General features: G+C 68.8%; 41 protein-coding genes and 2 pseudogenes (1 of these 43 only partly in view). 17 read left to right on the forward strand and 26 right to left on the reverse strand.

The features are described from left to right. Window positions 1-2,799: the 5' portion of an FAD-binding and (Fe-S)-binding domain-containing protein gene (locus tag FHX80_RS29875; RefSeq protein ID WP_145767609.1), read on the reverse strand. It extends 141 nt beyond the left edge of the window; only the first 2,799 of its 2,940 coding nucleotides appear in the window; it begins with the start codon at window positions 2,797-2,799; its stop codon lies off the left edge, out of view. 43 nt (window positions 2,800-2,842) lie between these two features. Continuing rightward, complete coding sequence (locus FHX80_RS29880) at window positions 2,843-3,286, reverse strand: MarR family winged helix-turn-helix transcriptional regulator (protein ID WP_145767610.1); 444 nt, start codon at window positions 3,284-3,286, stop codon at window positions 2,843-2,845. Between the two features lie 189 nt (window positions 3,287-3,475). On the opposite strand from FHX80_RS29880, the gene FHX80_RS29885 reads away from it, so the two are divergent. Then, window positions 3,476-5,281 (forward strand): ABC transporter ATP-binding protein, encoded by a 1,806-nt coding sequence (locus FHX80_RS29885; RefSeq protein ID WP_145767611.1) that lies wholly within the window; start codon window positions 3,476-3,478, stop codon window positions 5,279-5,281. A 291-nt stretch (window positions 5,282-5,572) separates the two neighbouring features. Here FHX80_RS29885 and FHX80_RS29890 read toward each other — a convergent pair whose 3' ends face one another. From FHX80_RS29890 to FHX80_RS29910, 5 genes are all read right to left on the reverse strand, one after another. Beyond that, complete coding sequence (locus FHX80_RS29890; RefSeq protein ID WP_145767612.1) at window positions 5,573-6,661, reverse strand: NAD(P)-binding domain-containing protein; 1,089 nt, start codon at window positions 6,659-6,661, stop codon at window positions 5,573-5,575. A 157-nt stretch (window positions 6,662-6,818) separates the two neighbouring features. Continuing rightward, window positions 6,819-7,757, reverse strand: coding sequence for a carbohydrate ABC transporter permease (locus FHX80_RS29895; RefSeq protein ID WP_244318667.1), 939 nt, complete (start codon window positions 7,755-7,757; stop codon window positions 6,819-6,821). Beyond that, window positions 7,754-8,902 carry a carbohydrate ABC transporter permease gene (locus FHX80_RS29900; RefSeq protein WP_244318668.1) on the reverse strand — a complete coding sequence of 383 codons (1,149 nt, stop codon included), beginning with the start codon at window positions 8,900-8,902 and terminating at the stop codon, window positions 7,754-7,756. Before FHX80_RS29900 ends, FHX80_RS29895 begins: the two co-directional genes overlap by 4 nt. A gap of 5 nt (window positions 8,903-8,907) precedes the next feature. After that, window positions 8,908-10,152, reverse strand: a complete 1,245-nt coding sequence (locus FHX80_RS29905) for a sugar ABC transporter substrate-binding protein (RefSeq protein WP_145767613.1) — start codon at window positions 10,150-10,152, stop codon at window positions 8,908-8,910. A gap of 91 nt (window positions 10,153-10,243) precedes the next feature. Further along, a complete protein-coding gene (locus FHX80_RS29910) occupies window positions 10,244-11,293 on the reverse strand; it encodes a LacI family DNA-binding transcriptional regulator (RefSeq protein ID WP_145767614.1) in 1,050 nt (349 codons plus the stop codon). A gap of 124 nt (window positions 11,294-11,417) precedes the next feature. Between FHX80_RS29910 and FHX80_RS29915 the strand changes: the two genes are divergently transcribed. After that, entirely contained in the window at window positions 11,418-13,541 is a 2,124-nt protein-coding gene (locus tag FHX80_RS29915; RefSeq protein ID WP_244318670.1) for an amylo-alpha-1,6-glucosidase, read from the forward strand. 310 nt (window positions 13,542-13,851) lie between these two features. Next, a complete protein-coding gene (locus FHX80_RS29920) occupies window positions 13,852-15,741 on the forward strand; it encodes an ABC transporter ATP-binding protein (protein WP_145767616.1) in 1,890 nt (629 codons plus the stop codon). A gap of 93 nt (window positions 15,742-15,834) precedes the next feature. Here FHX80_RS29920 and FHX80_RS29925 read toward each other — a convergent pair whose 3' ends face one another. After that, on the reverse strand, window positions 15,835-16,923 hold the full coding sequence (locus FHX80_RS29925) for a PP2C family protein-serine/threonine phosphatase (RefSeq protein ID WP_145767617.1): 1,089 nt from the start codon (window positions 16,921-16,923) through the stop codon (window positions 15,835-15,837). Window positions 16,924-17,537: 614 nt separating this feature from the next. On the opposite strand from FHX80_RS29925, the gene FHX80_RS29930 reads away from it, so the two are divergent. Continuing rightward, a complete protein-coding gene (locus FHX80_RS29930) occupies window positions 17,538-17,960 on the forward strand; it encodes a YjbQ family protein (RefSeq protein WP_145767618.1) in 423 nt (140 codons plus the stop codon). 45 nt (window positions 17,961-18,005) lie between these two features. Here FHX80_RS29930 and FHX80_RS29935 read toward each other — a convergent pair. Continuing rightward, window positions 18,006-19,243 (reverse strand): IS3 family transposase gene (locus FHX80_RS29935; protein ID WP_244318672.1). Its coding sequence is split into 2 segments (ribosomal slippage): window positions 18,006-18,970 and window positions 18,970-19,243, totalling 1,239 coding nucleotides; the frame shifts between segments, so codons are not numbered across the junction. Window positions 19,244-19,782: 539 nt separating this feature from the next. Here FHX80_RS29935 and FHX80_RS29940 point away from each other — a divergent pair. Further along, a complete protein-coding gene (locus FHX80_RS29940; RefSeq protein ID WP_145767619.1) occupies window positions 19,783-21,903 on the forward strand; it encodes an NACHT domain-containing protein in 2,121 nt (706 codons plus the stop codon). Here FHX80_RS29940 and FHX80_RS29945 read toward each other — a convergent pair. Then, window positions 21,886-22,575, reverse strand: coding sequence for a hypothetical protein (locus FHX80_RS29945; RefSeq protein ID WP_145767620.1), 690 nt, complete (start codon window positions 22,573-22,575; stop codon window positions 21,886-21,888). The two genes, FHX80_RS29940 and FHX80_RS29945, sit on opposite strands and share 18 nt — an antisense overlap. Before the next feature lie 386 nt (window positions 22,576-22,961). Between FHX80_RS29945 and FHX80_RS29950 the strand changes: the two genes are divergently transcribed. Then, window positions 22,962-23,807, forward strand: coding sequence for a class 1 isoprenoid biosynthesis enzyme (locus FHX80_RS29950; protein ID WP_145767621.1), 846 nt, complete (start codon window positions 22,962-22,964; stop codon window positions 23,805-23,807). A 3-nt stretch (window positions 23,808-23,810) separates the two neighbouring features. After that, window positions 23,811-24,616, forward strand: a pseudogene (locus FHX80_RS29955) (transposase); the annotation flags it as partial. A 152-nt stretch (window positions 24,617-24,768) separates the two neighbouring features. Here the strand turns inward: FHX80_RS29955 and FHX80_RS29960 are convergent. Together FHX80_RS29960 and FHX80_RS29965 are read right to left on the reverse strand one after the other, a co-directional pair. Next, complete coding sequence (locus tag FHX80_RS29960; RefSeq protein WP_145767622.1) at window positions 24,769-25,188, reverse strand: FKBP-type peptidyl-prolyl cis-trans isomerase; 420 nt, start codon at window positions 25,186-25,188, stop codon at window positions 24,769-24,771. Between the two features lie 836 nt (window positions 25,189-26,024). Continuing rightward, complete coding sequence (locus tag FHX80_RS29965) at window positions 26,025-27,395, reverse strand: DEAD/DEAH box helicase (protein ID WP_145767623.1); 1,371 nt, start codon at window positions 27,393-27,395, stop codon at window positions 26,025-26,027. A 635-nt stretch (window positions 27,396-28,030) separates the two neighbouring features. Between FHX80_RS29965 and FHX80_RS29970 the strand changes: the two genes are divergently transcribed. Continuing rightward, a complete protein-coding gene (locus FHX80_RS29970) occupies window positions 28,031-28,879 on the forward strand; it encodes an IS5 family transposase (protein WP_145767624.1) in 849 nt (282 codons plus the stop codon). A gap of 467 nt (window positions 28,880-29,346) precedes the next feature. Then, window positions 29,347-29,952 carry a cation:proton antiporter gene (locus FHX80_RS29980; RefSeq protein ID WP_167523773.1) on the forward strand — a complete coding sequence of 202 codons (606 nt, stop codon included), beginning with the start codon at window positions 29,347-29,349 and terminating at the stop codon, window positions 29,950-29,952. Between the two features lie 354 nt (window positions 29,953-30,306). Here the strand turns inward: FHX80_RS29980 and FHX80_RS34920 are convergent, their stop codons facing one another. After that, on the reverse strand, window positions 30,307-30,471 hold the full coding sequence (locus tag FHX80_RS34920) for a hypothetical protein (protein WP_167523774.1): 165 nt from the start codon (window positions 30,469-30,471) through the stop codon (window positions 30,307-30,309). A gap of 23 nt (window positions 30,472-30,494) precedes the next feature. Between FHX80_RS34920 and FHX80_RS29985 the strand changes: the two genes are divergently transcribed. Beyond that, window positions 30,495-31,100: a class I SAM-dependent methyltransferase gene (locus FHX80_RS29985; RefSeq protein ID WP_145767626.1), complete on the forward strand. Its 606-nt coding sequence runs from the start codon at window positions 30,495-30,497 to the stop codon at window positions 31,098-31,100. 656 nt (window positions 31,101-31,756) lie between these two features. On the opposite strand, the gene FHX80_RS29990 is transcribed toward FHX80_RS29985, so the two are convergent. Genes FHX80_RS29990 through FHX80_RS30015 form a run of 5 tightly spaced genes read right to left on the reverse strand, consistent with a single transcriptional unit; the run spans window position 31,757 to window position 37,358 of the window. Next, window positions 31,757-32,203, reverse strand: a complete 447-nt coding sequence (locus FHX80_RS29990; RefSeq protein WP_145767627.1) for a hypothetical protein — start codon at window positions 32,201-32,203, stop codon at window positions 31,757-31,759. A 16-nt stretch (window positions 32,204-32,219) separates the two neighbouring features. After that, window positions 32,220-33,302, reverse strand: a complete 1,083-nt coding sequence (locus tag FHX80_RS35280; RefSeq protein WP_208764833.1) for a hypothetical protein — start codon at window positions 33,300-33,302, stop codon at window positions 32,220-32,222. Continuing rightward, complete coding sequence (locus FHX80_RS30005) at window positions 33,299-35,302, reverse strand: hypothetical protein (protein ID WP_145767628.1); 2,004 nt, start codon at window positions 35,300-35,302, stop codon at window positions 33,299-33,301. Before FHX80_RS30005 ends, FHX80_RS35280 begins: the two co-directional genes overlap by 4 nt. Continuing rightward, window positions 35,299-36,054, reverse strand: a complete 756-nt coding sequence (locus FHX80_RS30010) for a toll/interleukin-1 receptor domain-containing protein (protein ID WP_145767629.1) — start codon at window positions 36,052-36,054, stop codon at window positions 35,299-35,301. The genes FHX80_RS30005 and FHX80_RS30010 overlap by 4 nt, the downstream gene beginning before the upstream one ends. 14 nt (window positions 36,055-36,068) lie before the next feature. Next, window positions 36,069-37,358, reverse strand: a complete 1,290-nt coding sequence (locus FHX80_RS30015; protein WP_145767630.1) for a helix-turn-helix domain-containing protein — start codon at window positions 37,356-37,358, stop codon at window positions 36,069-36,071. A gap of 748 nt (window positions 37,359-38,106) precedes the next feature. On the opposite strand from FHX80_RS30015, the gene FHX80_RS30020 reads away from it, so the two are divergent. Then, on the forward strand, window positions 38,107-40,152 hold the full coding sequence (locus FHX80_RS30020; RefSeq protein WP_145767631.1) for a galactose-binding domain-containing protein: 2,046 nt from the start codon (window positions 38,107-38,109) through the stop codon (window positions 40,150-40,152). Here FHX80_RS30020 and FHX80_RS30025 read toward each other — a convergent pair. After that, window positions 40,124-40,747, reverse strand: a complete 624-nt coding sequence (locus FHX80_RS30025) for a TetR/AcrR family transcriptional regulator (protein ID WP_145767632.1) — start codon at window positions 40,745-40,747, stop codon at window positions 40,124-40,126. The genes FHX80_RS30020 and FHX80_RS30025 overlap by 29 nt on opposite strands. A gap of 427 nt (window positions 40,748-41,174) precedes the next feature. On the opposite strand from FHX80_RS30025, the gene FHX80_RS30030 reads away from it, so the two are divergent. Together FHX80_RS30030 and asnB are read left to right on the forward strand one after the other, a co-directional pair. After that, a complete protein-coding gene (locus FHX80_RS30030; RefSeq protein WP_145767633.1) occupies window positions 41,175-41,924 on the forward strand; it encodes a dienelactone hydrolase family protein in 750 nt (249 codons plus the stop codon). A 361-nt stretch (window positions 41,925-42,285) separates the two neighbouring features. After that, window positions 42,286-44,127, forward strand: coding sequence for an asparagine synthase (glutamine-hydrolyzing) (gene asnB / locus FHX80_RS30035; RefSeq protein ID WP_145767634.1), 1,842 nt, complete (start codon window positions 42,286-42,288; stop codon window positions 44,125-44,127). Between the two features lie 124 nt (window positions 44,128-44,251). On the opposite strand, the gene FHX80_RS30040 is transcribed toward asnB, so the two are convergent. Beyond that, complete coding sequence (locus FHX80_RS30040) at window positions 44,252-44,668, reverse strand: Fur family transcriptional regulator (RefSeq protein ID WP_145767635.1); 417 nt, start codon at window positions 44,666-44,668, stop codon at window positions 44,252-44,254. A 440-nt stretch (window positions 44,669-45,108) separates the two neighbouring features. Between FHX80_RS30040 and katG the strand changes: the two genes are divergently transcribed. Further along, complete coding sequence (gene katG / locus FHX80_RS30045) at window positions 45,109-47,343, forward strand: catalase/peroxidase HPI (RefSeq protein WP_145767636.1); 2,235 nt, start codon at window positions 45,109-45,111, stop codon at window positions 47,341-47,343. Between the two features lie 61 nt (window positions 47,344-47,404). On the opposite strand, the gene FHX80_RS30050 is transcribed toward katG, so the two are convergent. Continuing rightward, a complete protein-coding gene (locus FHX80_RS30050; protein WP_145768116.1) occupies window positions 47,405-50,686 on the reverse strand; it encodes a GH92 family glycosyl hydrolase in 3,282 nt (1,093 codons plus the stop codon). 252 nt (window positions 50,687-50,938) lie between these two features. Between FHX80_RS30050 and FHX80_RS30055 the strand changes: the two are divergent. Then, window positions 50,939-51,262 (forward strand): annotated as a pseudogene (locus FHX80_RS30055) (acyltransferase family protein); the annotation flags it as partial. 240 nt (window positions 51,263-51,502) lie between these two features. Here the strand turns inward: FHX80_RS30055 and FHX80_RS30060 are convergent. The 3 genes from FHX80_RS30060 to FHX80_RS30070 all read right to left on the reverse strand — a co-directional run bounded on the left by FHX80_RS30060 (window position 51,503) and on the right by FHX80_RS30070 (window position 53,233). Next, the gene (locus FHX80_RS30060) at window positions 51,503-51,958 is read right to left on the reverse strand and encodes a tellurite resistance TerB family protein (protein WP_145767637.1); all 456 of its coding nucleotides are present in this window, start codon (window positions 51,956-51,958) and stop codon (window positions 51,503-51,505) included. A gap of 72 nt (window positions 51,959-52,030) precedes the next feature. After that, window positions 52,031-52,612, reverse strand: coding sequence for a TerD family protein (locus tag FHX80_RS30065; RefSeq protein ID WP_145767638.1), 582 nt, complete (start codon window positions 52,610-52,612; stop codon window positions 52,031-52,033). Window positions 52,613-52,657: 45 nt separating this feature from the next. Continuing rightward, entirely contained in the window at window positions 52,658-53,233 is a 576-nt protein-coding gene (locus FHX80_RS30070; protein ID WP_145767639.1) for a TerD family protein, read from the reverse strand. A gap of 212 nt (window positions 53,234-53,445) precedes the next feature. Here FHX80_RS30070 and FHX80_RS30075 point away from each other — a divergent pair, with 212 nt between their 5' ends. Continuing rightward, the gene (locus FHX80_RS30075) at window positions 53,446-53,877 is read left to right on the forward strand and encodes a BlaI/MecI/CopY family transcriptional regulator (protein ID WP_244318673.1); all 432 of its coding nucleotides are present in this window, start codon (window positions 53,446-53,448) and stop codon (window positions 53,875-53,877) included. Between the two features lie 3 nt (window positions 53,878-53,880). Beyond that, window positions 53,881-54,819, forward strand: a complete 939-nt coding sequence (locus FHX80_RS30080) for a M56 family metallopeptidase (RefSeq protein WP_145767641.1) — start codon at window positions 53,881-53,883, stop codon at window positions 54,817-54,819. 88 nt (window positions 54,820-54,907) lie between these two features. Here FHX80_RS30080 and FHX80_RS30085 read toward each other — a convergent pair whose 3' ends face one another. Both FHX80_RS30085 and FHX80_RS30090 read right to left on the reverse strand, forming a co-directional pair. Then, complete coding sequence (locus FHX80_RS30085) at window positions 54,908-57,118, reverse strand: HelD family protein (RefSeq protein ID WP_145767642.1); 2,211 nt, start codon at window positions 57,116-57,118, stop codon at window positions 54,908-54,910. 232 nt (window positions 57,119-57,350) lie between these two features. Beyond that, a complete protein-coding gene (locus tag FHX80_RS30090; protein WP_244318675.1) occupies window positions 57,351-57,551 on the reverse strand; it encodes a hypothetical protein in 201 nt (66 codons plus the stop codon). Window positions 57,552-57,671 lie beyond the last annotated feature (120 nt).

Raw genomic sequence — 57,671 nt, forward strand, 5'->3', positions numbered from 1 at the left:
CTCGGCGGCCTCCTTCGCGGTGGCCGAGGCCGTCAGTTCCTCGTGCAGCATGCCGCGGTCTCCCGCGAATCCGCAGCACGCGGCGTCGTCCGGGACGACGACCTCCTGCGCACAGGCCTCCGCGACGGCACGCAACTGGTCCACATCGTTCAGATGCTCCATCGAGCAGGTCGGATGCAGGACCGCGGAACCGGTTCGGCGCAGCACCGTCAGCTCCGGCAGGAGCTCGCCGGCGGCCCACACCAGGGAGTCGACGACGGTCAGCTCGCGATGCAACTCCCGGTTGCTCGCGGTCAGATACGGCACCACCTCATGGGCGATGCCCAGCGTGCACGAGGATGCGTCGACGACCAGCGGCAGCTTTCCGCCCGCTGTCCAGCCCCAGGCCGCTTCCACGATCCGGTTGGCCATCACGGCGTTCGCGGTCTCGTACCCCTTGGAGTGCCAGATCGTCGCGCAGCAGGTCCCAGCGACGTCCTGCGGGATCCAGACGGGCTTCCCGGCCCGCGCGGACACGGCGACCACGGCCTGCGGCAGGGACGGGACACGCTGCCCCTCGGGGCCGCCGAAGATGCGGTTGACGCAGGCCGGGTAGTAGACCGCGCTCGCTCCGGCCCTGGACGTAGGGGGCAGTGCGCGGGCGGCGGCGCCGGGGATCTCCGGCAGCCACGCGGGAATCAGGTCGGGGCGCACCGCCCGGCGGGCGAGACCGGTGACGCCTTCGAGGAGCCGGTCGTCGATCCGGGCGGCCGCGGCGACCGCGAGCCGGGCCGCCGCCTCCACGGTGCGGAAGTGCTTCGCCGTGAGCGCGGCGATCCGTTCCTCGCGCGGGGAGTGCCGCTGATGGCGGAAGTCCTTCATCATGGCGCCCGTGTCGATGCCGACCGGACAGGCGAGTTTGCAGGTGGAGTCGCCGGCGCAGGTGTCCACCGCGTCGTACCCGTACGCGTCGAGCAGCCCGGTCTCCACCGGCGAACCGCCCGGCTGCCGCATCATCTCCCGGCGCAGCACGATGCGTTGGCGCGGTGACGTGGTCAGGTCGTGACTGGGGCACGTCGGTTCGCAGAATCCGCACTCGATGCACGGGTCGGCCACCGCCTCGACCTGAGGGATGGTCTTCAGGCCGCGCAGATGGGCCTTCGGATCGCGGTCCAGGACGATCCGGGGCGCCAGCACCCCGTCGGGGTCGATGAGCTGCTTGGTCCGCCACATCAGTTCGGTCGCGCGCGGGCCCCATTCCAGCTCCAGGAACGGGGCGATATTGCGGCCGGTGGCGTGTTCCGCCTTGAGGGATCCGTCGAACCGTTCCACGGTCAGCCGGCAGAAGTCCGCCATGAAGGCGGCGTACCGGTCGACGTCGGAGGGCTTCGCCGCGTCGAAGGCGAGCAGGAAGTGCAGGTTGCCGTGGGCCGCGTGGCCTGCGACGGCGGCGTCGAATCCGTGCTCGGCCTGGAGCGCCAGCAGCGCCTCGCAGGCGTCGGCCAGCCGCGACGGAGGGACGGCGAAATCCTCCGTGATCAGCGTCGTGCCGGACGGCCGGGAGCCGCCGACCGCGGTGACGAAGGCCTTGCGGGCCTTCCAGTAGCCGGAGATGGTCCCGGCGTCCCGGGTGAACTCATTGGTCGCCGAGGTGACGGGCCGGACCAGCTCCAACCGGCGTACGACACCGGCCGCCGCCCGCTCGTACGCCTCCTGGCCCGCCTCGTCCGGGGCCCTGAACTCCACCAGCAGTGCCGCGGTCTCCTTCGGCAGCCCGGCCCAGTCGGCGGGTACCCCCTGAACGCTGACGGAGGCCCGCAGGGTGTTCCCGTCCATCAGCTCGACGGCGATGGCGCCCGCTTCGTTGAACAGCGGGACGGCGGCCGCGGCCGCCGTCAGGGACGGGAAGAAGAGCAGTGCGGTGGAGACGCGGCGATCCAGCGGCAGCGTGTCGAAGACGACCTCGGAGATGAAGCCGAAGGTCCCCTCCGATCCGACCATGAGCCCGCGCAGGATCTCCACCGGTGTCGTGCCGTCCAGGAAGGCGTCGAGCCGGTACCCGTTGGTGTTCTTGATCTCGTACTTGGCCCGGATCCGGGCGGTGAGCCCGGCATCGGCCTCGATCTCCGCCTTCAGCGCGAGGAGTCCCGCGCAGAGCCGTGGCTCCGCGTGCGCCAGGTCCTCGTCCGCGGAGGGATCGCCGGTGTCCACCACCGTGCCGCCGGCCAGCACGAAGGTGAGCGACGAGACGGTCCGGTACGCATTGCGGCTGGTGCCCGCGGTCATTCCGGAGGCGTTGTTCGCGACGACCCCGCCGATCGTGCAGGCGATCGCGCTGGCCGGATCGGGGCCGAGCAGCCGGCCGTGCCGGGCGAGGGCGGCGTTGGCCCGCATGATCGTCGTCCCTGGTCGGATGCGGGCCCGCGCCCCGCCGTCCAGGACCTCGATGCCGGCCCAGTGGTGCCGTACGTCGACGAGGATGTCCTCGCCCTGCGCCTGGCCGTTCAGACTGGTGCCCGCGGCCCGGAAGACTACGTTGCGGCCCTTGCCGTGCGCGTACGACAGGATCGCCGAGACGTCATCGATGTCCTCGGGCACGACGACGACCTGGGGTACGAACCGGTAGGGGCTGGCATCGGAGGCGTACCGCACCAGGTCGGAGATCTTCGACAGCACCTTCTGCGGCCCCAGCAGGGCGGTCAGCTCGCCCCGCAGCGGCTCGGGTGTGCCCGGCGCCCGGTCGTCGGGCACCCGGTCATGGGCGGGGCTGCGCATCGCACCGGGGCGCAGGGCCTCCGGCTTCGGCTCCAGCAGCGGCATGTCGAGGTCCCCTCGGCGGCTCGGTGCGGTGCTTCGCACGCGGTCAGCAGCGGCGCTCCGGCATTCCGTTGACCAGAGCGGTCAGCAGTCCGCCGAGCACCTCGCGCTGATCGGCGGTCAATGGAGCCAGGATCTCCTCTGCGGCCGCCCGGCGCCCGTTGCGCAGCGACCGGAGCGTGGAGATGCCCTCGTCGGTGATCTCGATCCGGACCGCCCGGCGGCTGTCCGGATCGGGGGTGCGGCGCACCCGGCCGCTGGCCTCCAGGCCGTCCACCAGCGTGGTCACGGCGCGCGGGACCACATCGAGGCGGTGCGCGAGATCCGCCATCCGCGGCGGACCGTCGTAGTGGGCCACGGTGCGCAGCAGCCGGAACTGCGCGGGGGTGATGCCGACCGGCTCCAGCTGGCGGCTCTGAATGCGCTGGAGCCTGCGGGTCAGCCGCAGCAGCTGTTCGGCGAGCAGGCCGTCGGGGTCGGGGGAATCCATGGGGAAACAATATCAGGACTTGGTTCATTGTGAATAGAGGTAACAATGAGCTATGCTCCTATCTGCTCGACTGTCACGGACCGCGATTCCCGACGACCCGCCGATCCGGACGGTCGCGGACCCCTTGACGCGCGTGCCGAGGCAGGCCGTCGCATCCTCCCCGTTGCCGCACGTCTGACGAAGGAGCTCATGAAACCCGACGAACCCACGTGGACACCCCCGCCACCGGATGCCGAGCAGCCGCCCGCCGAACTGCGCCGTATCCTCCGCCTCTTCCATCCGTACCGCGGCCGTCTCGCGGTGGTCGGACTGCTCGTCGGCGCCTCGTCGCTGGTGTCGGTCGCCTCACCGTTCCTGCTGCGCGAAATCCTCGACACCGCCATCCCGCAGGGTCGGACCGGACTTCTCTCGCTGCTCGCGCTCGGCATGATCCTCACGGCCGTGATGAACAGCGTCTTCGGCGTGCTGCAGACCCTCATCTCCACCACCGTCGGCCAGCGCGTGATGCACGACCTGCGCACCGCGGTCTACACCCAGCTCCAGCGGATGCCGCTCGCCTTCTTCACCAAGACCCGCACGGGCGAGGTCCAGTCCCGGATCGCCAACGACATCGGAGGCATGCAGGCCACCGTCACCTCGACGGCGACCTCGCTGGTCTCCAACTTCACCGCGGTCATCGCCACCGTCGTCGCCATGCTCGCGCTCGACTGGCGGCTCACCGTCGTCTCGATGGTGCTGCTGCCGGTCTTCGTCTGGATCAGCCGCCGGGTCGGCCGTGAGCGCAAGAAGATCACCACCCAGCGGCAGAAGCAGATGGCCGCGATGGCGGCCACGGTCACCGAATCGCTCTCCGTCAGCGGCATCCTGCTCGGCCGCACCATGGGCCGGTCGGATTCGCTCACCAAGGGATTCGCCGAGGAGTCCGAGCGTCTGGTCGACCTCGAAGTGCGCTCCAGCATGGCCGGACGCTGGCGGATGTCGACGATCGGTATCGTCATGGCCGCCATGCCCGCCTTCATCTACTGGGCCGCGGGCCTCACCCTGCAGTCCGGCGGACCCACTGTCTCCATCGGTACGATCGTCGCCTTCGTCTCGCTCCAGCAGGGCCTCTTCCGGCCCGCCGTGAGCCTGCTCTCCACCGGAGTGCAGATGCAGACGTCTCTCGCCCTCTTCCAGCGGATCTTCGAATACCTCGACCTCACGGTGGACATCACGGAGCCGGAGAACCCGGTCCGGCTGGGGAAGATCCGCGGCGAGATCCGCTTCGAGAACGTCGACTTCAGCTACGACGAGAAGAGCGGTCCCACCCTCAGTGGCGTCGACGTGGCCGTGCCCGCGGGCGGCAGCCTGGCGGTCGTGGGCCCCACCGGATCCGGAAAGTCCACCCTCAGCTATCTGGTGCCGCGGCTGTACGACGTCTCCGGTGGACGCGTCACGCTCGACGGCGTGGATGTGCGTGATCTGGATTTCGACACCCTCGCCAGGGCCATCGGGGTGGTCTCCCAGGAGACGTACCTCTTCCACGCCTCCGTTGCCGAGAACCTGCGCTTCGCCAAGCCCGAGGCCACCGACGCGGAGATCGAGGCAGCGGCCCGCGCGGCACAGATCCATGACCACATCGCCTCGCTGCCCTACGGCTACGACACCCTTGTCGGTGAACGCGGCTACCGGTTTTCGGGCGGCGAGAAGCAACGGCTGGCCATCGCCCGCACGATCCTGCGCGATCCGCCGGTGCTGATCCTCGACGAGGCGACCAGCGCCCTCGACACCCGTACCGAGTTCGCCGTGCAGGAGGCGATCGACGCACTCTCCGCCGGACGCACCACTCTCACCATCGCTCACCGGCTGTCCACGGTGCGTGACGCGGACCAGATCGTCGTCCTGGACGGCGGACGGACCGCGGAGCGCGGCACTCACGAGGAACTGCTCGCGCAGGACGGGCGCTACGCCGCCCTGGTTCGCCGGGATACCCAACTCGCCTATACAGCAGGCTGATTAGCGGGATCGGCGGGGAGCGGCGGGATCGGCCGCGCCTGCTCACGAGGGCGAACCCTGCGGTGCCTGCCGGCACGGTTTCGCGTCCTTCGCGACGCGGTGAGCCCCGAACGCCGGACGTCTGTACGGACGAACGGCCCCTGTCGTGTCACCGGCCCGGCCGGGATCTGCCCGGACGGTACACACGGCGCCGCCGCTCCCGTGGGACGGGGAGCGACGGCACTGATCGAGCCATGGTCAGATGAGCCAACCCACGAAGTGGGTGCGTGTCCCCGACCCGACCCGACGCGCTCACGCCGCGGGAGCAGCCCGTTCCACGGCCGGCTCGGCACGTTCCAGCAACCGTCCGATCGCCCGTACGGCGGCCCGCCCGGCCCGGTTGGCGCCGATCGTGCTGGCGGACGGTCCGTACCCGACGAGATGGACGCGCTCGTCGCGTACCGCCCGGGTCCCCTCGATCCGGATGCCGCCACCGGGCTCGCGCAGCCGCAACGGGGCGAGATGGTCGATGGCGGGCCGGAAGCCGGTCGCCCAGAGGATGACATCGGCCTCGACGGTGCGGCCGTCGTCCCAGGCGACGCCGGTCGGTGTGATCCGGTCGAACATCGGCAGGCGATCGAACACCCCCGACTCGCGGGCGCGCCGGACGGCATCGGTGACCGGCAGCCCAGTCACGCTGACCACGCTCTGCGGCGGCAGCCCGCGCCGTACCCGGTCCGCCACCATGGCGACGGCGGCCCGCCCCCGGTCCGCGTCGAACGGGCCCTCGCGGAAGACCGGTGGCCGGCGCGTCACCCAGTGGGTGTCCGCGGCCACCTCGGCGATCTCCATCAGATGCTGGGTACCGGACGCCCCGCCGCCCACCACGACGACCCGCTGCCCGGCGAACTCGGCGGGCCCCGGATAGTTCGCCGTGTGCAGTTGGCGGCCGCGGAAGGTGTCCTGGCCCGGGTAGCGCGGCCAGAACGGCCGGTCCCAGGTTCCCGTCGCACTGATCAGGGCCCGGGTCGCATACGTGCCCTCGGAGGTCTCCACGAGCAGCCGCCCGCCGTCTCCCTCGCGCACCGCGCTCACCTCGACCGGCCGGTGCACCCGCAGGTCGAAGGCGCGTTCGTACGAGTCGAAGTACTCGCCGATGACCTCGGAGGAGGGCCTGCTGTCATCGGCGCCGGTCAGCTCCATGCCGGGCAGTGCGTGCATACCGTGGACCTTGCCGTACGTCAGCGACGGCCAGCGGAACTGCCAGGCACCGCCGGGGCGTGGGGCGTGGTCGAGCACCACGAAATCGCGGTCGGGCTCCAGGCCCGTACGGCGCAGGTGGTAGGCGCCGGACAGGCCCGCCTGTCCGGCGCCGATCACCACGACATCCACTGAGCGCACCACGGCATTGTTCACGCTTCTACTAACTATGGCGGGGTCGTGGATCTTCCCGCGCCCCCAGGAGGCTCAGTGCCCCCGGCGAACAGCAGCGGCGCCTCCCGTCGTGGAACAGGCGCACAGGCCCGCGCCCGTACGCGGAGGACGACGACAGCCCGACTCACTCCTTGACCGCACCCGCGTTGGCACCGCTGACGAAGTAGCGCTGGAAGCAGAAGAAGAGCGCGGCCACCGGGATGGTGGAGAGCAAGGCCGCTGCCAGCTTCAGCGGATACTGCGTGCCTCCGCCGAGACCGCCCGAGACAAAACGGGCCAAGCCCGTGGTGAGCGTCTCGTACTGACCGGACTGCGTGCTGACGAGGAAGTGCGTGAACTCGTTCCACGACCCCTGGAACGACAGGATCGTCAGAGTGATCAGTGCCGGTCTGGCCATCGGCAGGACGACGGACCAGAAGATCCGGAACACACCTGCGCCGTCGACCCGCGCCGCTTCCTCGACCTCGCGCGGTACCGACTCGAAGAACTGCTTCATGATGAAGATTCCCGCGGCGTCCACCAGCAGCGGAAGGATCATGCCGGTGTACGTGTCGAAGATGCCGAAGGTGTTGAGCACGAGGAACTTCGGGATGAGCAGGGCGACTCCGGGCACCGCCATCACCGCGATCACGAAACCGAGCAGTACCGAGCGGCCCCGGAAGCGCAGTCGCGCCAGCGCGTATCCCGCCATCGAGTCGAACAGCACCCGGCCCGCGGTCACCAGCACCGCCACCAGCGCCGAGTTGCCGAGCCAGCGAAGGAAGGGCACCCCCTCCGCTGCCCGGCTCAGCCCGAACAGCCTCTGGTACGCGGCCGTCGTCGGGGTGGTCGGCAGCAGGGCCAGTGGATGAGCGGCGGCATCCGGGTCCGTCTTGAAGCCGGTCACCAACTGGAGGACGAACGGCAGCAGGTAGAGCAGGCCCAGCCCGAGCACCATGGCGTAACCCACCAGTCGTGCGGGCAGGGGGAAACGCCTCAGGACGGGCCGTCCTCGGTCGTTCGAGGCGCGAGGGCGACGGACCGGCCGGGTCCGTTCGCGTACAGCCCCACCGGCGGTGGTCATCGGTTCCTCCCGGTGCGTGCGCCACGCTCCCGCAGCGCCCAGCGCTGGAACGCGGTCAGGATGAGAATCAGGGCGAGCAGGATGAACGCGATGGCCGAGCCCTGGCCGAAGTCCGAGTTGCCGAAGCCGGCGGAGTACGACAGGAAGGCCGGCGTGAGCGTCGTATTGCCCGGGGCGCCCTGGCCCATCACATACACCTGATCGAAGACCTGCCAGGTGGAGATCAGTCCCAGGGTGAGCACCAGGAACAACACGGGACGCAACGCGGGCAGCGTCACGTGCCGCAGTAGCTGGCGGCGGTTGACCCCTTCGATCGCGGCCGACTCCTCCAGCTCCCGCGGGATGTTCTGGAGTGCCGCGAGGAAGATCAGCATGAAGGTGCCCGAGGTGGTCCACACCGCGAGCATGATGAGCGTGCACATCGCGACCGAGGGGCCCGAGAGCCACTCGAACCACGACAGCCCCATGACGGAGTGATCGGCCAGCACTCCGGTGGGCCGTTCGGGATCGATGATCCCCAGACCGCCCAGGATCACGGAGAGCACTCCGCGGGGGTCCGCGAACCAGTTCGGTCCCTTGACCCCGATCCAGGTCAGCATGGAGTTGACGGCTCCACTTCCCTGGAAGAGAAAGAGGAAGACCGTGGAGACAGCGATGGAGCTGGTGACCGACGGGAAGAAGAACGTGGTGCGCAGCGCGCCCCGTCCCCGCAGCAGTCGCTGGTTGACGACCAGGGCGAGACCCAGTGCCAGCAGCGTCTGCAGGGGGACGGTCAGCAGTACGTAGTAGGCGTTGTTGCGCAGGGAGGTCGCGAAGAGCGTGCGGTCGAGTCCGTCCTGCGTGAGCAGCGTCCGGTAGTTGTCCAGGCCGACGAAATCGGCCTGACCGGAGAACGGGTTGGACTGCCCGTCCCAGTGCAGCAGGCTCACCCACAGCGCCATCAGGATGGGAAGCACCATGAACAGGCCGAGGACGAGCACCATGGGGCTGACGAACAGCCAGCCCCAGGTGCCCTCCCCGCGAAGGCCCGCGCGCCGGGCGCGAGCCTTCGCGGGGGTACCGGTTTCGCCGGGTGCGCTGTCAGGTGCGCCGGGCGAGCCGGTCGTGCGGGAGGTACCTCCCGCGAGCATCGGGCGGATGGGCATGGGGCTCAGTTGCCCTTCGCGATCGCCTGTTCGCCGTTGCGCTGGAGGTCGGCGAGGATCTTCTTCGGGTCGGCGGTGCGCAGCGACTGCAGGTCGGTGTTGAACTGGCCCAGGACCTTGTCGAAGCCCGCGATCGTCACCGGCCCCTGCGCGTAGGCATTCCCCTCCACCCAGGCCTTGGCGGCCGGCTGCTTCTCCGCGTACGTCTTGAGCGCACTCGTCCGCGACGGCATGACACCGAACGCGTCGGCGAAGGCGAGCTGTTGCTGGGCGGAGGTGAGGTATTTCACGAGGTCCACGCCCGCCGCGCGGTGCGCGCTGTCGGCGGCGACGCCCCAGCAGTTGCTGAAGGCGAGGGTGCCCTGGCCGGCCGGCCCCTCGGGCAGCGGTGCGATGGCGTACTTCACGTCGGGGTAGTCGAGCTTCATGCCGCCGTCGAGCCAGTTGCCCTCGATGGTCATGGCGGCCTTGCCCTTACCGAGCGCCTCACCGCCCCAGCTGGTGTCCACCTGCTTGGCGAACTTCATCGAGCCCGACTTGAGCAGGGACTGGACGAAGTTCAGCCCCTTGGCGTTCTCCGGGGTGTCGGCGGTCATCTTCTTCTGGTCGGGGTCGGTGAGCCAGCCGCCCGACTGCTTCATGAACACCCCGAGCCGCTGGTACTCGTCGCTGGTGACCAGACCGGTGACACCGTTGCCGGTGAGCTTGTCCGCGACGGTCCTCAGCTCCTCCCAGCTCTTCGGGTAGTCCTTCTCGGTCAGCCCGGCCTTCTTCCAGAGACCGGTGTTGATGGCGAGGCCGAGGGTGGAGGTGTCCTTCGGCAGACAGACCAGCTTTCCGTCGTACGAGAACGAGGTGCGCAGCTGCTCGGAGAAGTCGTCGGCGTCGGATATCCGGTCCCCGTACGGGTACAGCGAGCCGCCCTTCGCGTAGTTCGCGAACTGGTCGGAGTTGACGTAGAAGACGTCCGGCGGCTTGTGCCCGGCGAAGGACTGGGCAAGCTGCTGGTTCATGTCCTTGGCGACCTCGACGGAGACCGAGTTACCCGACTTCTTCGCATACGCGGCGGCGGCCGCCTTGACGGCCTGGGTCTCCGCGTCGCCCGAGGTGGCGATCAGTACCGTCAGTTTCTGCTTGCCTGCCTTGTCCTGCTTCGGCTCGCTGTCGCTGCCGAAGCCGGATGAGCATCCGGTGGCGGCCAGAAGCGCCGTGCAGGCGGCCAGGGCCGCGACGGTCTTACGGGTGACCATGAAATCCTCCAGGAGGGATAAGACGTGCGGCTCAGCTGCCCGGAAGGGGCGTGCTGTGAATCAGAGGCCGTGAACGGGCCCGGGGGGTGGCTCAGTTGTTCGACGCGGGTGTGCTGTCCCGCACGACGAGGGATGGTTCGAGCAGCACGCGCTCGGGCGGAGCGTCGGGTTCCGACATGCGGGCCAGCAGCAGACGGACACATTCGCGGCCGACGGCCTCCAGCGGCTGGGCGAGAGTGGACAGCCCGGGTGAGAGGAGCGACGCCATGGGGTCGTCGTCGAAGCCGATGACGGCGACATCGGCACCCGGCACGGCTTGCCGTTCGCGAAGAGCGTGATAGCAGCCCAGCGCGAGCATGTCGCTCGCAGCGATCACGGCGGTCGCACCGGCATCCAGCAGCGGTCCCACGGCGGTCTGTGCCGAGGCGATGTCATCGACGCTCTGTGCCCGCTTGCCGCGCACCGGAAGGCCGTGCCGCCGCATGGCGCGCTGCCAGCCCTCGGCGCGGTCGTCGCCGACGCCGGAGCCGCGCGGCCAGCCGAGGAACGCGATCCTGCGATGCCCCAGTCCCACCAGATGCTCGACCGCGGCGTCCGTGCCCGAGGCCCCGTCGACATCCACCCAGTCGCCGATCGGCCGGCCGGACCACATCCGGCCGAAGCCCACGAACGGCACACCGCGCTTCTCCAGCCAGGCCTGGCGCCGGTCGCCCCGGTCGGTGCCGCTCAGCACGAAACCGTCCACGCTGTGCAGGTCGAGGAGCTCCTCGTACCCGTCGAGTCCGGCGCTGCCGGGGGGTGAGGCGAAGAGCAGGACCCGGTAGCCGGCTTCGTCGGCGGTCTGGGACAGGGCGTGCAGAAACCGGTCCATGACCGGGGCCGAGGCGCCGGGGGCGGTGGGGCGGATGCCGTAGCCGATGAGTCTGCTGGAGCGGGTGCGCAGTGTCTGGGCGGCCCGGTGCGGGCGATAGCCCAGCTCGTCGATGGCGTGGCGGACCCGCTCCAGGGTCTCGGGACGCAGCAGGTCCGGCGAGTTGAGTGCGTTGGACACCGTTTGCGGAGAGACTCCGGCCCGCCGCGCGACCGTGGCCAGGGTCGCCGGACCGGCCTTGGACGCGGAGGTGTTCGGGGAGCGGGGCATGGGTGTCTCCGAAACGCTTGTATGGACGGGCGAGTTTATTGGAGCGTTCCAATACCGTTGTCAACGGCCTGAGGTCGTCGTTAGGGTTCTTGGAACGCTCCAATGCCTGAGAGGTTCTGCTCTGTTGGACACCACTGTCAAGACCCACGACATAACGAACTCCGTCACGGGGGGCGGCCTCTCGGCCGAAGGCCTCCAGCCGTTCCTGCATGAATCCTGTGTGACGCTGTACGCCCCGAGCTTCGCGATCTCGCACGAGGACGGGCAGATCGACGGCGGGGCCGACGGCTTCTACCACGGCGACAGCAGAGCGCTCGCCCGGCTGACCGTCGCGGCGGACGGCCATGCGATCGCCCCGGTGCGAGGATCCTTCGAGGGAGCGGACCGAGCGGCCTTTCGCGGTGTGCTGCGTGGCCTCGGCGAGGAGACGCCGGACCCCGCGGTCACCCTGCACCGGCGACGTCGGGTCACCCCCGGGCGCCTGGAGGAGACCCTCGAAGTCGCCAACGCCGGCCGGCAGCATGTCCGTGTCCGGCTCATCGTCACCGCCGCTACCGACCTCGCCCCGATGGAGCGCGTCAAGTCCGGACACGCACAGAACCCGGTCTGCGCCCACGTCACCGAGAACGGACTCGGCTGGTCCGGGGGCGCCTTCTCGGTACGCCTCACCAGCTCCCCCCGGCCCGCCGCCGTCGATCCGGCCGCCGGAAGGCTGGCGTACGACATCGAACTGGCCCCCGGTTCGTCATGGAACGCCCAACTGCACTGCGACGCCGCTCATGAGGACGGCGACCAGTTCCCCGCGCCCCCGGCGGACAGCCTGCCCTGGCGCACGCCGGTACTGCGCAGCGCCGACCGCCGCTTCGACCACTGGCTGAGCCAGTCCGCCGCCGACCTCGACCGGCTGCGCCTGACCGACCCGGAGAACCCCGCCGACCAGTTCCTGGCCGCCGGAGCCCCGTGGTTCCTCACCCTCTTCGGCCGCGACTCCCTGTGGGCGGCACGCATGCTGCTGCCCCTGGGCACCGATCTCGCCGCCGGAACGCTGCGCACCCTCGCTCGCCGCCAGGGCACGAAGTCCGACCAGGACACCGAGGAACAGCCCGGCAAGATCCTGCATGAAGTGCGCCGCGCCACCCAGAACTTCGACGAGAACTTCTCCCTGCCGCCCTCCTACTACGGCACGGTCGACGCCACCCCGCTCTGGATCACCCTGCTGCACGACTCCTGGCGCTGGGGCCTAGCGCCCGAGCAGGTCGAACAACTCCTGCCGCACGCGGAATCCGCCCTCGCCTGGATGCGCGACCACGGTGACGCGGACGGCGACGGCTTCCTCAAGTACATCGACCACACCGGACGGGGCCTGGCCAACCAGGGCTGGAAGGACTCGGGAGACTCCATCCGGTATCGCGACGGACGCTTCGCCGCCTCCCCGATCGCGCTCTGCGAGGTCCAGGCGTACGCGTACGAGGCGGCCCGCGGCGGCGCCGACCTGCTGCGCGCCTTCGGCCGCCCCGGCGCCGACCGGTGGGAGGAGTGGGCCGAACGGCTGCGCGACCGCTTCCGCAGCCACTTCTGGGTGGAGGACGAGCGCGGACCGTACCCGGCCGTAGCACTCGACCGGGACAAGAATCCGGTGGACTCGGTCACTTCGGGCTTCGGTCAACTGCTCGGCACGGGCCTGCTCAACCACGAGGAGAGTGCTCTGCTCGCTGCCCGGCTCAGTGCGCCCGACCTCGACTCGGGCCATGGTTTGCGGACCCTGAGCAGCGACTCCGTGGCCTACAACCCGTATGGCTACCACATCGGTTCCATCTGGCCGCACGACACCGCGATCGCGGTGCACGGCCTGGTCAGGGCTGGTTTCCCGGAGGCTGCGGCGTCCCTGTCCGCGGGTCTGCTGACGGCCTCCTCGGCTTTCGACGCCCGGCTTCCCGAACTGTTCGCCGGTCATGGCGCGTCGACCGACGCCCGGCCCTCGCCCTATCCGGCGTCCTGCCGCCCGCAGGCCTGGGCGGCGGCCTCGTCCGTCATGGTCCTCCAGTCGGTGCTGGGGCTCTCCGCCGATGTGCCGGGCGGCACGCTCACGGTCGCGCCCGCGTTCGCGGAGGCGTACCGGCCGCTGAAGGTGGAGGGGCTGGACATCGCGGGTGGCCGGGTGGACATCTCCGTCGACGCCGACGGCACGGCGCACATCGAGGCGCCCAAGGGACTGGTGGTGAAGAGGGAGCATCCGACGTCTCGTTGACGCGGAACGGCCATGCCCGACCCGAGGCAGGAGCCCGGCGAGCTGGCCGGGTTCCTGCCCAACCGTGGAGAAAATGCTTGGACTCCGCAGGCACTGTCGCGGAACACTGGGGTTCCTGGCCCGGCCTCCTCGCACTCGTACGTACGCGTCGCCACGAGCTGCGCGGGGGCTCGGTAGCCGTGCCTCGTTCGTTGCCGGACGGCCCGAGCGAGGCACTCACCCGAAACCGAAGCTCCACGCGGCCGGCGAGGCAACGACCTCTCTCCGCAGAAGCATGTGGCGGGCTGCCGCACGACCACACAGGGTTGGTATGGGATCGCCTGAATCGCACAAAGCGCCGAGCAGGGGTTCGGTGCTCCTCGCACTCCGCTACTACGGACGGGAGTTGGCCCGGCTCCCGCGGCTGACGGCCCCCGCAATGCTGTTGCCGGCGCTGGGCAACATCGGAATCAACTACGTCGCGCCGCTGGTCGTCGCGAAGCTCGTCGGCCGGCTCGCCGACGACTCCGGTACCACTTTCGGCTCGACGCTGCCCTACGTCCTTGGCTTCGCCGGCGTTCTGCTCCTCGCGGAAACGCTGTGGCGCATCGGCCTGCACTTCCTGAACCGCCTCGACGCCCTCGGCATCGAGCACCTGTACGTGATCGGCATGGACGAACTGTTCGCCAAGGACGCCGCGTTCTTCCACGACAACTTCGCCGGTTCGCTGACCAAACGGGTCCTGAGCTTCGCTTCCCGCTTCGAGGAGTTCGTCGACACGCTGACGTTCTCGGTCGTGGGAAGCTTCGTGCCGCTGCTCTTCGGATCGGTGGTGCTGTGGCGCTACGAACCGATGCTCGTGGTCGGGCTCCTGGCGATGATCGTGCTGACGGCGCTGTGCGTGACGCCCCTCATCCGTCGCCGTCAAGCGCTCGTCGACCGGCGCGAGGAGGCGATCGCCCAGGTGTCGGGCCATGTCTCCGACAGCCTGATGAACATGGACACGGTTCGGGCGTTCGCCGCAGAGGAGCGCGAGGCCGCCGAGCACCGGTCCCGCGTCGCGGAGTCGCGGCGGCTCTCGTTGCGTTCGTGGGACTACGGCAACCTGCGCATCGACACGCTGGTCGCGCCGATGTCCGTGCTGACCAACGCGATGGGCCTGCTCCTCGCGATTGGTCTCGGCAGTGGTGGGCACGGCGTGGAGACGGTCGTGGTCGCCTTCATGTACTACACCAACGCGACGCGGATCATGTTCGAGTTCAACCAGATCTACCGCCGCCTGGAGAGCTCGATGACGGAGGCCGCACAGTTCACCGAACTGCTGCTGACGCCGCCGAACGTGGTCGACGCGGCGTCGCCGGAACCGCTGCTGTCCCGGGCCGCCGACGTCCGCTTCGAGCAGGTGACCTTCGCCCACGCGGGTGCGGAGCCGCTCTTCGAGCGCCTCGACCTGGCCGTGCACAGCGGGGCGAAGATCGGTCTTGTCGGCCGGTCCGGCGGTGGCAAGACCACGCTGGCCCGGCTGCTGCTGCGGATGACGGACATCGACGCAGGGCGGATCCTGATCGGGGGTCAGGACATCAGCAGGCTGCGCCAGACCGACCTGCGCAGCCTGATCGCCTACGTGCCCCAGGACCCGGCGATGTTCCACCGCACGCTGCGGGACAACATCGCGTTCGCCCGGCCGGACGCCACCGACGCGGAGATCCGCCGCGCGGCCGAGGCGGCGCACGTCACGGAGTTCGCCGACGCGCTTCCGGACGGCTTCGACACCAAGGTGGGCGAGCGTGGAGTCAAGCTGTCCGGCGGACAGCGCCAGCGGGTCGCCCTCGCCAGGGCGATCCTGCGCGACGCGCCGATCCTGCTGCTCGACGAGGCGACCAGCGCCCTGGATTCCGAGAGCGAGATCCTCGTCCAGGATGCGCTGTGGAGACTCATGGACGGGCGAACCGCGCTCGTCGTGGCGCACCGGCTGAGCACCGTCGCCACCATGGACCGGCTCGTGGTCCTGGACCGCGGCCGGATCGTCGAACAGGGCACGCACGAGGAACTGCTCACGTCGGACGGCGCCTACGCGAAGCTGTGGCAGCACCAGTCGGGCGGCTTCCTCGATGACACCCCGGCACCCCAGGGCCGACCTGCGCCGAACATGAGCCCGGTGAGTGTGGCCTGTGCCTGCCGAGGCGGTATGGCCGACGAGGCCTGCTCACCACCGGGCTGAGCCGGTTCGGGCAGGAACTCCTGACGGAACGACTCCGGGCGTCGCCCGCATACGTGTGCGCATCCGAGGGAGGGGAAGCCCTCGATGCCTCCGTCAACCCCGGGGTCGTCCGGCTCTGTCGTCCGGCAGGTGGTAGACGGCAAGGGCCGCGGTGTCGTCGTGGAGGCTGTTGTCGCTGTAGTCGAGGAGGTCGTGGTGGAGACGGTCGAGGAGTTCCCGGGGCTGGAGGGGGCCCCAGGAGAGGACACGCCGGCGGAGGGGGTAGAAGGTCCCGGTGGTGTCGCGTGCTTCGGTGACACCGTCGGTGTAGAGGAGCAACTGGTCGCCGGGGCGGAAGGGGTACTCGTCGACGTGGTAGGGCTCCAGGGGCAGCATGCCGAGGTTGAGGGGCGGTGCGGGGTCGGCCGTCTCCATCTCGGTGACCCCGTCGGGCCGGATGAGCAGGGGCGGAGGGTGGCCGCAGTTGACCATGCGGACCACGTGACTTTCGGGGATCTCCGCGAAGACGGCCGTGACGAAACGCTCCCCCGTTTCGCTTCCGGCCAGGCGGGCGGCCCTGCGGTTCATGCTGATCTCGACCCGGTGGGCAACGGCGGGGAGGTCTGGTTCGTCGTGGGCGGCCTCGCGAAACGCGCCGAGGAGGGTGGCGGCCGTCTCCACGGCGAGGAGTCCCTTGCCGCGGACGTCGCCGATGACAAGGCGGAGTCCGTACCTGGTGGGGACAGCTTCGTACAGGTCGCCGCCGATGCGTGCCTCCGCGGCGGCGGACAGGTAGAGGGTTTCCACCAGGATGGGACCGACGCGGTGGGGGACCGGGCTGAGCAGGACACGCTGCGCGATATCGGCCACGAAGCGCACGGTGGCGAGGGTACGTTCCCGGCGCAGGCGGTGGGCGGCCAGGATCGTTCCGAGGACGCCGACCAGAGCGGTGCAGAAGTAGGCAGCCACGTAGTGGCGGTCCCACACGTAGCTCACCGGGCGGCCCGCGCAGCACGGGGTGCCGGCCAGGACCCCTTCGAAGACGATCGCGAACACGGTGGCGGCAGCGACGACAGCGGGGCGGTGGGCGAACGCGGCGATCACGGGGAGGGCGATGAGCATGAAGCTCACCGGCCACTGCACGGGCGTAATGGGTTCGAGCACCAGGACGCCCGCGATGTAGAAGACGGGCAGCCAGCGCATCCATGCGGGCGCGGCCGGTACCTGCGGCCCCCCACCGCCAGGCCGCTCTGTCGAGTCGTTCGCCGCTCCGGAGCGGCCCGGCCACCTCACTGCTCACTCCGTCGTGGAGCGAGCGGCGCGAGCACGGAGGCTGCCCAGCCGAAGGACGGAGCGACCGCGTGGCCTGCACGCGTACGGCTCTCCTGGCGGATCCACTCACACAGCCTGCACACGGGGGACTCCTGGCACATGACGTGGTCAAGACGTCCATCTTGCCGCGCCGCGACGCCGAGGCCCGGTCATTGCTCCAGCCAATGGCATGTCAGGACCCTTACGGCTGGTGAGCAACGACGACGTCCCGGTACCAGGCCCATTTCCACCGTGACGAGGTCCGGCCGACGGTCGCGCGGGGCGGGGCTCCGCCCAGGGGAAGTCGCGTACGTGACCGCGACGACCGGAGGACCTGCTGCGGCATCGGGACGTCCTGCAGATCAGACCGGCGTTCGACACCGGTCGCCGAGACGAGTGAGCCAAGCGGCGTACGGCGCTGGACGTAGAGATCCCCTGAGTAATCGGCCAATGCTGTCCCGGCACGTGGACGCGAGATCTTGCGGCTCGGGCCGGAGAATGGAGCCATGTCCACTGCCTTCACCACCAGCATCCTGCACATCACCACGGGAGCCACGGAGACCGTCACCGACCTGACATCCGACTGCGAGCTGTTCCTCACCCGGACGGCCGCCGGACGTGACGGCCTGCTCAACATCTTCGTGCCGCACGCGACTGCCGGGATCGCCGTCCTGGAAACCGGAGCGGGCAGCGACGCCGACCTTCTTTCAGCTCTGCACACGCTGCTCCCCGCCGACGACCGCTGGCAGCACCGCCACGGCAGCCCCGGCCACGGCCGCGACCACGTACTTCCGGCCTTCGTACCGCCGCACGCGACGCTGCCGGTGATCGCTGGGCGGCTGGAGCTGGGGACGTGGCAGTCGGTGTGCCTGGTTGATACAAACATCAGCAATACCAACAGGCAGGTGCGGCTGTCGTTCCTCGGGTAGCTCCGAGGCAGTCACGACTGAACCGTTCCGGATTCGATAGAGACTCTAGATAGTGGCTGCGACCTGGGGTTCTTGTGTGTTTTGGTAGTGGGCGGCTTCGTATTCGGCGGGTGGGAGGTGTCCGATCTCACCGTGAAGCCGACGGTGGTTGTACCAGTCGACGTACTCAGCGGTGGCCACCTCGACGTCGCTGAGCGCCTTCCAGGGCCGTTGCGGCTTGATGAGTTCCGTTTTGTAGAGCCCGATGGTCGATTCCATCAGAGCGTTGTCGAGGGCGTCCCCGACGGTGCCGATGGACGCGGCGATCTGCTCGGCGGCCAGGTGGGTAGCCAGACGGAAGCTGGTGTGCTGCGATCCGGCATCGGAGTGATGGATCAACTCCCATGCGGTGACGGGGTTTCCGGCCCGGTCGCGCTGCCACAGCCCCATCTCCAGTGCGGACAGGACCAGCGGGGTCTGCTTGTTCGTCGCCGCGGACCAGCCGACGATTCTGCGGGAGAACGTGTCCACGACGAACGCGACGTAGACGGTCCCGGACCACGTGGCCACGTAAGTGAAGTCCGCGACCCACACCCGGTTCGGAGCGCTGGCCACGAACTGTCGGCCGAGCCGGTCCGGGGCCCGCTCGGCCTCCTTGTCCGCCACCGTGGTGACCACTTTCTTCCAGCGCACCGCCCCCACCAGACCCTCGGACCTCATGAGGCGCTCGACGGTGCACCGGGCCACCTGATGCCCCTGGCGCTTGAGCGCGGCCCAGATCTTGCGGGCTCCGTAGACGCTGTAGTTGTCCCGGTAGATGCCGACGATCAACGGCGCCAGTTCCGCGTCCCGCAGGGCACGGGCCGACAGCGGACGTTTCCTGTACGCGTAATAGGTGGACGGGTGGATGCTGCAGTCGTGCTCAGTGAGCGTCCTGCAGATCGGCTCGACTCCGCCGAAGCGGTCCCGGTGCTCGTCGATGAACGCTACGAGCGTGTGTGTGGCCGGTCGGGCTCGGCCGCGAAGAAAGACGCCGCGGCCTTCAGGATGTCGTTCGCCCGCTTCAGCTCGGCGACCTCTCTCTTCAGCGCCTTGAGCTGGGCGGATTCCTCCGTCGTGGTCCCGGTCCGGGCGCCGGCATCGACCTCGGCCTGACGTACCCAGTTCCGCTGGGACTCAGGCCCGACGTCGAGCTTCGCACCGATCGAGCGGATCGCCGCGGACTCCGTCTTGTACTGATCACGAGTCTCCAGGACCAGACGCACGGCCCGCTCCTTGAGCTCCTTCGGATATTGCTTCGCCATAGCGGACTCGATCCTTCCAAGGAAACGAGTCTCGATCAAATCCGGAACGGTTCAACGAGGAAGAGCAGGAGGCCGATCCAGAAGAGGGCTTGGTTGAGGGCTTCCAGGAGGTGCGCGGTGGGGGTCAGGGTGCCGGTGGGGTCGGCGTTGTCGAAGCCGCGGTAGAGGAGGTGCGTGCCGGTGGTGGCGGAGCCGAGGGCGGTGGTGATGCGGAAGCGGTGGAGGGCCAGGCTCGCCGATGGGCTGGGCGGCCGTAGCTCGCCAGGTGCGTAGCAGGGCGGTGAGTTGCCAGGCGATTCAGGTCAGGGTCGACATCGCGGAGTAGAGCAGGATGCGTGGGCATGGACCGGTGGAGATGTAGTGCTGGAGGCAACGGAGGCAGGAGCAAGTCAGCCCGTCGTGGCCGCGCGTGGAGCTGCGCAAAGCAATCTTGACCGTGAGCCGGTACCCGAGCTGGTGGGGTCGGAACACGCGAGGCTCTGACCACTGAGACCGCCCACCCTATAGACGACTCCGGCGAGTTGAGATTTCATGATTCCATGACGAACAGAGAGCGATGGATCTTGGCTCTCTGGCTGACAGGGGTCGGAGTGGTCGTCTGGGCGGTGGTCCAGTTCGGCTTCGAGCCGGTCACGGCGGCTCTGGGGATCGGCGGGACGATCCTGGTCGCCTCCCCGGCCAAAGCCATCATCAGACGTACCTGGGCGTGGAACGCCGAACCCAGCGAGGGCGCTCAACTTGACGCCGCCGCCGTGGCGTTGAACCGCGCGGTGGAGCGCCACTGGACCACTGAGGCAGGTCGGCGCAAGCAGCATCTCGTGGTCGATCGCATCCCCGTCCGCTGGGACACCGTCCATGATCCGCGCTCCCGTGCCGCTCTCGCCGGGGACACCGGTCCCCTGACGCAACACGGCACACTCGACGCCTTGATCGACGACTACCTTGCCCAACCCTCCCGCCTGGTCATCGTGGGCGACGTGGGCTCCGGAAAAACTGGGCTGTGCGTCAAACTTACGCTGGAGCTGTGCCGTAGAGCCGACCCGCAGCGTGTGCCGGTGCTGCTCCAGCTGTCCACCTGGGACCCGGCAGTGAGCTTTCAGGACTGGATGGTGCGGCGCGTCACGGAGGACTACCGGTTCCTCAACGACACGACCAAGTACGGCCAGGGCTCGGCCATGGAACTGTTCCTCCACCGTCGGCTGCTACCGATTCTCGACGGACTCGATGAGCTGCCGCTCGAGACACGCGCCCAGGTAATCAGGACGCTACGTGACAACACCCACCTGCCGACGGACACCGTCCTGACCTGCTGCTCGGCTGAGTTCCGGGCGGCGATGGCCGAGGAACCCCTCCTGGACAGTCGGACGGTGCGTCTGCTGCCTCTGCTGCCCGAGGACACGGTCACGTACCTGGAGTCCCACTTCCCCGATGATCTGGACCGCTGGCAGCCCGTCCTGCGCAGCCTGCGTGAAGATGCCACAGGCCCGTTGGCCACCACCCTGTCCCGGCCACTGATGCTCTTCCTGGCTCGCGCCACCTACCAGCCCCGGGACAGTGCCCCGGAAGACCTCCTCGATGAGGCTCGGTTCGATGCGAGCGAGCAGATCGAGGAACATCTCCTCGACATGTTCGTCCCGGTCGTATTCGAGTCGCCGCCGGTGGGCGCCTACGAAGGAAATCCGGCCCGCGCCTCCCGCGACTGGCCGGCGCCCGAGGCGAAGAGATACCTGTCGTTCCTCGCAGGCTGCCTTGACTCCCAACGCCGCAGCGGCGAACACGGCGCAGCCGATCTCAACTGGTGGGCGCTGCCTGCGCTCGCCGGGGTGCCCCGCTATGCGTTTGTCGTAGTCCCCGCAGTGATCGGCACGGCGAGCTGTTGTCTGCTCGGCCTGCTGGTCTTCGGCCTCTTCGGACGCCCAGCGTTCGGAGCCCTGTTCGGCGCCGCGGTCGGCGTGGTGTTCAGTCCCCTGCTCGGCCTGGTGAGAGTGCAACCACCACGGCGCTTCGCACCGCGCCGCGTCCGACAGCAGGACCAACTGCTAGTGCGCCCACTGTTCATCGATCTCGGCTTCGGCCTGATCGGCCTCGTCACCGGCGGGCTTATCGCGACGCTGCTGTACTCACCGACGTTCGGGTTGACTGCGGGCCTCGCCTTCGGCCTCGTCTTCGCCACGGCCCGCCGATTCACCCGCCCCACGGAGCCGAAGCACGAAATCACGCCGCTTCGCTCCCTGCTGGACGATCGCAACGCGGTGCTGTACGTCTGGCTGCTCGGATCGGCGGCGGGTCTGGTCGTGGGTGGCTTCCTCGCCACGGCCGGGAGCGACGAGGCGCGCTACGACCTGGTCTTCTCTGTGTCCCCGTTGGCGCAGGGCGTCATGGGAGCCCTTGTGGGCGCATTGCTGTCCGGGGGCGGTCTCGGCATGGTCGTGCTGGCGACGAGCGCATGGGGCCGCTTCCTCACGGCCCGCTGGTGGCTGGCCTGGCGCGCCCACACTCCTTGGCATCTGGTCGCGTTTCTCGACGATGCTCACAAGCTCGGCGTCCTACGCTCGACGGGTGCGCACTACCAGTTCCGGCACGCTACCCTGCAGCACCGCCTGGCGGCAGGCCGTACCGCTCCCTCTCTGGCGTCGCCGGGCTCACCGGGCGCCGACTGACGAGTCGGCCTGCGCGGCGGACGCGGTGTCGGGAGCGGCCATGGAGAGCACCGGTACGCCGAGCACCCAGAAAGTGCTGCGACTCGGTCGAGCTCTGTCGTGCCGCCCGTGGGGTGCCTCGGCGTGGTAGGCGGCGTGCGGGAAGCGAACGCCTCCGGAGCGCGAGCGTCGCCCGGTGACGACCGTCTCAATCCCTGCCAGATCCGCATACGCAAGGGCCAGGGCCGCGTACTGGCAGTCGGGCAGGGGGAACGTGAACTCGATGGTTACTTTTGAGGAGTGGCCTGCCCCCCGCTCGGACTCTTGGCGGGCCAGGAGTTCACGTACATCGTGGGAGCAGGCCAGTTCGTACTTCGACTCGTCCCAGCGGTCGAGGTCCGGACCGTAGCGCCGATGGGCCGTGAACCGCACGACCTCGAACCAGGTGTCCCGCAGGACCGCAGTCTGCGCCGCCAACCACTGCTGCTCGTAGAGGCGTTGACGCTGCTCGATCCTGCTCAATGTGTACACACGGGTCAGCAGCCACAGCAACAGCACCACCAGCGTCCAGCTCAGGTAGGAACGTGCCGAGGGCGCAACCACGAACTGCCCCGCCCAGAGCAGCGCCAGAACCAGCAGGCCCCAGCGGTTCGCAGCCTGCGCCTCGGCGAATCGGGGAGTTCGCAGCCGCACCAGGGTCATCCTGGTCAACGCAGCGAACCGCGAGCCCGCCGGGTACAGGGGCACTTGCAGGTCGGGGCGCGGCGCACCGAAGTGCCGGTCCGAGGGTTCGGACGATGTGGCTACTCCGGCTGAAGTGTTCACGTCCGCCCGCCCATCCCAGCCCCCGTGCTCCTCCAATAGAACGTACCCGAATGCCGCGCCGTGTCACCCCGAACACCCCATGCTGTGGATGCGCGGCCAGCGATGGACTATGCCGGGCGGAGTGCGGTAAGCCTTCTCGAATGGGGGACGCGAAACGTGAGGTACAACGTGATGCGCTGGCGGTCTTACGGTGCGCCGTCTCAGCGAGGGGGTGGGGTTCGCTTCTGAGGTTCGTCCGCACTGACTCTCGGCGAGTGCTGCGCGCCTTCGACCGTAGCGTCCTTCCGCTTGTCGAACGTACTGTCAGCGACGCGACCCTGCGGCACGCGATCCAGAGGTCCTTCATGGGCACGAGTGTGAAGGTGGGGCTCGCCATGTGGGGGTACGCGACCATGGCGCGCGTGCCGTTCGATGCCGAGCTGACGGTCCTGGGCAGCTCGTTCACCCGTCTGTACGACGATCTCATCGACCATTGCGAACGTGAGGACCTGGACAGCGACTTGACCGCCCTGTTCGCCGGCGAGACTTTCCGCCCCCGCAGTCCGTTGGAAGCCCTGCTGCTGCACCTGCACTCCACGATCGCCGCACGGCTGCCGCACTCAGCCGACGACCCGATCCACTCGCTCATCCGGGAACTCCACACATTCCAACTGCGCTCCCGTGCCCAGCGGGGCTCCCACATGTCAGCAGCCGAAGTGCTGGACATCACCCGGGGGAAGGGCGGGCTGGGGATGGCTGCCCTATTCGCTCTGCTCCGCCCGGGAATGCCTGAAGCAGAGCGCGACATTCTCGTCGAGTTGGGCGATGTCTTCCAATTGCTGGATGACTTCCACGACCTCCCACTCGACCGGGTAAATGGCATTACCACCAGCGCGACCCTCGGCGTCCTCTCCCTCAGCGACCTGGCAACCCGCATCGCCCGCCTGCGGACCTGCCTCGCCGAGTACTACGGAAGCGCCGCGCCCCTGTCCGCCCAACTGGCCTTGACGCTCATCGGCGCACCTGTCGCGGCCCGCGACCGCAGACGCCGGGACTCGCCCACCCCCAAAACCGACCCATTGCACCTGCTGCTCTCGCGCGCCGGCAACATCAGGGCCTGAGCTCGGCGTGGCCACGGTGCTCTGTACGCAGCCCTGGAGCGGGGCTGGGCCGAGCCGACGAGGCTGCGTCGCGCGGCTGACCGGCCTTGCCGGTGCCCAGAGCCGCCGACGGGCGGATCGTACTGGCCGTGGATGTGTCCAACTGGCTCCGCCCCGACGCTCCCACCCGCGACGAGAGACTGTTCTGCCACGTCTACGGACGCGGTGACCGCAAGACCGACCAGTTCATCCCCGGCTGGCAGTATTCTTTCGTCGCCGACCTGGAGACGGGCCGCACCTCCTGGTGTGCTCTGCTGGACGCCGTGCGTCCGGGCCCCGCGGACGACGCCACGCTCGTCACCGTCGCCCAGCACCGCGAGGTGGTGGGCCGGCTGATCGCCGCCGGACACTGGAATCCGGGCGATCCGAAGATCTTGATCGTGATGGACTCCGGCTACGACGTCGCCTGCCTCTCCCACGCCCTGGCTGATCTTCCCGTCGTCCTTGTCGGGCGTCTTTGCTCGGACCGGGTCATGCTCCGCGACCCTGGACCCGCCCGGTCGGGCCGCAAGGGCGGACGGCCCCGTCGGCACGGCGGCGTCCTCGCCTTCGCCCGGCCCGAGACCTGGCACGAACCCGACGTCATCACCGCCACCGACACCACCCGCTACGGCAAAGCGGCCACAAAGGCTTGGGACCGGATGCACCCCCGGCTTCCCCACCGTGGTTCCTGGCTGGAACACGCAAAGGAAGAACTCCCCGTTGCCCACGGCACGTTGGTGCGGCGGGAAGTCGAGCGACTGCCGGACGACCGCTTCGTGACGCCCGTTCGACGCTGCTTCTGAGCGAATCCGGGAACAGGGGCACTCTTGACGGACCGTCATCTCGCCCGCCATGGGCTGAGGAGGTGTCTGTCGATGCGCGCATCTGTCCTTGCGTGACAGTGACAGGGGTGCCCCGGCCTTTCAGGAGCGCCAGAGGTTCAGGCCGAGCCGGTCAAAGCCGGGCTCGCTCCGGCGGGCCCGCCCACGACCGTGAGCAGGTCCACGACGAAGATCAGCGTCGAGCCCGCCGGGATCAATGGAGAGGGTGACTGCCTGCCGTAACCGAGACGCGGGGGAACGATGATCTCGCGCCGGCCGCCGACCTTCATTCCCCTCACTCCCCGGTCCCAGCCCTTGATGACCCTGCCACCGCCCACGGCGAACTTGAAGGGCTGGTCCCGTTCCCAGGAGGAGTCGAACTCCCTTCCGGACGCGAACGTGACCCCTACATAGTGAACCTGGACGACCCTGCCCGGCCGCGCCTCGGGTCCGTCCCCAACCACGAGGTCCCGGATCGTCAGCTCGGTGGGCGGCTCACCCTCCAGAACCTCAACTTTGGGCTTCGTCAGTTCGCTCATCACGGTCCCATCGCTCGCCGCTGGATCCCCCGCACCGGTCGGCCGGGCACATGGACATTCCATGCGGCAGGCGATCACGCTACCGGCAATGCCCATGGCCCGACGCCCCGTGCCACGGAACACGGCTCTCGCATCCGAGGGATGTACCGGCGCGGGAGCCGGCCTCACACCCGTCGGCGTTGGGGGCGGGCGCCCCGGGCCAGAAGCGGGTCAAGGACCGGTCGGTGCGCGCCCAGGAGTGACCGCGTAAGCATTGGTCGGCTGGATGCCACAGCCGCTCGAGAGGCCATGCCACTCTCGTCGAGGTTTCCCGAGTGACCAAACGCCATGACATCACGCCTCCGAGCCTTATGCCGGTCCCTGGCATGGTGAAAGGTTTCCGATGACGCATCACGTGGAAGGTGCGATCGAGTACCTTGACCGATGTCTTAACGGAGGTTGGTGGACACGAATGTGGACAACACCGACCGTCAGGTGCGGCTGAGCATCCTCGGCTAGTGCGTCGCAGCGGTGGGACTGCAGGGGGAAGTCCGCCGGCCGCACCAACCCAGCAATGCGCGCAGTTGCCGTATGGGCGCGCGAAACCTGTCACGAGTTACGCCCCGTAGCCCTTAGCTGCGCAGCGGCCGACAGCCGAAGGAGAATTGGATCGACGACGCCACACCGGCTCCCGGGGTGCAGACCGTTGGCCCGCTGCACAGCCATGCCGGTGCCGACGTCCTCAAGGGCGTCTTGGCTGAAGTGCTCGCCCATGGCCGGCAGCAACCACTGACCCGGCGCTCGGACGGACGGCAGCCTCGGGGGCGCTCGACCCTCCTCCGGTACGTCAGCCCGGGTCAGCGGCCCTTGCGTACCCGGGCCGCCGCGCGTGCTTCCGCCGTCTTACGGGCGTCGGCCGTTCTGCGGGACTCCTTGGGGCGGCCCGGACGAGTGCCCATGCCACGGAAGGGGGCGTTGCCGCTGCCCTTCCCTTCGATCGGCGGGCGCTTCGCCCCGGTGATGGCGGTCAGCTTCTCCTCGCCGGAGCGCACCTGGGTGACAGTCGGCCGGATCCGGGCGTCGGTCATGATCCGGTTCACGTCTCGCCGCTGGTTCGGGGTGACCAGCGTGACCACGTTCCCGGATTCCCCGGCACGAGCCGTACGCCCACCACGGTGCAGGTAGTCCTTCGCGTCGGCCGGCGGATCGACGTTGACGACGAGGTCGAGCGCCTCGACGTGAATGCCGCGCGCTGCGACATTGGTGGCTACCAGCACGGTGATCTCGCCGTTCTTGAACTGCGCGAGTGTGTGCGCGCGCTGCGGCTGCGACTTCCCGCTGTGCAGAGCGCCGGCCCGTACGCCGCTGGCCCGCAGGTGCCGGGTGAACTGGTCCACGCCGGCCTTGGTGTCCAGGAACATCAGGACCCGGCTGTCCCGCGCGGCGATTTCGGTCGCGGTCGCGTACTTGTCGGCGGGGTGGACGTTCAGTACATGGTGTTCCATCGTGGCGACCGAGCCCGCCACACGGTCGAGCGAGGCGACTACCGGCTCATGCAGGTAGTTGCGCACCAACTGGTCGACATTGCGGTCGAGCGTGGCCGAGAACAGCAGCCGCTGTCCGTCGGGGCGGACCTGGTCCAGGATTTCCGAGACCTGTGGCAGGAACCCCAGATCGCACATCTGGTCCGCCTCGTCCAGCACTGTGATCCGCACCTGCTGCAGATCGCAGAACCGACGCGATACCAGGTCGGCGAGCCGCCCCGGCGTCGCAACGACCACTTCGGCGCCGGTCCGCAGCAGCGCCGCCTGCCGGTTGATGGCCAGCCCGCCGACCACCGTCGCCAGCCGTACGTTCAGCGCCTGCGCGTACGGGGTCAGCGCGTCGCTCACCTGCTGCGCGAGCTCCCGGGTCGGGACCAGGGCCAGTGCGAGCGGCCGCTTCGACTCCGCTTGCATACCTGCCGTCCGAGTCAGCAGCGCGAGTCCGAAGGCAAGCGTCTTGCCGGAGCCGGTTCGCGCACGGCCGAGGACATCACGGCCGGCCAGCGCGTTGGGCAGGGTCGCCGCCTGGATCGGGAAGGGCTCTGTCACGCCGAGTCCGGTCATCGTCGCCGTAAGTTCCGGCGGCAGTCCGAGTGCGTCGAAGGACTCAACCGGCGGCAGGCCAGGGGCAGCCATCTGCGGGGTTGTGAGTTCGCCCTTCGGGGCCGGCGGCTTCGCGTTCATCGGGCACCTTCCTCGGTCTGGCGCCCGGAACGCGCCGGGGCCCGTACCCCACGGCACGGGCCCCAACAGTTTCGAAGCGTGTCCTTATTTTACCAGCGAGGGCCCCGGCACACTCCGGTCCCGTCGGCACGCCCGCTGCCGTCGCCGCCCTCGGCCAGGGACAGCGCTCGCACCGGACCCGACCTGCGAGGGACCGACGGTCGAGCACTGTGCTGTCGTCGCACTCGGCACGCCCTTGAGTTACGGCGGGTACGAGGCCGACTATCTAGCCGACGCCCGACCCCGACCCCGACCCCGACGGCCACGGCCACGGCCACGGTCGCATGATCAGCATGCTCAGGCGGACTTGTCTCCATCGGGTCGCTGGTGTGTGGGGCTTGCGGGGAAAGACCGCCGGTAGTTGAGCGTTCATCTGTGTGTGGGTGCTGGGCTTTGCCCCGCTACGTGGACATGGGCGCTCTTCCTCGCGTCCGGCTGCTTCTGGGCCTTCGGGCAGGGGGCCGGCCCTGTCTGTCGTGTGCTTCCGCCTCTGAGAGGGCGGTTCGTGAGGCTTTGAGCTGTTCTGTCATCGCCTGATGGTGTGGGTGCGGGCCGAATCCGCTGGCCTGCAGCCGATGGTCTGTTGGGGTGGTGGGGTGAGTGAACGCAAGCTGTACCCGAGCGACTTATCGGACGAGCAGTGGTCGTTGATCGAGCCGGTGATCACCGCGTGGAAGGACCGGCATCGCTCGGTCAGCGGCCACCAGGGCGCCTATGCCATGCGGGAGATCGTGAACGCGATCCTCTACCAGAGTCGGACCGGCTGCCAGTGGGCCTACCTCCCGCACGACCTGCCGCCCAAGAGCGCGACGTACTACTACTTCGCCGGGTGGCGGGACGACGGGACCGACCGGGTCGTCCATGAACTCCTGCGCTGCCAGGTCCGTGAACGGGCCCGCCGATTAGAGGACCCGACCCTGGTGGTGCTGGACACCCAGAGTGTCCACGTCTCTGCCGGGGTCCCCGCCTCCACGACCGGCCGGGACGCAGCGAAACGCGTGCCGGGCCGCAAGCGGGGCCTGGCCGTGGACGTGCTCGGTCTGGTCATTGCCGTCAACGTCCTCGCCGCGAGCGCGCACGACAACGCGGCGGGCATCGCCCTGCTCAACCATGTCGCCCAGAACGCCGGCGGAACCGTCCGCAAGGCACTGGTCGACCAGGGCTTCAAGAACCAGGTCGTCGCCCACGGCACCCGCCTCGGCATCGACGTCGAGATCATCGAACGCAACCCGCAGGACAAGGGGTTCGTCCCGCAACCGAAGCGGTGGGTCGTCGAACAGACCTACGGGATCTTGATACTGCACCGGCGCCTGGTCCGCGACTACGAGCACCGCCCGTCCTCGTCCGTCTCCCGCGTCTACTGGGCCATGACCCATGTCATGGCCCGCCGTCTCACCGACGCGAACACCCCCACGTGGCGCGACCCGCAGACGGCGGCCGCGTGAACATCCAGCCCCTGCTCGAGGCACTCAACATCCAGGAGGACGCCGCCCGGGCCTTGGCCGACGACCTCCGCACGCAGATCGGCAAACTGCAGACCCGCCTACGGGAGGCCGAAACCCATCTCGAGCACCTCGCGATCACTCGGAAGACCGTCACCGGCCGAAGGCACCCGGGCCAAGCTGAAACGCCTGGTCAAGCTGGGCATCCTCACCGAAGCCGACACTGGCATCTTCACCAGGAAGCAGTAGCCGACACCAGCAGCCTTGGCCCAGCCCCGCCCAGAAGCGGACATCAACCCACGAACCTCCTTTCGGGATCTGTTCTCGGAGTGCAAGGGCATCGGCAGGGGAGGACGGGCTCGAGTACAGCCTCCTGCCGAGGGCTGCTTGAACCGAGGAGGGCTTTGCGCTGATCGCCCGGATGGGTGCGAGGTCGTGCTTCACAATGTCTCCCTGTGACGAGCACCTGGATGACCACGGCCATTGCGATTGTCGGCACGCTGCTGGGCAGCGCACTGACGGCGTTTGTAACCGCTCGGACTGAGCGGCGGAAGAATGAGGCTCTGGAGCGGCAGCAGATACGCCAAGAGGCCGCACAAGATCGCACTGCGCTTCGTGAGTTGCGGGTTGAGCACCAGAAGTGGCGCCGGGACCGCCGCCAAGCTGCTTACAAAACCTTGATGGATGCAGCTCATGAAGCGCAGGGGGCTATCTGGCAACTGTCACGGCTGACCCTGGAGCCCTATGACCAGCATCGTTATGACACATGGCGTGGTGCAGCCATCGATGCGGTACGGGCAACTCGGCAGGCTGCCAACACGGTTGAGCTCGAAGGACCCGCTGCTGTGGCGCAGGCCGGCGCCGAGTACGCAGAAGCCATCGATCAGCACATCCACCCGCCCATTCAATACCTGATGGAACTGAGCAGGGGGCCGCTGACTGGTGAGCAGAAGGATCGCTATCGCTCCTCAGCTGCGGAAACGGGCCTTTACGTGGACGACATGCAGCGGCGCTTTGTTCCTCTCGCGCGTGCGGCCCTCGACGAGTTGATGGACGAGGCCGACCAGCGGACGTAAGCCTTGCCCCAGCCTCACCCAGAAGCGGACATCAACTCACGAACCTCCCTCTGAGCCGTAGCCGAGGGCGTCACGGTTGATGAAAAGGTCGCCAAGTTCGCGAATGGGTGGGGAGCGGGTGATGGCTTCGATGCGGCCTTGGTCGTGGGTGAATTCGTTGGCGGCTTCTTCGCTGCTGGGGGTCGCATGGTCTGCGTCTTTCGACCCACTGGCGCGGTCGGGCGTAGCACTGGGCCTTGGTTCCTTGGGTGAGGGGGCGCCCTGGGCGGCAGGCAGGCAGGCAGGTGCGGCCACCCAGGGGTGAGGGTTCAGAGGTAGGTTCCGGGCTCACCTCGGTGGACGGAGTTTTCAGGGTCAGCCGGCAGCGGCCATGCGTCGTACCCGGAGGATCAGCCGCTCGGTGCGGTACTCGCCGCACCTGGCGACCTCGTTGTACTTCAGGCCGCCAGACTTCGACTGGAAAGACTGCAGGATGTGGCCTTCAGCGCTGTGGGTCCAGCCACTTCTTCGTGTAGTCACACGGACGCCCTATGGTTGTCCTTATGAGTCGCTGGACGGATTTGGCCGGGAAAGCGTCCGGGGAGAACTACGCCGCACGATTCGCGACCCTCGCCCGTAGTGGCAAGAACATGCATGGTGAGGCGCGGTTCTGTGCAGCTCTCGTGCCTGTCGGAGCGCGGGTGCTCGACGCCGGGTGTGGTACCGGACGCGTCATGATCCGGCTCGCGGAACTCGGGTACGACTGTGTCGGGGTGGATCTTGATGCGTCGATGCTGGCAGTGGCGCGCAAACAGTCGCCTGGACTGCCCTGGTTCCAGCTCGATCTGGCCGAGTTCGAGCCCGCCCTTCTCGGCATTGCGGGAGGCTTCGACCTTGTCGTTGCTGCGGGCAATATTTTCCCGTTGCTCGCCCCTGGCACCGAGAGCACGGTGGTTGAGCACCTGTCCGCGGCACTGCGTCCGGGCGGCCTGCTGGTCGCCGGCTTCGGCCTGGACGCAGCCCACCTGCCGGTGCCGCCCAACCTCACACTGTCGGACTATGACGACTGCTGCGCCGCGGCCGGCCTCACACTCGTCGACCGGTTCGCCACCTGGGATGCCGACCCTTACGACGGCGGCGGTTATGCCGTCAGTGTCCACCGTCGGTGAGGGCGTACCGGAGGTCTTGATCACCGCGTCCACCAGGCAGGCCGGGGACGACTCAGCACAGTCCGTGGGCGGCTCCCTTGCGGCAACCAGTCTCTGCGGCGGTCATCCCCCGATGGTGTGGGGTGTGCGGCGGCTACCGTGGCGGTTGCCTTAACGGAGTTTGGTGGATACAAACGTCGACAATACGGACCGTCAGGTGCGGCTGAGCTTCATCGGTTAGTGGGTCGCTTCGGTGGGACTGAAGAGGGGAAGCCCCGGCCACACCAACTGAGTGGCGCGCAGAGTCCGCCCGTCGGCCCGCAGACTACTGAGCTTCGCTCCACTCGGGAGCAGGGGAAACTCCCTCTGCGTCGTTCCGCTGCTCCCGATGACGCATCATGTGGAGCGCGTGGTGATCCTCGAATTGATCGCAAAGGGTTCCTGGCCTACGGATTTGAGAGCGTCGTTGGTCTGCTGAACCTTTTTCGAGACAGGAAACGGGTTGGGTGCATGGCGTGCCGGCGCAGGCGGTCTGACCCGCAGTTGCCATCGCAAGAGCGGAGTGGTGTCGGGCGGGGGCGTCAGAGTACCGGCGAGGATCTTGACGCTCAATGCGCAGGCCGCGACACGGGCCAGTGCCTCTGCCTGGCGTGCTGGGACTTGTCGCCAAACACATCTCAGTCCTGCACGGGGAGGCCGGGGTCATGGACATGGAAGGTGAGTCCGGTGATTCGGCCTGACTGGATGACCGGGCCGTGCTGAACTCCGCCGTTGATGGCGTTGTGCACGGGTACCGGACGGGCCGCTGACGTGTTGCCCAACTGCTGGAGAGAGGTCAGCACGTCATGCAGGTCGTCCCTGGTGACAGAGGCCGTCTGCAGAAGCCTGTAGAGGTCGGCGTGCCATCGGTCCGTGATCTCACGGGCGGCTTGCGCGTCGCCTACGTCGGTGGCGAGCAGCGTGGCCCGTGCGGCGTCGAGGTCGGCGAACGTGGTGCTGCCCGCACCAGCACGTGAGAAGAGCCGTCCGACGAGCTCACGCGCCTGGGTCCAGGAGTCGGTGACCATGAGCGAGACCAACGTGGTCGCTCCTGACGCGGCGAGAGCGGCGAACTCGGTTTCCATTGTTCCTCCCTTTGGGTCAGATCCCGGATGCCGGCCGGGTTGCGCCGCCGGTGCTGTCCGGCGGCTCGCCGTCGTCCGGGGCGAAGGCCGCCGGCGGGTCGAACCGGCGCACGAGGTCGTCAGCCGTCTCATGCTGCTCCTGGTCCCTGATGGCGTCCGCGATCTGTTTGGCCAGCAACCGCCGTTGGGTGTCCCCGTCCTCAAGGCCCAGGGCGTTCAGCGCGTCCGCGAGGTGGTCCGCGGCCGTCGGTGCCCGCTCGGAGGCGGCCGCCTGCCGTTCCGAGAGTTCCTCGCTGTCCTGTTCCCCCCGCGGCTGAGGGATGAGGTCTCGCAACCGTTCGGGAACATCGGTGTCGTTGGCCGCCGACGTGAGCCGGGCGAGCATGCCGAGATCCTCCACGGTCCTCCCCACCTGCTCGTCGTTCTTGGCGAGCCACCAGACGACAGCGCTGCCGGTGTCCTTGAGTACGTCTTCGCCCAGGTACTTGCGCTTGCTCTGCTCGTACTTCCGCCGGTGCTCCCAGACCGCCTGGTCCTTGCGCACCCCGGCGAGGCTGTCCAGCCGTTCCTGGTCGTGCTCGTGCAGGGTGAGCCGCACATCCTCCGCCATGGCCTGGAGCTGACCCGTGCTGTCGGGAAGCAGCGAGCTGAGCACACCGTTCAGCTCGTGCTGGACGAGTGAAACCCGGCCCGGCTCCCGCTGTTCGGTGATTGCTCGGGCACGGTCGAGCACGGCTTCGACGGCGAGACCCGCCGGGTTCAGCATGCGGCCGTGACCGGACGCGATGAGGGCGTCCCAGCGAACGGTCGCGGAGATCAGGAAGTCGTAGTCGTTCCATTGACTGGGCAGTGCCACACGGCTGACGTGGTGTTCGGTTCGGTCGATGGGAGCAGCGGTGAGATGTTCCTCGAAGGCGACCGAGACGGAGCTGCGGCGCAGCGCGGCGACTCTGAAGGCCAGGACAGGGGCCGCGACGAGGAGCACCGACAGGGTCGCCCATGCCCACATGGGCCACTGTTCCGTCACGCCGAGGGTGGTCAGCACCAGACCGCACAGGATGGTGAGGAAGACGGTTGTCGACTTGCATCCGGTGGTCACAGCACGGTCCCCCTGGGTGATGCCGCCTGCGGCGGCGTGATCGGTCGGCTGAAGCCCTGAGCTGAGCAGATCTTCTGAAACAGCAGGTCGGTGGTGAGTGCGGCGCGCGAGGATCCGCCGGGCGCGGTGCGTTCGGCGTCGCGGGCACTCGCGTACAGCGCGGCGAAGGCCGCACCGCGCCGGCCCTCGCACCGGTCGGCGGCGCCGACGAGGAGGTCGAGCAGCAAGCCGCCTTTGTCTCCGGCATCAACCGACGCGTGGAGCCAGCGTTCTGTATACGGTTGCCATGTCGGCCGAGGCAGCTTGTTGAGTACGGCACGCCAGCAGGTGATCACGGAAGACTGCACGCTCTCCTCCTCCGCCAGCGCACGCCCGTTGTCATACGGGTCGGTCAGCGCCTCGGCGACGCCGACCCGCAGGAAGATGCCGAGGTCGGCCTGTGAGGGTTCGCAGCGTGCCAGGCGATGGAGCAATCTACGGCGCAGTCGGTGGCTCGACTGCACCATGTCACTCAGCGCTTGCATGGCGTCGGCGGTGCCGTCGTCGCGGCGCGCCAGGTAGTACAGCCGGAGCATGGCTTGGTCAGGGTGGTCGGCTGCGATGACATCGGCACAGACCTGGACCAGGACCCGGGCGAACTCTCCCTTGAGCTGCTTGTTGGCGCACCACTGGTAGATCCAGCCGCGGAAGGTCCTTGCGTGTGCGGGATCACCAAGACCGCAGGTGAGCGCCTGGACGGCGGCCTCCAGCCCGGCCCTGCTCGTGGCCGTCGAGCCCCAGTCTTCGGCCAGCGACGCCAATCCTTCCGCGCGACCGGTCCGCAGATACTCCCCTGCCAGCTTCGCCACGAGGCCGTCACGCAGTTCTTGGGTGATGCTCGGGCCGCTCAGGGCCACGATGCGCGCGGTCCACGTGCCGAGATGCTGACGCAGGTCGGGCATGTGGTCCCAGAAGTGGGTTCGGATCGTCGAGTCGTAGTCCAGGTCCCTGAACCGCACGTGACCGTCCGGTCCGGCACCGGCGGAGATTTCCCCCAGGCGCTCGGCGAGATCTTTGCGCTGGAGCAGCGGGAGATCGTCGGGTGGCGAACCGACGGTGCGCAGCAGGAGCTGAGCGGCGCGGTGGACGACGTCGGCGTGAGCGCCGTGGAGCATGGCGACGCTGATCAGCAGTGCCCGCTGAGAACTGTCACGTAGCGTGGCGACGAGGGTGGCGACCTCTTCCCGCCGGTCGGCCTGCGCCTTTCGGGCAGTTGCGCACCACTGCGTGAACTCCTCGCCCGACGCGGCAGCCTCGCGTGCCCGCCGTACCAGGTCGGCGAAGTCCGCGATCTCCCGCAGCGGCCGCTGCTCGTACAGGAACTCCGTGACCGTGGGGTCGGGGCGGAGATACTGCTCGGTCGGCACACCATGCATACGCAGGTGCCGCCGCAGGACCCACGCACGGCACGGCTGCAGGATTTCGACCCTGTATTGCTGGAGGTCGGATTCAAGGGTTCCGCCATGCGGCATGACGATCACGAGATGTGCGTGCTTCTCGTGTACGGCCTTGCGCAGCGCGGAGAGGTCGGCCCGGGAGGCGGCCCACCGGACAGTGTCGGCGGCCGACAGGTCCAGCAGCAGCCGGTCGCCCGCTCCGACCAGCTCCGGGTCCGCAAGAGGAAGTTCGCCCTCCTCGTCCGGCAGGAGTTCCCGGAAGGCGCCCATGTCCTTGTGATGTTCGCGCAGCAGTACCCGGGCCGCGCACGTCCGGCCGCTGCCGGGTACGCCGTCCAGGATCACGGTGCCGGTGTCAGCCAGTTCGGAGCGAGCCTTTCCCATGCCGGGCGGGGCGACCAGCACGCGCCGCAGCCACGCGAGCTGGTCGTCGGCGAAGCGTGTGAAGGAGGGTCTGCCCGAGCCCCGCTGGTCGGCGCCGATGGTGACGTACATGTCCCCGATGCCGTTGTGCAGAGGCCCGGTCGTGCCTGTGACCCACGTAGTGCCGCTGCGCGTGCTCACCGGCCGTCGTCCTCGCGCCCGTCGGGTTCACCGAACTGGTGCCGGATGTCGCCGTGGTGGTCGCCCTCGAAGTACGTCATCCCGCTGCCGGAGAAGTGCCGGCCGCCCGACTCATGGCGGGAGTTCTGGTAGATGTCGCCCTGACCCGTGTGGACGGGCCCGGTGGATCCTTTGACGACGGTGCTGCCGACGTCTCCGGTGAAGTCACGGCTCTGAACTGCGGTTCCGCTCACATCGCCGATCGAATTGGTCACGGAGTCCGGTGCGATCGACGAGGCGGTGTCCCGGTCCAGGTCGCGCAGGCAGGGAACCATGTCAGCCACCACGTCACCGAGACGTTTCAGTCCCGTCTCGGCGTCTTGTGTGCTGAACGGGACGGACTGGATCTCTGTGAGCCGGGCCAGTTCGCCAGGCAGGTCGCGCTCGTTCAGCCGGTCGGTCTTTCTGCCGTCCAGCACGGGGACGACGGGAAGCTCACAGGCGAACGCCTCCATGATCTCCTTGCGAACCCAGTCCTCGGGATCGCGCAGCCGGGACTGGAAGTTCGTCCAGTCCGGGCCGATGACGGCAAGGAGAACCGCGCTGCGACGCAGACGGCTCAGTAGTTCATCGGGATAGACCTGGCCAGGCGCGATGGACTTCGATGCGCGGAAGATCCGATCGCTGCCGAAGCGACGCGAAAGCTCCTGGTCGATCAAGGCGGCGGTCTTCTCGCCGTCCCCTGTGCGGTAGTTGATGAATACGTCGGTCATGTCGAAGCCTCTCTTCAGGAAGTGGGAGGGCGCGTCAAGGTGCCGAGCCGTGGAGCAAGCCGGCGTACGGCAGAGTGATTCGGATGCCGGGCCAGGAAGCGGGCGAGGCGCCGGAGGTCGATCGTGACGGTCGCGGACCGGACCGCGGCCACCCCGTCGAGGAGCGGCGCCGTCACCTCGCAGGCGTGGTCGATCTCGCCGTCCGATGCATAGGCCAACGCCCTGCGTACGCCGTAGCGCACCTGGGTGCGGACTGCGTCCCTGGAGACTAGGGCGAGCTGTCGGTCCAGCTCCTCGGCGGCCTCCCGCGGGCGGCCGAGGTCGACCAGGCACCAGCCGGTCACCATGCCGACCGAGTCGGGCAGATGCATGCTGCCGATCACCGGCGTGTCAGCGCCGTCCTGGCGGGCAAGGAACGTCCGGGCGCGGTCCAGAGCACGCCGGCAGGCATCACTGTCGCCTGCCAGCGCGTGCCCTTGAGCCTCACGTTGTGCCGCCAGTCCGCGGATCCGTGGTGGCAGCGTGCCGCTCTGGGCCCGCTGCGCCAGGGCGACCGTCTGCGCCGCGTCGTCCTGATACAGCGTGATCAGGGCCCTGCGGACCAGCGCGTAGCCGCCCAGTGTGCGGTCGCCGCCGGCCGCTGCCAGATCCACCGCGCGCTGCGTCCACCACAGAGCCGCACGCTCGTCCCCTGTCTCCTGCATCAGCCAGCCCACGTATTCGGCATACCGGGAGCCGAGCGCCATCAGATCCCTGCGGGTGCCGTCGTCGGCGTGCGCGGACAGTTCCCGCAGCGTGTGGGTCTGGGCGATCAGACCGGGAAGCAGGAACCCGGGCTCGACGCTCTGCCCCAGACGCCGGTAATGCGTGAACAGGGAACGGGATGCCTCCAGCATGCCTTCCCCCGCGGACGGGGCGAGCGGGCCGGGGCCGCCCATGGGTAATCTCATCAACGAGGCGGCACCGGCCCCCACGGCCTGTCGCCGTCCCACGGGCTGGAACCAGCTCGGGCCGTCCGGTGACAACTGCATGGTCCATTCCTCCTCATTGATTCCGTCGGCCGTCTGTACAGGCGGCGTTTCGGTAGCGGGTCCGGTGGCCAGGGCGACAAGTGCTCCGTCGGCCCGGAGGACGGCGTCGCACAGTCGGACGAGATCGCGGCTGGGTGCCTTGATGCCTCGTTCGACCTTGCTCAGCTGCGCCTTGCTGTAGTGCACGGCGGCAGACAGTGCGGTGAGGCTGAGTCCGTTGTCCAGACGACGCTTCCTCAGCTCCTCGCCGAATCCGGTGGACGGCTGTGGCACGGGAACCTCCAGAACCGTCCGTCCGGGCAAAGACGGCCGCAGGCAAAGCGTGCGGCAGTCCCGGCCGGACGGACAAGGTGATCGGTGCTGTTTCCCGTTTCCTTCTCCGCAGGTGAGGGGCGTTACTCCCGTGAATTGGGGACCGTTCTCTTTTTTGGGGGGCGCGTCATGTGCCGCTCGTGCGCCCCTTCGTCGGGCGGTCGGACAGCCGCCTCCAAGCGGGGCCGACGTCACCAGCGGGCTATTGGCCGATCTGGTGTGCACCGGATCTCAAATGGGCCGTAGACGTAACGTGTTGTACGCACGCCGCGATCACGCGGCCCTCGATGCCACCCGCACCGACATCGGCCGACGCCCGCTTGCGCGAGGTGCCACTGCGTGAGTTCCAGGACCCCGCCCAGGCCTTGGCGTCTCTCGCCCGTAACCGAGATGCTCCGCCGTCGCGGCCTCCAACGTGCCCTCCAGAGGTACCCCTTGAGCAGGACCTTCCCAGATTCAGGCCATCAGACCGGGCCCGGCTGGCCAGCTGGCGGGCTGAGCTCCATTTCGTGGCTCATCCAGGGGCCGCCTCGGCCTCGACAGCGGGTCGCCCGAGAGGGTTGTTCTTTCAGCCGCATGAGCTGATGAGACGTCAAATAGGTCGCGCGACCCGGACTCTTGACTCGTTGTCAGGTTCGCGCCATCCTCGATGAGACCTACGCGCGAGTAAGTTAGCGCGCGCCCATCCCGGACAGCGAAGGTAGCCCGGATGACCCTCTTCCGTAGACGCGGACTATTTGCCGTAGTCGTCACCCTCCTGCTGGCTCTCGGCGTGGGCTCCCCGTCGGCCGTCGGCGCCGACGCCCCCTGGTGGGAGCCCACCGCGCGGCCCGCCGCCGATTCACAGATCAACGTCACCGGCGAACCCTTCCATGGCACGGACAGCCAGGGCCGGGTCCGTGGCTTCGTCGACGCGCACAATCACGTGATGTCCAACGAGGGCTTCGGCGGCCGCATCATCTGCGGCAAACCGTTCGCCGAAACGGGCATCGCCGACGCGCTCAAGGACTGCCCCGAGCACTATCCCGACGGCTCGCTCGCTCTCTTCGAGAACGTCACCGGCGGTTCGAACGGCCACCACGACCCGGTGGGCTGGCCGACGTTCAAGTCCTGGCCCGCTCACAACTCCCTGAGCCACCAGCAGAACTACTACGCGTGGCTGGAGCGTGCCTGGCGCGGCGGCCAGCGGATCCTGGTCAACGACCTGGTCACCAATGGGCTGTTGTGCTCGATCTACGTCAAGGACCGCGGCTGCAACGAGATGGATGCCATCCGTCTCGAAGCCCGTAAGACCTACGAGATGCAGGACTACGTCGACAAGATCTACGGCGGAGCGGGTAAGGGCTTCTTCCGTATCGTCACCGACTCCACCCAGGCCCGCCAGGTCGTCGCGGAGGGCAAGCTCGCCGTGGTGCTCGGCGTCGAGACCTCGGAGCCCTTCGGCTGCAAGCAGATCCTCGACGTCTCCCAGTGCAGCCGGGCCGACATCGACAGCGGTCTGGACGAGCTGTACAAGCTGGGTGTGCGCAGCATGTTCCTGTGCCACAAGTTCGACAATGCCCTGTGCGGGGTGCGGATGGACTCCGGCACCATCGGAACGGCCGTGAACATCGGCCAGTTCCTCTCCACCGGCACCTTCTGGAAGACGGAGAAGTGCAGCGGTCCGCAGCACGACAACCCCGCCGGTAACGTGGCCGCCCCGGCCGAGGTGACCAAACTGCTCCCCGCCGGCACCAAGGTGCCCACGTACGACAGCGGGGCGCAGTGCAACACCCGGGGGCTGACCCGCCTCGGCGAGTACGCGGTCAGGGGGCTGATGAAGCGCAACATGATGTTCGAGGCCGACCACATGAGCGTCAAGGCGGCCGGCCGCGCCCTGGATATGCTGGAGTCGGCGAACTACCCCGGCGTGCTCTCCAGCCACAGCTGGATGGACGACGGCTGGCTGGACCGCCTCTACCGCCTCGGCGGCTTCAAGGCCTCGTACATGTCCAGCGCCGACAGCTTTGCCAAGGAGTCCGCCGGGACCAAGGCGCTGCGCCAGAAGTATGGTGTCGGGCTCGGATACGGCACGGACATGAACGGTGTCGGCGGCTGGCCGGGACCGGTCGGACCCGACGCACCCAACGCGGTCAAGTACCCCTTCCGCAGCGCCGACGGCGGCTCGGTCATCGACCGTCAGCAAACCGGTGAACGCACCTGGGACTTCAACACCGACGGTGCGGCCCAGGTCGGCATGGTGCCCGACTGGATCGAGCAGATCCGGCTCAGCGGCGGCCAGGACACCGTGCAGGACCTGCTCGGTGGCGCGGAGTCCTACCTCCGCACCTGGAAGGCGACCGAACTCCACAAGCCCGCACCCAACCTCGCCGCCGGTGCCGCGGCGAGCGCCGGCGAGACTGAGTGGAACCCGTTCACCAGCTACGCCGCCGGGAAGGCCGTGGACGGCGACACCGACACGCGATGGGCGAGCGGCTGGTCGGACGACCAGTGGCTAAAGCTCGATCTGGGCAGCTCCCGTACGGTCGGCAAGGTCTTCCTGGACTGGGAACAGGCCTATGCACGCGCCTACCGGATCGAGGTCTCGGACGACGGGACCACGTGGCGGACGGTGTGGTCCACGGCCGACGGGGACGGAGGCCTGGACAACGCGGTGTTCAGCCCGGTGCAGGCGCGGTACGTCCGTATCCACGGCGTGACGCGGGCCACCAAGTACGGCTACTCGATCAACGAGGCAGCGGTGTACAGCCGCTGAGCCGGTCCCGCACCAACGTCAGGATCTGGTCCGCGACGATGTCCAGCACGTCGCCCGCCTTCTCCTCGTCGCCCAGCACGAGGAAGTTGAGGGTGAGCCCGTCGGTCAGCGCGGCCAGATACCTGGCGGCCGCGGGCTCGGGCACCGTCAGCTCCACGCCGAGGACGGCGGGGAGCTGACGGATCACCTTGGTGTGTGCCGCGAGATAGCGCTCGTACTGCCGCCGGGCGAGATGCTCGTAGCCGGGCTCCCGCAGGGCGTACTGGGTGAGTTCGTACGTCAGCATGTGCTCGCCGGGATTGGCCAGCACATGGTCCCAGTACGCCTGGAGTCCGGCGCGGACCGTCTCGCGCAGGCTGGGCCTGCGGATGAGCGTGGTGAGCACATCCGACTCGGAGTGCTCGGAGATGGTGTCCATCACCGCTTCGAGCAGCTCCTGCTTGGAGTCGAAGCAGTAGTGGAAAACGCTCAGTGAGACACCCGCCTCCGCCACGACGGACCGCGTCGTGGTCTTCGCGACGCCGTCGCGGGCCATCACCCGGATCGCAGCCTCGACCAGTTGCCTGCGCCGCTGCGCCGACGGCATCCGCCCCATGGCTCCTCCTCTGACCGGCGCAAGCATACGCTGCGGGGGGTGCGGGGCAGCGGGCTGCTGTGACGGCCGCCCGTGACGTCGCCGCCGCGTCATCACGGAAGCCCTGTCCAGCGCGAACCGGGACTGACGTGGCGGGGTTCGCCCGAGGAGCCGATGCCGAGGAGAGCGGTGAGGGAGGCGGCGTTGTCGCAGGCGGCGGCGCCGGTGGTGGTGGGGGAGGGGACCAGGTGGCGCCCGCTTCGAGCGGCGCGTGCACAGTGCTGTCGGGGCAGGTCGCGGTCGGCCGTTTGGCGGTGGGCGGGTTGACCATGACTGCTACGGTTTGTACCTTTGCCCGGTGATCTCAGGCCATCGCCGGGTCGATCTCGGGCTGACCTCAACTCCGCACACCGACCACGCACTTGCAGCAGCCCGAGGAAGGAAGAACTTGCCCGTCAAGACACTGCAGATTCCCACCGCGGACGGCCGGGCCGACGCTTTCGCCGCCTTCCCCGACAGCGGCGAGCGGCACCCGGGAGTGCTGCTGTACATGGACGCCTTCGGCGTGCGCCCCGTGCTGAGGGAGATGGCCGGCGAACTGGCCGCGCACGGGTACTACGTGCTCGTCCCCAACCTCTTCTACCGGCACGGCCCGGCGCCGGTGATCGAACTTCCCGAGCACATCGGAGAGGAGACCCGGCCCGCGCTCTTCGCCCAGTTGATGCCCCTGATCCAGGCACACACCACCGAACGCGCCCTGCGTGACGCCGACGCCTACCTCAGGTTCCTCACCGCCCAGCCCGAGGTCAGCGCCGGACCGGTCGCCGCGATCGGCTACTGCATGGGCGGCGTCCTGGCGATGCGCACCGCCGCGGCCCACCCCGACCAGGTGGCCGCCGTCGCCGGATTCCACCCGGGCCCCCTGGTCACCGACGCGGCCGACAGCCCGCACCGCCTCTTCCCCGATGTCACCGCCCAGGTCCACCTCGGGCTCGCCGAAGGCGACATGTCGTCCGAGACCATGAGCCGGCTCGACCAGGCCCTGGATGCCGCAGGGGTCAGTCACACCTCCGAGATCTACCCCGGCACCTTCCACGGCTTCACGATGTCCGACACCGCCGCCTTCGCCCCAGCCGCACTGCAGCGCCACTGGGACCGTCTGCTCCCGCTCCTCGCCCACACCCTGACCAACAGTTGAGGGTCCGGCTCGGAGACCTGGAAGGAGCGCCCCGTGAGGCGGCGGAGCGGTTCGCGACATTGAGTAAGTCTTTGCCCATGGCCGGAACATGCCGATCCGTCTTGGTCCCGGTCCGTGGCCGGGCGGTCGGGGTGCGGCGCGCCCCGTGACGTCGCGGTCCCGCCGGACCCGGCGGGAGGCCGAAAGTGTGTGAGTGGCGGGCCCTGCGGTGTTACGGCCACGTTGACCGTATGCAAGGGCAGGACTCACCCTCGATACGTAACTGCTGAGTACACCTAGTTTGGCCGGCTGCGCAGCCCGCGAATCCGCTTTGAGGTGTGGTTCCGGTCCCCGGTCGACGACAGCACGCAGGAGGTAGCGCATGTGTGGCATCACCGGCTGGGTCTCCTTCGAACGCGACCTGCACAGCGAGTCCACGACGGTGGACGCGATGACGGAGACGATGTCGTGCCGTGGCCCCGACGACCGCGGCACGTGGATCAACGGTCCGGCCGCGCTCGGACACCGTCGACTGGCCATCATCGATCTGCCCGGCGGGCGCCAGCCGATGACGGCCGACACGCCGGAGGGAACAGTCGCTCTCGTCTACTCGGGGGAGACGTACAACTTCACCGAGCTGCGCCGTGAACTGGTCAAGCGCGGACACCGGTTCACCACGGACTCCGACACCGAAGTCGTGCTGCGCGGGTATCTGGAGTGGGGCGAAGCGGTTGCCGAGCGGCTCAACGGCATGTACGCGTTCGCCGTGTGGGACGGCCGCCACGACAAGCTCGTCATGATCCGCGACCGGATGGGCATCAAGCCCTTCTACTACTACGAGACCCCGGACGGCGTCCTGTTCGGCTCCGAACCCAAGGCGATCCTGGCCAACCCACTGGCCCGCGCCCGCGTCGGTCTCGACGGGCTGCGGGAACTCTTCGCGTTCGTCAAGACGCCCGGCCACGCCGTGTGGGAGGGGATGCACGAGGTCGAGCCCGGCACGGTCGTCACGGCCGACCGCAACGGTCTGCGCCGGCACGTCTACTGGCAGCTGGAGACCCGTCCGCACACGGACAGCAAGGACGACTCCATCGCCCATGTGCGGACGCTCCTCGACGACATCGTGCGGCGTCAGCTGGTCGCGGACGTGCCGCGGTGCACACTGCTCTCCGGCGGCCTCGACTCCTCCGCCATGACGGCGATCGCCGCCCGTCAACTGGCCCGGAACGGCGAGACGGTGCGCAGTTTCGCGGTCGACTTCGTGGGGCAGGCCGACAACTTCGTCGCCGACGAACTGCGTACCACCCCGGACACCCCGTACGTGCACGATGTCGCACTGGCCTCGGGCACCGACCATCGTGACATCGTGCTGGATTCGAACGCACTGGCCGACCCCGAGGTGCGGGCCAAAGTGATCCGGGCCAGGGACATCCCGATGGGCTTCGGCGACATGGACGCTTCGCTGTACCTTCTGTTCCGGTCCATCCGTGAGCACTCGACCGTCGCGTTGTCGGGGGAGTCGGCCGACGAGGTCTTCGGCGGGTACCTGCAGTTCTTCGACGAAGAGGCGAGGCGCGCCAACACCTTCCCCTGGCTCGTGCGCTTCGCCCAGCACTTCGGGGACGACTCCGATGTGCTGAGGCCCGATCTCTCGGCCGCCCTCGATCTCCCGTCATACATCCAGGACAGCTACGACACCGCGGTCGCCGGAATCCGACGCCTCGACGGCGAGAGCGACTTCGAGTTCAGGATGCGCAAGATCTGCCATCTGCACCTGACCCGCTTCGTGCGCGTCCTGCTCGACCGCAAGGACCGGGCGAGCATGGCGGTCGGTCTTGAAGTGCGCGTGCCGTTCTGCGACCACCGCCTTGTCGAGTATGTGTACAACACGCCCTGGTCCCTGAAGTCCTTCGACGGCAGGGAGAAGTCCCTGCTGCGCGAGGCGACGGCGGACGTGCTGCCGAAGTCCGTATACGACCGGGTCAAGAGCCCCTATCCCTCCACCCAGGACCCCAAGTACGCGATCGCCCTGCAGGGGCACGCCAAGGACCTGCTTGCGCGGCCTTCACATCCCGTCTTCGACCTCGTCGCCCGCGACCGGGTCGCGCGCGCGGCGCAGCACGACGCACCACAGATCACCCAGGTGTCCAGGCGCGGTCTGGAGCGCACTCTGGACCTGGCGCTGTGGCTCGATCTCTACAAGCCGGACATCTCGCTCTCCTGAGCAACCGCGGTGTACCGCCGGTGGCGACAGCGCAGTGACCGGGCGCAGCAGCTGTCGCGGTGCCGGTGAACGTAAGGAGGAACCTCCGGAGCACGGGTGCTCCGGAGGTTCCGGGCGGTCGGGTTCACCCGCCCACGCAGTCCGGGCACAGGCCCCGGTAGGTCATCTCGACCTCGGAGACGGTGAAGCCGAAGCGTTCGGAGGGCGGCAGCCCGGCCAGGGGGTCGACGTCGGGGTGGACGTCCCGGATGGCACCGCATTCGGAGCACACCAGGTGCTGGTGGGGGTGGTGTGCGTTCGGGTCGTAGCGCCTGGCCCGCCCGTCGGTGCCCACCTCGATCACCTCACCGAGGGAGACCAGTTCGCCGAGGGTGTTGTAGACGGTGGCGCGAGAGATCTCCGGCAGCAGGGCGGCGGCGCGTGCGAGTACCTCGTCCGCCGTGAAGTGGACGTGCTCTCCAGCGAGCACCTCGGCGACCACCCGGCGCTGAGCGGTCATTCGCCAGCCACGTCCACGAAGCCGTTCCAGCAGGTCACTCATGCCCACCAGCCTCACTGTGTGTCGTCTGACGAATGATTCGCGCAGACCTGCCTGTCGTATTGACTTGGACTAGGTCCATCGTAGGATCGGTTCCGGCTGCCAGCCAAGGGACAGGTCAACAGCAGGGGAAATGCGTGACTTCAGGAGACGGGTGCGCTCACGCCGGCATCCGGACCGTGAGCGTCTCGGTGCCGAGGCGATCGTCTCCGGGGTGCGGGTACGCGCAGGCCGCCGTCCCGCCCCGGACTCCCCGAACCCTCCGGGCTCTCCGAAGCGCGTACGAGGCCACCGGTGTGCTCCTCGCGGCCGGACTCGCGCCGCGTCGAACCACCCACCGGCCCCGCCCGGTTCGTGAGTCCACCACCCTCGGTTCGATCACCTTCATTTTCACCACCCTCAGTTCCAAAGCAACGTGATCCGCCCCGTCCGGAAGGATTTCCATGACTGAGAACCACGACGCGATCGTCACCGAGCCGAAGGCGCAGGAGGCATCGGGCTGCCCGGTCGTGCACGGTCGCGCGTCGCACCCCACCCAGGGCGGCGGAAACCGCCAGTGGTGGCCGGAGCGGCTCAACCTGAAGATCCTCGCCAAGAACCCCGCCGTGGCCAACCCCCTCGGCGAGGAGTTCGACTACGCCGGGGCGTTCGAGAGCCTCGACCTGCCGACCGTGAAGCGGGACATCGCCGAGGTGCTCACCACCTCGCAGGACTGGTGGCCCGCCGACTTCGGCAACTACGGCCCCTTCATGGTCCGGATGGCCTGGCACAGCGCCGGCACCTACCGGATCAGCGACGGCCGCGGCGGCGCCGGAGCCGGTCAGCAGCGCTTCGCCCCGCTCAACAGCTGGCCGGACAACGCGAGCCTCGACAAGGCCCGCCGACTGCTGTGGCCGGTCAAGAAGAAGTACGGCAGGAACCTCTCCTGGGCCGACCTCATCATCCTCACCGGCAACGTCGCCCTGGAGACGATGGGCTTCAAGACCTTCGGCTTCGGCGGTGGCCGCGCGGACGTGTGGGAGCCCGACGAGGACGTCTACTGGGGCCCCGAGACCACCTGGCTCGGCGATGACCGCTACACGGGCGACCGCGAACTGGAGAGCCCCCTCGGTGCGGTCCAGATGGGCCTCATCTACGTCAACCCCGAAGGCCCGAACGGCACACCGGACCCGGTCGCCGCAGCCCGCGACATCCGTGAGACGTTCCGTCGGATGGCGATGAACGACGAGGAGACGGTTGCCCTGATCGCGGGCGGCCACACCTTCGGAAAGACCCACGGCGCGGGCCCGGCGGAGAACGTCGGCGCCGATCCGGAGGCCGCCCCGATGGAGCAGCAGGGCCTCGGCTGGCAGAGCACGTACGGCACCGGCAAGGGCGCCGACGCGATTACCAGCGGCCTCGAGGGCGTCTGGACGGACACCCCGACCACGTGGGACAACAGCTTCTTCGACATCCTCTTCGGGTACGAGTGGGAGCTGTTCAAGAGCCCCGCCGGCGCGCACCAGTGGCGGCCGAAGGACGGCGCCGGGGCGAACACCGTCCCCGACGCGCACGACGCATCGAAGACCCACGCACCGACGATGCTGACGACCGACCTCTCACTCCGGTTCGACCCGGCCTACGAGGAGATCTCGCGGCGCTTCCACGAGAACCCCGAAGCGTTCGCCGACGCCTTCGCCCGCGCGTGGTTCAAACTGACCCACCGCGACATGGGCCCGGTCGTCCGGTACCTCGGCTCCGAGGTACCGGCCCAGACGCTGGTGTGGCAGGACCCGCTCCCCGAGGCCACGTACGAGAGCGTCGACGCCTCGGACGTCGCCGCGCTCAAGGCCCGGATCCTCGAAGCGGGCCTGTCGGTGTCCGAGCTCGTCTCCACCGCGTGGGCCTCGGCCTCGTCTTTCCGCGGCAGCGACAAGCGCGGCGGCGCCAACGGCGCACGCATCCGTCTGGAGCCGCAGAACGCGTGGGAGGTCAACGACCCGGACCGGCTGGCGACGGTGCTGCGTGCCCTCCAGGGGATCCAGGAGTCCTTCAACTCCGCCGCGTCCGGGGGCAAACAGGTCTCGCTCGCGGACCTCATCGTGATCGCCGGCGCCGCAGCCGTCGAGAAGGCGGCCAAGGACGCCGGCTTCGAAGTCGAGGTCCCCTTCACCGCGGGCCGCGTCGACGCGTCGCCGGAGCAGACCGACGTGGAGTCGTTCGTCGAGCTGGAGCCGGCCGCCGACGGGTTCCGCAACTACCTCGGCAAGGCCAACCGGCTGCCGGCCGAGTACCTGCTGCTCGACCGGGCGAACCTGCTGACGCTGAGCGCCCCCGAGATGACGGTCCTCGTCGGCGGGCTCCGGGTGCTCGGCGCGAACCACCAGCAGTCCTCGCTCGGTGTCCTCACCGAGACCCCCGGTGCTCTGACCAACGACTTCTTCGTCAACCTGCTCGACCTGGGAACGACGTGGAAGGCGACGTCCGAGGACGCCACCTCCTTCGAGGGCCGCGACGCCACCGGCAAGGTGAAGTGGACCGGCAGCCGCGCCGACCTCGTCTTCGGGTCGAACTCCGAGCTGCGCGCGGTCGCGGAGGTCTATGCGAGTGACGACGCGAAGGAGAAGTTCGTGAACGACTTCGTCGCGGCGTGGGACAAGGTCATGAACCTGGACCGGTTCGACCTCGTCCGATCGTGACGGACGGCCGTTCCGGCAAAGGCAATACCTTTGCCGGGACGGCCCGTTCAGGTGCGCTGGGTCAGGCGGTGGCCGCGGCGAAGATGTGGATCACGCCTCCGTCCGTGGTGGACGGCAGGGTCACGCTCGCCAGTTGCTTGCCCGCCCGGAGTTCGACCGGAGCGGTGGCGAACACCTCGGTGCCCACCGGGTCCGTTCCGCCGCCCTGGACGTCGCGGTAGGCGGTGTGGACGGCGATCGTGTTGCCGAACGACGGCTTCTCCGCGCCGCCGCCCAGCGTCCAGTCGCTGAAGCCGATCTCCGCCTGCTGCGTGGTGCCGTCGGTGTACGTCAGCGTGGCCCGGCCGGATGCCGAGCCCTCGGCGGCACTGCCCAGCAGGCTGAGCTTCGTGTCCCCGGCCGCGGACGGAACGTTCAGCACATGCGGTTCGGCGCCGGCCACCTCGATGTTGTCCGGATCGCCCGCGCCCACCTGGGGCCAGCCGAAGTCGAAGCCGCCGGACGAGACCGTCCCGCCCGGCGTCACGCCCGCCGCGGCGAGCGCCTTGGCCGAGTAACTCCAGCCTTCACCGTCGAAGTTGGCCTGCGGGTTGTCGTCGTCGGCGGAGACAGCGGTGCTGTTGCGATTCCACAGCATGCTGTTGCGCTCGGCGACGGTCACCGCGGCCGACGTCTTCGGGAGTTCCTCGCCCGTGGACGACTTCAGCGTCACCGGGACCGTGTAGTGGCCCTCGGCGGTGTCCGCCGCGGCCGACACGGTGATTTTCTGGCTCGCCGAACCGCGTGCCGGGACCGTGAAGTCGCCCTCCGCGGGTGAGACGGTGACACCGGCCGGTGCCTTGGCCGTCCAGTGAACGGTGGTGGCCGCCGTCTCCAGGCTCTGCACCTTGACGGTCGTCTCCGCGCTGCCGGATCCCGGCTCGACCTTCAGCTGTTCCGGAGTCGCGCCGGTGAAGTACTTCAGGCCGCCACCGGGGAAGGACGGCGGCGCATCGGCCTTCGCGGCGCCCCAGGAGGTGTCCGCGGTCGAGCCGAGGGTGTAGTCCAGCGTGCCGCCACGGGTGACGAGCGAGGCGGGGACCCACGGCTTCGTGGACGTCCGGCCGTTGACCTTCAGACCGTGGATGTAGGTGTTGTCCGCCGAGGCGGCGGGTGCGTCCACCGTGATCGTCCTGCCGTGCCCGGTGTGCACCACCGCGTGCGGGAACAGCGGAGCGGAGAGGACCAGATCGGCCCGGCTCGGGTTCTGCGGGTACATGCCGAGCGCCGAGAAGACGTACCAGGACGACATGGTCCCGGCGTCGTCGTTGCCGGGGATGCCGCCGGGGGTGTCGGTCCACAGCTGGTCCAGCTCCGCGCGGACCGTCTCCTGCGTCTTGTACGGAGCCCCCAGGTAGTCGTACAGGTAGGGGGCGTTGATGTCCGGCTCGTTGGTCGCGTCGTACCGGGTGTCGTCCTTCGCCGAGAAGTCGAACTTCCCGTCCGGGGTACGGAAGAAGGCATCCAGACGCATCATTGCCTGGTCGTCGCCGCCCATCGCGCCGGCGAGGCCCGCCACGTCCGAGTACACCATCCAGGTGTACCGCGCGCTGGACCCCTCGACGAAGCCGCTGCCGGTGCCCGGTGTGAAGGTGCCCGCCCATGTGCCGTCGGCCTTGCGGTCGCGGATGTAGCCGCCCTGTGGAGTGGCGTTGGCGTCGAAGACGTTCGTCCAGTTCCCCGAGCGGTCCAGGAACCTCTTCGCGTCGGCGGTCCTCCCGGTCTGCCGGGACAGCTCGGACAGTCCGTAGTCGGCCGCCGCGTCCTCCAGCGTCTCGGCCGCCCCTCCCCAGCAGTGACAGTTGTCGGCCGGTACGTACCCGAGCTCCAGATACTTGTCGAGCGCGGGCCGCTGGCCCACGCACTCGACGTTGCAGCCAGAGCTGTCCGAGTCGTTCGCCGTGGGCACCGTCGCGGCCCGAACGAGCGACTTCAGCGCGCCCTTGACGTCGAAGTCATGGCCGCCGAAGGCGTAGATCCCGGCAAGAGCCGCATCCGACGGATCACCCGACATCACGCTCGTCTTGCCGTTCTCCAGCAGCCACCGGTCCCACTCGCCACCACGCTGGCCGGCGTAGTTGTAGAGCGACTGCGCGTAGTCGCTGCCCGCCCGCGGATTGAGCAGCGTCATCAGCTGCACCTGCGCGCGGTACTGGTCCCATCCGGAGAAGGTGCCGTACTGGGCCTTCTGCCCCCTGGCGAGCCGGTGCGGCTTGCGGTCGGCGCCGAGGTAACGGCCGTCCACGTCGCTGGTGAGGGTGGGCTCCAGCATGGAGTGGTAGAGCGCGGTGTAGAACGTGGTGCGCCGGGCGTCGGTGCCGCCGCCCACCTCGACCGACTTCAGTGTCCTGTTCCAGACGTCGGCGGCCCGGCTCCTGACGGAGTCGAAGCTCTCGCGGGGCCCGTTCTCCTTACGGAGGTTGGCCTCGGCGTTCTGCGGGCTGACGTAGGAGACGGCGACCTTGGCCCCGGCCTCGGTGGTGTTGCCGGCGAAGGTGATGTACGCGCCGGAGCCCTTGCCCTCCACGGCGTTGCCGGACGAGCTGTATCCCGTACCGCCGGAGGCAGTGGTGGAGCCGGGACTGACCGTGCCGTCCGTCCAGGTGCCGACCTTCGCGAACGCCTTGTCGAAGTGGGCGGTGAAGTAGAGCGTGTAGAGATCCTTGCGGTTGTTCGCGCTCTGCGGACCGCAGAAGTTGCCCGCTGTGACGGAGCCCGTCACGGTCCGGGCGGCCTTGTCGATCTTCACGGTTGCGCCGGTGCTGCCGCTCTCCGAGTTCGAGGTGCGAAAGAGTATGCTCGCCGGCTTGTCCGCGGGGAAGCCGAACTTCCCCGAGCCGGTCCGGGCGGTCGTGGTGAGCGCCGCGGACGCTCCACTTGCCAGGCCGACCCTGTAGTAGCCGGGCGAGGCGGACTCGTCGGCGTGCGAGAAGGCGCTGGCGTACTTCGCGTCGGTGGTGTCCGCGCTGGGCGAGGAGTCGACGTCACCCACGTACGGCATGACCGGGATGTCACCGTTCGCACCGGAGCATCCGACGCCGTTGAGATGGGTGAGACTGAAGCCGCGGATCTTCGTCGCGTCGTACTGGTAGCCGCCGGGAGCGGGCGTCGAGACCTGCTTGCCCCTCGAGTTCTGCGGACTCCAGGCCAGCATGCCGAACGGCTGCACGGCGCCGGGATAGGTGTTGCCCGCGTTGGACGTGCCGATCAGCGGGTTGACGTACGACACGGGTTTCTTGACGGTGTCGTGCGGGGATGCCGCCGAGGCGGGGGCAGCCGTCGTGGCAGCCCCCAGCGCGGCCATGGCGGCGACCGCGACGGCGCTGATGACTCTGAGCCCGGTGTGCGTCCGATGGGTGTGCGTGTCTGACACCGTTCCTGCCCTTCGTGTATGACGAACGGTCAACGCGGTGGGAGCAGGTGCGCCGCGACCACTGCGGAACGGCGTCGCTCCGACAACGTTGTCAACGACGTGAGGATGCTCCTCCTGCCGCTCCGGGGTGTCAAGGCTCCCCGGAACCCCGCCGTCCGCACCGGGCGGGCGGCGGGGGAGAGCTTCTCGATCGCGTTGTTCGTCTGGCGGCCGACCACTCCGCTGTGGAAGACCGTCAGGTGGCCGCTGTCGTTGTCCCTCGCGATCGCGATCCTGGCGTCGGTCTCGCCCGACATCGGTGACGACCTCGACCTTCAACGCGTCCTGCAGTTCCTGCCGCTCTTCGTGCTCGGCCTGGTCCTCAGGCCCGAGCACTCCCGGCTCGTACGCCGCCGGGAGGCCCGTGTTCTGGCGGTTCCGGTCTTCGCGGCCGCGCTGCTGTTCGCCTACTGGGCGGCTCCCCGGATGAACGCGGCCTGGTTCTACCGCCGCGACAGCGCCCAGGAGTGAAGTGGGCGTGCAAGGCGCCACGGCCGGACGCCGACGGGTCACACCCCGGATCGTCCCGGGGGAGCGGGCCGCAGAACTGCCCGCCGGGGGCGCCGAGACCCCGGATGCGCGGCCCCCGCGTGCTGACAGCGGACGGCGTCAGCAGACCCCGTATCCCGGGGGTCCTTAGCGCCTCGGCCGGCGCTGCGGCCGAGTGGGCGTGCCGTGTGGGAACGGCACGCCCGGGATCCTGAGGACCTACAGGTCGAATTCGTTCGGCGAGATGCCGGCCGCGAAGCAGGCTTCGCGGACCACGGCGCGCTCGGCGTTGTCGAAGTCGCCGTCGGCACCGCCGATGACGATGCCGATCTGGATGACCGCGCGGGCCTCGGTGGGCTTCTTGCCGACCTTGCCGATGGTCTGGAGGAGGCTGACCTTCCCGAAGGCGAAGTCGGAGGTCAGCTGCTGGCAGTAGTCGTTGAACCGGCGCTGCAGATCTTCGGCGGGAAAGTTCTGCAGTACCTCGTTCCCCGTGATCAGGGAGGTCACCCGCTGACGCTCGGAGGGATCGATGGAGCCGTCGGCCGCGGCCACGAGCGCGCACACCGCCATGCTCGCGTCGCGGAAGGCCCCGCTCTTGAGGTCGTTCTTCTTGGCGTTGAGCTGTGTCTGCATCGTCGAGGCCGATTCCTTGATGCGGTCCCACAGGGCCATTCGAATACTCCAGGGTCGGTCGAAGCGGTCAGTGCCGGCAGTGGTGCGAGGAGAAGGTCTGGCGAGAAGGCTCTAGAGATGCGCGGCGACGGCCGGCATCAGGTCCTGGAAGGTGCGCCCCTGCGCCGGGGTGCCGATGGCCGTCATCTGCCATCCCGCACCGGACCGTTGGACCTTGGCCATGATCTGCGCGGTGTGGCGTCCGCCACCGGTCAGCGTGTAGCGCGCCAGTTCCTGGCCGGTGGTCTCGTCGACCAGACGGCAGAAGGCGTTGTCGACCTCCTCGAAGGTCTGGCCGGTGAACGAGTTCACGGTGAAGACGATCTGATCGACCTGGGCCGGAACGCGCTGCAGGTCCACGACGATCGACTCGTCGTCATCGCCCTGGCCCGCGCCGCCGACGCGGTTGTCGCCGGTGTGCCGGACCGATCCGTCGTCACTGGTCAGGTGCTGGAAGAAGACGACGTCCTGCGGGGTCTTGCCGGCGAACAGGACGGCAGAGGCGTCGAGGTCGATCTCACGGGCAGTCAGCCGGGCGAGGAACCCCCTGCGGGGTGCGGACTTCCAGCCCAGACCCATGCGTACGACGGTGAGTTCCCCACCACCGCTCTTGGTGAGGCTGATCTGCTGGCCCTTGGACAGATTGACGGTCATGGCTCCACTTTCGGCAGGGGCGGTACGACGGTGACCCGGAACGGGTCAGAGGCTTACTCCGAAGTCGGCGACGATGCCGCTGAGCCCGGTGGCGTAGCCCTGGCCGACGGCGCGGAACTTCCACTCGGCACCGTTGCGGTACAACTCGCCGAAGACCATGGCGGTCTCGGTGGAGGCGTCCTCGCTGAGGTCGTAGCGGGCGATCTCGGCTCCGCCCGCCTGGTTGACCACGCGGATGTAGGCGTTGCGGACCTGACCGAAGCTCTGGCCCCGTCCCTCCGCATCGTGGATCGACACGGGGAACACGACCTTGGCGACGTCGGCCGGCACAGCGGCGAGGTCGACCTTGACGACCTCGTCGTCGCCCTCGCCCTCTCCGGTCAGGTTGTCGCCGGTGTGCTCGACCGAACCGTCGGGGCTCTTGAGGTTGTTGTAGAAGACGAACTGTTCGTTCGAGCGGACCTTCCCGGACTCGTCGCACAGCAGGGCGCTGGCGTCCAGGTCGTAGTCCGTACCGGTGGTCGTGCGGACGTCCCAGCCCAGTCCGACGAGCACCGCGGTAAGCCCCGGTGCCTCCTTGGTCAGTGAGACGTTTCCGCCCTTGGCGAGGCTCACACCCATGGTTCTCTCCCTCTACGCATCGTTGTGCCCACGCGTGACCGTGCGGGCACCGAATGACAGCACCTGAAATCTACAGCACTGTAGAGTTTGTTCGCGGGTGTGCGGTCCGGGCTTCGGCGAGCTCACGAGGCGCCCGAGCTGCTGGGTACTATGCCCCGGCGCCCGGCAGTTGGGCGAGCGGATCCGGGCAGTCGCATGAAAGGGGCCGCGTCGTGGGCGGGGAGAAGGACGGCCGGCCGGGGGAGCCGCGGGCCCGCCGGCGCGGGCAGGGTGAACTCGAGACCCAGGTGTTGACCGTGCTGGGCGGGGCGAGCGAGCCCGTCACCGCGGCATGGGTGCAGGAGCGTCTCGACGGCGGTCTGTCGTACAGCACGGTCATCACGATCCTGACCCGGCTGCTCGACAAGCAGGCGGTCACCCGAACGGGTTCGGGGCGCCCGGTGCTGTGGCAGTCGACGGCGAACGGGGCGGGCCTCACCGCGTTTCGCATGCGCCGGCTTCTGGACCAGCGGGACGACCGGGACGCCGTGCTGTCCAGCTTCGTCTCCGCACTGTCGCCGGACGACGAGGCTCTCCTGCGGTCGCTGCTCAGCGACAACGGTCCCGGCCCGGCCGGACCGCCCGCGGACGAATCGGAGAGTTGACCGATGGGCGTCTTCGTCTATCTGCCCCTGGTCCTGCCGCTCACGGCGCTCCCCATCGCGCGCCTCGCGGAACAGCACCTGCACCCGCGAAGCGCCGCCCGTCTGCTCGCGACCATCGCCGTCATCATGGCGTCGTGCAGCACCCTCTGCCTCGGCCTTCTGGTGGTGGTCGGCACGGCCCAGCTGCCGGGCAACCCACTCCCGGACGGCTGGTCCGACGACGAAGTCAGGAAGGCCGTTCCGCACGACAGGTTCGCCGGCAAGACGGCGATCGCCGCGCTCACGGCCGTAGCCGTGGCCTGCGCGGTCACCGTATGGCACCACTGCCGTTTCCGTTCCCGTGCGCACCGGACGCTGGCCGGGCTGGCGACGACGGCCGAAGTCGCCGTTCTGCCCGACGGTGTGCCGTATGCGTACGCGTTGCCGGGCTCACCCGGCAGGATCATGGTCTCCTCCGCCATGCTCGACTGCCTGACGGAGGCCGAGCAGCGAGCGCTTCTCGCGCACGAGCGGTCCCATCTCGCCGGACGGCACCACCGTCTGCTGCTCGCCGTCCAGTTGGCCGGCTGCGCGAACCCGCTGCTGCGGCCGCTGCGTGCGGCCATCACGTACAGCACGGAGCGCTGGGCCGACGAGGAGGCCGCCGTCAGCACCGGGGACCGGCGGCTCACGGCCCGCGCTGTCGGCAAGGCGGCGATCATCTCGCACCGGGCCGCCACCGGGACCGTCGCGGCCTTCGCCGCGGCCGGACCCGTCCCCCGGCGGGTCGCCGCGCTGCTCGGTCCGGTGCCGCCGGAGCGGGGCTGGCCCCCTGTTCACACCCCGACGGGGATCGCGGCGTTCGTCGCCGCGGCGGGAACGGCCCTGTCCACTCTGTCGTCGCTGAACGCGGCCTTCGCGCTCTTCGTCACCCTCGAAGCGGCGACGCCGCTGTCCTCATGAGCCATGTGCTCCCTTCCCGGGGGCCGACCGGGCCGGCTGTCCGGCGACTGGCCGCCGCCGGATCCCGGTCCGCTCTTCCCCGGCGCCGTCAGCGCAGGGACCCGGGCAGCTTCTCCCGGTGGATGATGCCCAGCCGCTGTGTGGCACGGGTCAGCGCCACGTACAGGTCGCTGGTCCCGTACCGGGCGGGCTCCACGACCAGCACGTGATCGAACTCGAGCCCCTTTGCCTGCCGCGGGGCGAGCAGCACCACCGGGCGGGTCAGATCGGGCTCGGCACCGGCCGTGACTCCTTCCAGCGGAGCCGCGATCTCCTCGTGGAGCTCCGCCGGCGCGATCACCGCAAGGCGTCCCTCGACGGGCGTCAGCTCCGCCACCGCCAGTGCCACCGCGCCCGCGAGATCCTCCCCGGCATCCCGCGTCCACGGCAGCTCACCGGTGGACCGCACCGATCCCGGCGGCTCGAAGGACGGGTCGTCGGCGCGTACGACCCTCGCGGCCAGCTCCATGATCTCCGCGGGCGTGCGGTAGTTGACCCCGAGCGTGACGTGTTCGAAGCGGTCACCGACGTACGGCTCCAGGATCCTCTGCCACGAACCGACACCGGCCTCCTCGGAGGTCTGCGCGGGGTCGCCGACCAGGGTCATCGCGCGGGTCGGTGAACGACGCATCAGCAGCCGCCACGCCATCGGCGACAGCTCCTGTGCCTCGTCGACGATGATGTGCCCGAACGCCCAGGTCCGGTCGGCGGCGGCACGCTCCGCCGCGCTGCGGTGATCGGCCTCCTCCTGCCGCTCCGCCATCCGTTCGGCGTCGATGATGTCGTGCGCGGCGAGCATCTCGGACTCCTCGTCCTCGAACTCGTACGACTCCGAACCCCTCGACAGCTCCAGAACGCCCTGCGCGTACGCGATCCGCTCCTGGCGCTCGGCCTCGGCGGCGGCCCGCTCGGCGCTGTCGTCGACCCCGAGGAGTTCCGCCACCTCGTCGAGCAGCGGGACGTCGGCAGGGGTCCATGTTCCTTCGCCGGGCGCGCGGCGGACAGCGTCGGCGTCCTCGTCCGGTACGTACACGGGGTCGGCCAGATAGTCGGTGAGGAACCGCTCCGGGGTGAGGGGCGGCCACAGGTCGTCGACGGCGGCGTGCACCTCCTTGCTGAGCGCGACGTTCCTGCCGAGCTGGGCGATGTCGTCGGGGCCGAGGAAGTTGGGACCGCCGTGCGGGTCGGCGCCGATGCGTTCGGTGAGCTGCGAGGTGAGGGCGTCGATGATCCGGAAGGCGAAGTGCGGGCGGGCGAGGTTGTGGGGCAACCGGGTGTCCCGGGCCGCCTGCCGGGCCTCGTAGGCGATCTCCCAGTCGAGGACGAGATCGCCGTCGTCGTGCGCGATGACCAGCGGGGCGCCGGGCTCGGGCAGCTGCTGCCGGTCCCGGACGGCGAGGGCGAGCGCCTCCGCCATCGCCGCACCGCCCTTGACCGCGGCTGCGCGGCCCGTGTCGGTGCCATGGGCGTGGACCCCGGGGAAGAGCTCGGCCTGCGTGGCGAGCAGGACACCGGTCTCGCCGAGCGCGGGCAGCACCTCGCCGATGTAGCGCAGGAAGGCCGGGTTGGGGCCCACGATCAGGACGGCGCGCTTGGCGAGCAGCTCGCGGTGCTCGTACAGCAGGAAGGCAGCCCGGTGCAGTGCCACCGCTGTCTTGCCGGTACCGGGGCCGCCCTCGACGACGAGGACACCGCGGTGCGGGGCGCGGATGATGCGGTCCTGCTCCGCCTGGATGGTCCGCACGATGTCGCCCATGCGGCCGGTACGGGCGGAGTTCACGGCGGCGAGCAGCACGGCGTCGCCGCTCGGGTCCTCGAATCCGGTGCGCTCACGGTCGCCGAGGTCGAGGATCTCGTCGTGCAGCTCGGTGACGGTGCGGCCCTCGGTGGTGATGTGCCGGCGCCGACGCAGCCCCATGGTCGTGTGACCGGTGGCGAGATAGAAGGGGCGGGCCACCGGCGCGCGCCAGTCGATCAGCACAGGGGTGTGTGCGGTGTCGTCCTCACGGATTCCGACACGGCCGATATGGTGCGCCGTGCCGTCGGAGAGGTCGATGCGGCCGAAACACAGCGAGCCGTCCACGGCATTCAGGGCGGCCAGCAGACCTGAGCGTTCAGCGACGAGCACATCGCGTTCGTGTCGGGCCTGCAGGCCGGTTCCGACCGGCGTCAGCGCGTCCTGGACGTGCTGGGCGGCTGCTCCGCGCAGCGCATCGACACGGTCGTAGAGCCGGTCGACGAATCCCTGCTCCTTCTGCAATTCGGAGCTTTCCCGAGTTGACAAAATGGCTCCCTGCCGGATATGGTTTTTCTTAGCGGCCCCCATTGAGGGGCCTTTTCTGTGGGCACACAGAAACGCTCAATATACCCGGGAAAATCCCCGGTCCGCAATTGCGGACCGGGGATTTTTTGTGCCGCAGGTTCGGCCGGTTCCCTCGTCCCGGACGGCTCGGCGGGTGCTCCGGGGGTGGGTCAGTTCCAGCGTTGGTGGGTCAGTTCCAGCGGTCCTGGTTGATGAAGTGGCTGAAGCCGCGCCAGGAGTTGGGTCCCATCACGTCGTCGATGGGGCCGGTGTAACCGTTCTGGGCGGCCAGGCGTTGGACGGCGGTCCAGGTGTTGGTACCGGGTACCCCGTCGATCGGACCGGTGTAACCCGACTCGATCCGCAACCAGTTCTGCGTCCGCTTCCACATCACCACACCTGCGCATGGTTCCGCCGGTGAGGGTGGGACTCTCAGTAGCGAATCTGTCATGTTTTTATCAAAATCTATGCGCGTAGGCTACCGTGACTCCGCCTCGCTCTGGCAAGTCAA

Origin of the sequence: Streptomyces brevispora (assembly GCF_007829885.1) — a bacterium.
In the GTDB taxonomy this organism is placed as follows: domain Bacteria; phylum Actinomycetota; class Actinomycetes; order Streptomycetales; family Streptomycetaceae; genus Streptomyces; species Streptomyces brevispora.

Coding starts and splice junctions, on each gene's coding strand:
- FHX80_RS30080 (WP_145767641.1), top strand. CDS start 53,881: ATGGGCGTCTTCGTCTATCTGCCCCTGGTCCTGCCGCTCACGGCGCTC.
- FHX80_RS30065 (WP_145767638.1), bottom strand. CDS start 52,612: ATGACCGTCAATCTGTCCAAGGGCCAGCAGATCAGCCTCACCAAGAGC.
- FHX80_RS29930 (WP_145767618.1), top strand. CDS start 17,538: ATGTCCACTGCCTTCACCACCAGCATCCTGCACATCACCACGGGAGCC.
- FHX80_RS29920 (WP_145767616.1), top strand. CDS start 13,852: ATGGGATCGCCTGAATCGCACAAAGCGCCGAGCAGGGGTTCGGTGCTC.
- FHX80_RS29895 (WP_244318667.1), bottom strand. CDS start 7,757: ATGACCACCGCCGGTGGGGCTGTACGCGAACGGACCCGGCCGGTCCGT.
- FHX80_RS30050 (WP_145768116.1), bottom strand. CDS start 50,686: ATGGCCGCGCTGGGGGCTGCCACGACGGCTGCCCCCGCCTCGGCGGCA.
- FHX80_RS29900 (WP_244318668.1), bottom strand. CDS start 8,902: ATGCCCATCCGCCCGATGCTCGCGGGAGGTACCTCCCGCACGACCGGC.
- FHX80_RS29990 (WP_145767627.1), bottom strand. CDS start 32,203: ATGGAAACCGAGTTCGCCGCTCTCGCCGCGTCAGGAGCGACCACGTTG.
- FHX80_RS29910 (WP_145767614.1), bottom strand. CDS start 11,293: ATGCCCCGCTCCCCGAACACCTCCGCGTCCAAGGCCGGTCCGGCGACC.
- FHX80_RS30025 (WP_145767632.1), bottom strand. CDS start 40,747: ATGGGGCGGATGCCGTCGGCGCAGCGGCGCAGGCAACTGGTCGAGGCT.
- katG (WP_145767636.1), top strand. CDS start 45,109: ATGACTGAGAACCACGACGCGATCGTCACCGAGCCGAAGGCGCAGGAG.
- FHX80_RS30020 (WP_145767631.1), top strand. CDS start 38,107: ATGACCCTCTTCCGTAGACGCGGACTATTTGCCGTAGTCGTCACCCTC.
- FHX80_RS30070 (WP_145767639.1), bottom strand. CDS start 53,233: ATGGGTGTGAGCCTCGCCAAGGGCGGAAACGTCTCACTGACCAAGGAG.
- FHX80_RS29925 (WP_145767617.1), bottom strand. CDS start 16,923: ATGCGCTGGCTGCCCGTCTTCTACATCGCGGGCGTCCTGGTGCTCGAA.
- FHX80_RS29985 (WP_145767626.1), top strand. CDS start 30,495: ATGAGTCGCTGGACGGATTTGGCCGGGAAAGCGTCCGGGGAGAACTAC.
- FHX80_RS29980 (WP_167523773.1), top strand. CDS start 29,347: ATGACCACGGCCATTGCGATTGTCGGCACGCTGCTGGGCAGCGCACTG.
- FHX80_RS30040 (WP_145767635.1), bottom strand. CDS start 44,668: ATGAGTGACCTGCTGGAACGGCTTCGTGGACGTGGCTGGCGAATGACC.
- FHX80_RS30060 (WP_145767637.1), bottom strand. CDS start 51,958: ATGGCCCTGTGGGACCGCATCAAGGAATCGGCCTCGACGATGCAGACA.
- FHX80_RS29960 (WP_145767622.1), bottom strand. CDS start 25,188: ATGAGCGAACTGACGAAGCCCAAAGTTGAGGTTCTGGAGGGTGAGCCG.
- FHX80_RS30090 (WP_244318675.1), bottom strand. CDS start 57,551: ATGTGGAAGCGGACGCAGAACTGGTTGCGGATCGAGTCGGGTTACACC.
- FHX80_RS29885 (WP_145767611.1), top strand. CDS start 3,476: ATGAAACCCGACGAACCCACGTGGACACCCCCGCCACCGGATGCCGAG.
- asnB (WP_145767634.1), top strand. CDS start 42,286: ATGTGTGGCATCACCGGCTGGGTCTCCTTCGAACGCGACCTGCACAGC.
- FHX80_RS30010 (WP_145767629.1), bottom strand. CDS start 36,054: ATGACCGACGTATTCATCAACTACCGCACAGGGGACGGCGAGAAGACC.
- FHX80_RS29965 (WP_145767623.1), bottom strand. CDS start 27,395: ATGAACGCGAAGCCGCCGGCCCCGAAGGGCGAACTCACAACCCCGCAG.
- FHX80_RS29940 (WP_145767619.1), top strand. CDS start 19,783: ATGACGAACAGAGAGCGATGGATCTTGGCTCTCTGGCTGACAGGGGTC.
- FHX80_RS29880 (WP_145767610.1), bottom strand. CDS start 3,286: ATGGATTCCCCCGACCCCGACGGCCTGCTCGCCGAACAGCTGCTGCGG.
- FHX80_RS29905 (WP_145767613.1), bottom strand. CDS start 10,152: ATGGTCACCCGTAAGACCGTCGCGGCCCTGGCCGCCTGCACGGCGCTT.